41 protein-coding genes are annotated in these 43,537 nt (G+C 67.2%); 23 read left to right on the plus strand and 18 right to left on the minus strand.

Translation table 11 applies throughout. The features are described 5' to 3' along the window. The coding region (locus O0J15_RS11135) for an endonuclease/exonuclease/phosphatase family protein (RefSeq protein WP_308305655.1) at nucleotides 1-840 on the plus strand (840 nt) is incomplete at its 5' end. A gap of 131 nt (nucleotides 841-971) precedes the next feature. Here the strand turns inward: O0J15_RS11135 and O0J15_RS11140 are convergent. Beyond that, nucleotides 972-1,583 (minus strand): superoxide dismutase, encoded by a 612-nt coding sequence (locus tag O0J15_RS11140; protein ID WP_005410310.1) that lies wholly within the window; start codon nucleotides 1,581-1,583, stop codon nucleotides 972-974. A 221-nt stretch (nucleotides 1,584-1,804) separates the two neighbouring features. Between O0J15_RS11140 and O0J15_RS11145 the strand changes: the two genes are divergently transcribed. Further along, a complete protein-coding gene (locus O0J15_RS11145) occupies nucleotides 1,805-2,257 on the plus strand; it encodes a ribonuclease domain-containing protein (protein ID WP_111101752.1) in 453 nt (150 codons plus the stop codon). Then, entirely contained in the window at nucleotides 2,257-2,670 is a 414-nt protein-coding gene (locus O0J15_RS11150; RefSeq protein WP_021203012.1) for a barstar family protein, read from the plus strand. The genes O0J15_RS11145 and O0J15_RS11150 overlap by 1 nt, the downstream gene beginning before the upstream one ends. Before the next feature lie 103 nt (nucleotides 2,671-2,773). On the opposite strand, the gene O0J15_RS11155 is transcribed toward O0J15_RS11150, so the two are convergent. Continuing rightward, complete coding sequence (locus O0J15_RS11155; RefSeq protein ID WP_308305656.1) at nucleotides 2,774-4,540, minus strand: hypothetical protein; 1,767 nt, start codon at nucleotides 4,538-4,540, stop codon at nucleotides 2,774-2,776. A 10-nt stretch (nucleotides 4,541-4,550) separates the two neighbouring features. Continuing rightward, the gene (locus O0J15_RS11160) at nucleotides 4,551-5,150 is read right to left on the minus strand and encodes an NfuA family Fe-S biogenesis protein (RefSeq protein ID WP_021203010.1); all 600 of its coding nucleotides are present in this window, start codon (nucleotides 5,148-5,150) and stop codon (nucleotides 4,551-4,553) included. Nucleotides 5,151-5,240: 90 nt separating this feature from the next. On the opposite strand from O0J15_RS11160, the gene O0J15_RS11165 reads away from it, so the two are divergent. From O0J15_RS11165 to zupT, 3 genes are all read left to right on the plus strand, one after another. Then, the gene (locus tag O0J15_RS11165; RefSeq protein WP_279937567.1) at nucleotides 5,241-5,591 is read left to right on the plus strand and encodes a 4a-hydroxytetrahydrobiopterin dehydratase; all 351 of its coding nucleotides are present in this window, start codon (nucleotides 5,241-5,243) and stop codon (nucleotides 5,589-5,591) included. Next, a complete protein-coding gene (locus tag O0J15_RS11170) occupies nucleotides 5,588-6,004 on the plus strand; it encodes an energy transducer TonB (RefSeq protein WP_058981208.1) in 417 nt (138 codons plus the stop codon). Before O0J15_RS11165 ends, O0J15_RS11170 begins: the two co-directional genes overlap by 4 nt. A gap of 86 nt (nucleotides 6,005-6,090) precedes the next feature. Then, nucleotides 6,091-6,900 carry a zinc transporter ZupT gene (zupT, locus tag O0J15_RS11175; RefSeq protein ID WP_019660453.1) on the plus strand — a complete coding sequence of 270 codons (810 nt, stop codon included), beginning with the start codon at nucleotides 6,091-6,093 and terminating at the stop codon, nucleotides 6,898-6,900. A 546-nt stretch (nucleotides 6,901-7,446) separates the two neighbouring features. Here the strand turns inward: zupT and O0J15_RS11180 are convergent. Continuing rightward, nucleotides 7,447-8,421, minus strand: a complete 975-nt coding sequence (locus O0J15_RS11180; RefSeq protein ID WP_308305657.1) for an RluA family pseudouridine synthase — start codon at nucleotides 8,419-8,421, stop codon at nucleotides 7,447-7,449. A 407-nt stretch (nucleotides 8,422-8,828) separates the two neighbouring features. Here O0J15_RS11180 and O0J15_RS11185 point away from each other — a divergent pair, with 407 nt between their 5' ends. Further along, the gene (locus O0J15_RS11185) at nucleotides 8,829-12,116 is read left to right on the plus strand and encodes an Rne/Rng family ribonuclease (protein ID WP_308305658.1); all 3,288 of its coding nucleotides are present in this window, start codon (nucleotides 8,829-8,831) and stop codon (nucleotides 12,114-12,116) included. A 117-nt stretch (nucleotides 12,117-12,233) separates the two neighbouring features. Here the strand turns inward: O0J15_RS11185 and O0J15_RS11190 are convergent, their stop codons facing one another. The 10 genes from O0J15_RS11190 to O0J15_RS11235 form a co-directional block, all read right to left on the minus strand. Further along, nucleotides 12,234-13,121 carry an endonuclease/exonuclease/phosphatase family protein gene (locus O0J15_RS11190; RefSeq protein ID WP_019660456.1) on the minus strand — a complete coding sequence of 296 codons (888 nt, stop codon included), beginning with the start codon at nucleotides 13,119-13,121 and terminating at the stop codon, nucleotides 12,234-12,236. Between the two features lie 2 nt (nucleotides 13,122-13,123). Beyond that, complete coding sequence (locus O0J15_RS11195) at nucleotides 13,124-16,291, minus strand: discoidin domain-containing protein (protein WP_308305659.1); 3,168 nt, start codon at nucleotides 16,289-16,291, stop codon at nucleotides 13,124-13,126. Beyond that, entirely contained in the window at nucleotides 16,288-17,124 is an 837-nt protein-coding gene (locus O0J15_RS11200; protein ID WP_111097843.1) for a carbohydrate ABC transporter permease, read from the minus strand. Before O0J15_RS11200 ends, O0J15_RS11195 begins: the two co-directional genes overlap by 4 nt. Next, on the minus strand, nucleotides 17,121-18,002 hold the full coding sequence (locus O0J15_RS11205; RefSeq protein WP_197605883.1) for a carbohydrate ABC transporter permease: 882 nt from the start codon (nucleotides 18,000-18,002) through the stop codon (nucleotides 17,121-17,123). Before O0J15_RS11205 ends, O0J15_RS11200 begins: the two co-directional genes overlap by 4 nt. Further along, nucleotides 17,999-19,339 carry a sugar ABC transporter substrate-binding protein gene (locus O0J15_RS11210; protein ID WP_134729955.1) on the minus strand — a complete coding sequence of 447 codons (1,341 nt, stop codon included), beginning with the start codon at nucleotides 19,337-19,339 and terminating at the stop codon, nucleotides 17,999-18,001. Before O0J15_RS11210 ends, O0J15_RS11205 begins: the two co-directional genes overlap by 4 nt. 4 nt (nucleotides 19,340-19,343) lie before the next feature. After that, nucleotides 19,344-20,948, minus strand: coding sequence for a glucoamylase family protein (locus tag O0J15_RS11215; RefSeq protein ID WP_019660460.1), 1,605 nt, complete (start codon nucleotides 20,946-20,948; stop codon nucleotides 19,344-19,346). Between the two features lie 243 nt (nucleotides 20,949-21,191). Beyond that, on the minus strand, nucleotides 21,192-24,248 hold the full coding sequence (locus O0J15_RS11220) for a TonB-dependent receptor (protein WP_111097844.1): 3,057 nt from the start codon (nucleotides 24,246-24,248) through the stop codon (nucleotides 21,192-21,194). 76 nt (nucleotides 24,249-24,324) lie between these two features. Beyond that, complete coding sequence (locus O0J15_RS11225; protein ID WP_134729949.1) at nucleotides 24,325-25,362, minus strand: LacI family DNA-binding transcriptional regulator; 1,038 nt, start codon at nucleotides 25,360-25,362, stop codon at nucleotides 24,325-24,327. A gap of 149 nt (nucleotides 25,363-25,511) precedes the next feature. Continuing rightward, nucleotides 25,512-25,763 carry a BolA family transcriptional regulator gene (locus O0J15_RS11230; protein WP_032953611.1) on the minus strand — a complete coding sequence of 84 codons (252 nt, stop codon included), beginning with the start codon at nucleotides 25,761-25,763 and terminating at the stop codon, nucleotides 25,512-25,514. 20 nt (nucleotides 25,764-25,783) lie between these two features. After that, complete coding sequence (locus O0J15_RS11235) at nucleotides 25,784-26,083, minus strand: YciI family protein (RefSeq protein WP_026347072.1); 300 nt, start codon at nucleotides 26,081-26,083, stop codon at nucleotides 25,784-25,786. A 373-nt stretch (nucleotides 26,084-26,456) separates the two neighbouring features. Here O0J15_RS11235 and O0J15_RS11240 point away from each other — a divergent pair, with 373 nt between their 5' ends. From O0J15_RS11240 to O0J15_RS11250, 3 genes are read left to right on the plus strand one after another with little or no spacing between them, the layout of a single operon-like run. Next, nucleotides 26,457-27,362, plus strand: coding sequence for a ScpA family protein (locus O0J15_RS11240; RefSeq protein WP_019660465.1), 906 nt, complete (start codon nucleotides 26,457-26,459; stop codon nucleotides 27,360-27,362). A gap of 13 nt (nucleotides 27,363-27,375) precedes the next feature. Then, nucleotides 27,376-28,245 carry an SMC-Scp complex subunit ScpB gene (scpB, locus tag O0J15_RS11245; RefSeq protein ID WP_019660466.1) on the plus strand — a complete coding sequence of 290 codons (870 nt, stop codon included), beginning with the start codon at nucleotides 27,376-27,378 and terminating at the stop codon, nucleotides 28,243-28,245. Further along, nucleotides 28,238-29,872, plus strand: coding sequence for a pseudouridine synthase (locus O0J15_RS11250; RefSeq protein WP_134729947.1), 1,635 nt, complete (start codon nucleotides 28,238-28,240; stop codon nucleotides 29,870-29,872). The genes scpB and O0J15_RS11250 overlap by 8 nt, the downstream gene beginning before the upstream one ends. A gap of 115 nt (nucleotides 29,873-29,987) precedes the next feature. Here the strand turns inward: O0J15_RS11250 and O0J15_RS11255 are convergent, their stop codons facing one another. Further along, nucleotides 29,988-30,776 (minus strand): helix-turn-helix transcriptional regulator, encoded by a 789-nt coding sequence (locus tag O0J15_RS11255; protein ID WP_021203002.1) that lies wholly within the window; start codon nucleotides 30,774-30,776, stop codon nucleotides 29,988-29,990. A gap of 90 nt (nucleotides 30,777-30,866) precedes the next feature. On the opposite strand from O0J15_RS11255, the gene O0J15_RS11260 reads away from it, so the two are divergent. Both O0J15_RS11260 and O0J15_RS11265 read left to right on the plus strand, forming a co-directional pair. After that, nucleotides 30,867-31,994, plus strand: a complete 1,128-nt coding sequence (locus O0J15_RS11260; protein WP_111102856.1) for an MFS transporter — start codon at nucleotides 30,867-30,869, stop codon at nucleotides 31,992-31,994. 95 nt (nucleotides 31,995-32,089) lie between these two features. Continuing rightward, the gene (locus O0J15_RS11265) at nucleotides 32,090-32,383 is read left to right on the plus strand and encodes a hypothetical protein (RefSeq protein ID WP_019660470.1); all 294 of its coding nucleotides are present in this window, start codon (nucleotides 32,090-32,092) and stop codon (nucleotides 32,381-32,383) included. Here the strand turns inward: O0J15_RS11265 and O0J15_RS11270 are convergent. From O0J15_RS11270 to O0J15_RS11280, 3 genes are all read right to left on the minus strand, one after another. After that, nucleotides 32,370-32,804, minus strand: a complete 435-nt coding sequence (locus O0J15_RS11270) for a hypothetical protein (protein WP_069139771.1) — start codon at nucleotides 32,802-32,804, stop codon at nucleotides 32,370-32,372. The two genes, O0J15_RS11265 and O0J15_RS11270, sit on opposite strands and share 14 nt — an antisense overlap. A 111-nt stretch (nucleotides 32,805-32,915) precedes the next feature. Further along, nucleotides 32,916-33,722 (minus strand): amidohydrolase, encoded by an 807-nt coding sequence (locus O0J15_RS11275; protein WP_308305660.1) that lies wholly within the window; start codon nucleotides 33,720-33,722, stop codon nucleotides 32,916-32,918. Nucleotides 33,723-33,736: 14 nt separating this feature from the next. After that, the gene (locus O0J15_RS11280) at nucleotides 33,737-34,885 is read right to left on the minus strand and encodes a pyridoxal phosphate-dependent aminotransferase (protein ID WP_021202999.1); all 1,149 of its coding nucleotides are present in this window, start codon (nucleotides 34,883-34,885) and stop codon (nucleotides 33,737-33,739) included. Nucleotides 34,886-35,064: 179 nt separating this feature from the next. Between O0J15_RS11280 and ccmA the strand changes: the two genes are divergently transcribed. The 11 genes from ccmA (at nucleotide 35,065) to O0J15_RS11335 (ending at nucleotide 43,464) form a co-directional block, all read left to right on the plus strand. Continuing rightward, nucleotides 35,065-35,694 (plus strand): heme ABC exporter ATP-binding protein CcmA, encoded by a 630-nt coding sequence (ccmA, locus tag O0J15_RS11285; protein WP_134729941.1) that lies wholly within the window; start codon nucleotides 35,065-35,067, stop codon nucleotides 35,692-35,694. Next, nucleotides 35,691-36,386, plus strand: coding sequence for a heme exporter protein CcmB (gene ccmB / locus O0J15_RS11290; RefSeq protein ID WP_006456616.1), 696 nt, complete (start codon nucleotides 35,691-35,693; stop codon nucleotides 36,384-36,386). The genes ccmA and ccmB overlap by 4 nt, the downstream gene beginning before the upstream one ends. A 43-nt stretch (nucleotides 36,387-36,429) precedes the next feature. Then, a complete protein-coding gene (gene ccmC / locus O0J15_RS11295; RefSeq protein WP_019660475.1) occupies nucleotides 36,430-37,200 on the plus strand; it encodes a heme ABC transporter permease CcmC in 771 nt (256 codons plus the stop codon). Then, on the plus strand, nucleotides 37,197-37,385 hold the full coding sequence (locus O0J15_RS11300; RefSeq protein WP_308305661.1) for a heme exporter protein CcmD: 189 nt from the start codon (nucleotides 37,197-37,199) through the stop codon (nucleotides 37,383-37,385). The genes ccmC and O0J15_RS11300 overlap by 4 nt, the downstream gene beginning before the upstream one ends. After that, nucleotides 37,382-37,843 (plus strand): cytochrome c maturation protein CcmE, encoded by a 462-nt coding sequence (gene ccmE, locus O0J15_RS11305; protein WP_180832189.1) that lies wholly within the window; start codon nucleotides 37,382-37,384, stop codon nucleotides 37,841-37,843. The genes O0J15_RS11300 and ccmE overlap by 4 nt, the downstream gene beginning before the upstream one ends. Further along, entirely contained in the window at nucleotides 37,844-39,763 is a 1,920-nt protein-coding gene (locus O0J15_RS11310; RefSeq protein ID WP_308305662.1) for a heme lyase CcmF/NrfE family subunit, read from the plus strand. 8 nt (nucleotides 39,764-39,771) lie between these two features. Further along, nucleotides 39,772-40,389 carry a DsbE family thiol:disulfide interchange protein gene (locus tag O0J15_RS11315; protein ID WP_308305663.1) on the plus strand — a complete coding sequence of 206 codons (618 nt, stop codon included), beginning with the start codon at nucleotides 39,772-39,774 and terminating at the stop codon, nucleotides 40,387-40,389. Between the two features lie 4 nt (nucleotides 40,390-40,393). Beyond that, nucleotides 40,394-40,843, plus strand: a complete 450-nt coding sequence (locus tag O0J15_RS11320) for a cytochrome c-type biogenesis protein (protein WP_180832186.1) — start codon at nucleotides 40,394-40,396, stop codon at nucleotides 40,841-40,843. Beyond that, nucleotides 40,837-41,826 (plus strand): cytochrome C biogenesis protein, encoded by a 990-nt coding sequence (locus O0J15_RS11325; RefSeq protein ID WP_308305664.1) that lies wholly within the window; start codon nucleotides 40,837-40,839, stop codon nucleotides 41,824-41,826. Before O0J15_RS11320 ends, O0J15_RS11325 begins: the two co-directional genes overlap by 7 nt. Before the next feature lie 180 nt (nucleotides 41,827-42,006). Continuing rightward, complete coding sequence (locus tag O0J15_RS11330) at nucleotides 42,007-43,119, plus strand: homoserine O-acetyltransferase (RefSeq protein WP_227853545.1); 1,113 nt, start codon at nucleotides 42,007-42,009, stop codon at nucleotides 43,117-43,119. Then, nucleotides 43,120-43,464 carry a DUF1294 domain-containing protein gene (locus O0J15_RS11335; RefSeq protein ID WP_019660483.1) on the plus strand — a complete coding sequence of 115 codons (345 nt, stop codon included), beginning with the start codon at nucleotides 43,120-43,122 and terminating at the stop codon, nucleotides 43,462-43,464. The last annotated feature ends 73 nt before the right edge of the window (nucleotides 43,465-43,537 follow it).

Below are 43,537 nucleotides of genomic sequence, written 5' to 3' on the forward strand. Positions count from 1 at the left end.
CTCTCCCCCGCCCGTCTCCTGCTCAGTTGCCTGATGCTGCTGATGGCGTTGCAGGCACAGGCGCGGCCGCAGGCACCGGCCACGGCGGCCAGCGAAAGCGGCTCCCGCCAGCTGACGGTGGCCGCGCTGGAGCTGCCCAGCCACGATGATGCGCAATGGAAGTTGCGCCGCGAGCAGGTCGCGCAGTTGCTGACCGACCTGCAGCCGGACGTGATCTCGGTGCAGCAGGTGCTGCAGCAGCAGGGCCGCAACCCGGCCTGCTGGCTGGCCAGCCGGCTGCGTTACAGCTGCGACTTCGTTACCGCCGATCCACCCAGCCAGACATTGCGGCATGGCAACGCGATGCTGACCCGGCTGCCGGTCAGCGAGGACGGCGTAACCCTGCTGCATCCTCCCGGCACCTTCAGCGCGGCCGGCATGATGCGGCTGAAGCTGGGCGAGGCGCTGGTCAACATCTATGTGGCACGGCTCCGCCCCGACCCGGACGAGGCCGCCGCGCGCCAGCACCAGACCAGCGACTTGATGACCTGGATTGGTGCCACCGCCGAGGGCATGCCCAGCCTGATCGCCGGCGACTTCTCGGCCAACACGATGGAACTGGTGCGCAGCACGCCGGGCTTCCAGCCGGCGCGGCGCAATCCCGGCGGCCGAGCCGAGGCGCCTGCGGCCAGTGGCGGGGGCAGCACTGGCCATGGTCTGGATGTGCTCTTCCAGGTCAAGCATTTCGACGGCATCCGCCAGCAGCCGATCCTGCTGCCGGCCGACGGCGACCTGCCCGGCCTGCGCCTGGGCGTGATGGCCACGTTGCGCCTGCAAGGCAATACGGCCACCGCCGAATAGGGAGTACCGGCCGCTGGCCGGCTCCCCGGGGATCACACGATTGCCGACCAGCGGCCGGCACTACCGAATGATTGCTGCAACAGAAAAGGCCGGGTTTTCCCCGGCCTTCTCCGTTCATCCCATCACCGCGATCAGGCGATCGCTTCCTGGTAACGGCGCTCGACTTCGTTCCAGTCGATGACGTTGAAGAACGCGCCGATGTATTCCGGGCGACGGTTCTGGTACTTCAGGTAGTACGCGTGCTCCCACACGTCCAGGCCGAGGATGGGGGTGTTGCCTTCCATCAGCGGGCTGTCCTGGTTGCCGGTGCTTTCGACCACCACCTTCTTGTCCGGGGTCACGCTCAGCCACGCCCAGCCGCTGCCGAAACGGGTCAGCGCCGCCTTGGTGAAGGCGTCCTTGAACTTGTCGAAGCCGCCCAGGTCCTTGTCGATGGCCTTGGCCACGTCGCCCACCGGGTTGCCGCCAGCATTGGGAGCCATCACGGTCCAGAACAGCGAGTGGTTGGCATGGCCACCACCGTTGTTGCGCACCGGACCCTGCAGGTTCTCCGGCAGCGACTTGAGCTTCTTCACCAGTTCTTCGACCGGCAGGTCAGCGTACTCGGTGCCTTCCAGCGCCGCGTTGACGTTGTTGATGTAGGTCTGGTGATGCTTGGTGTGATGGATTTCCATCGTCGCCGCATCGATATGCGGTTCCAGCGCGTCGTAGGCGTAGGACAGCTTGGGCAGGGTATAGGCCATGGTGCATCTCCTGATTGCGAGGGCACCCGACGTTGTCGGGCGGTGCGCGGTGAATGATGGGGACAGAACGGCAGATTACCAAGGGGGATGTAAAGGAAATTGCGTCCCGCCGGTGAGCACGACGGCAATTGTTACGCGGCGGTGACGCAGCCCCCTCCTCATGCGCCGTGCAGCGCGCAGGCGCTACAGTGCGAGCACCACCCTCGCCCGCTCCCTTGCCCATGCGCAACCCCCGGCTGCTGATCACCGCCATCGCCCTGCTGCTGCTCGGCCTGGTAGTCAACCATTTCATGCAGCGCCCGCCGGCGCCGCAGTTCGCGCCGGACCTGCAGGGTGCGCCTGCCGCGCGCGCACCGGCCACGGCCACGCCCGGCAAGGGCAACGGTCTGCCCGCCTTCCTGCCCGCCGAAGCCCTGCAGACGATCGCGCTGATCCAGCGCGGCGGGCCGTTCCCGCACCGCCAGGATGGCAGCACGTTCGGCAACCGCGAACAGCAGTTGCCGCAGCGTCCGCGCGGCTACTACCGCGAATACACCGTGGACACCCCCGGCGCGCGCACCCGTGGCACGCGCCGCATCGTCACCGGCGGCGATCCGCCGGAGGCGTGGTACTACACCGACGACCATTACGAATCATTCCGCAGCTTCACCGTACCGGCCCAGGGAGCGCAGTGATGAGCCATGACGATTTCGGCCTCGGCCTGCACGACATCAACAATGCCGGTGTCTACACCATCGACAGCGACGACATCGGCGCCCTGGCCGCCGCAATGCGCGATGCCGGGCTGAAGGTGATCCGCATCGATCTGGAAGGGGTGGCCGACAAGCGCACCCTGCTCGCACGGCTGGCCGCGCAGCTGGATTTTCCGGCCGGTTTCGGCGGCAACTGGGATGCGCTGTCGGACAATCTACGCGACCTGCAATGGCTGCCAGCCAACGGCTATGCACTGTTCCTGTGCGACGTGGACGCGCTGCGCGCCACCGCGCAGAAGGACTTCGACACCCTGCTGGACGTGATGGACGAGACCAGCCGCGACTGGCTTGGCCGCGACGTCCCGTTCTGGGTGTTCCTGTCGCAGAGCGCGTAAGGTCACTGCCGTGGTGGATGCCGACCTTGGTCGGCGCTTCTGCGCCAACCAAGATTGACACCTACCCAAGCGAGCCTGCCAAGGGCGTGGCGCGCTCCCTAGCCTACCGGCTCCCGTTATCTTCCTGCAGTTTTTTCTTGAACGGAATGTCCGGCGGTGGCCGCGCCACGGCCGGCTGGTCCTGCATGTTCGGATTGGTAAGGCCACAGCCACCACCGGCCTGCAGGATCGAGATCACGCAGGAAATCTTCGTATTGGTACCCGGCAACGGAATCTCCATTGCCTTTATTCCCTTGCGCACCCACTCGGCCAGCAGCGATTCCTGCGGGACCCAGTATTTGTCGAATGACGTGGGCGTGTAGTCGTAAGGCGGTCGCTTCAACCAGGTGCCCGATTGCGCGATGCGTTCCTTGCTCCAGCCATCGTTGGCACCACCGGGCGCACCGCGCTCGGCACGTCCATCGCCTTCCTGGCCCGGCACGCGGACGCTGCCATCGGCGTTGAACAGGCCACTGCCCTTGCCGGTGGCGCTGGCCTGGCGGGCGCCCTTGTCGGCGCCGTCCTGTTTGCGGCTCGACGCCCCCCAGTCATCGCCCTTGGCGGGCGTGGCCCAGTTGCCCGGATCGGGGGCCGGGCGCGCTCCAGCCTGGGCCGGTGCCGTGCTGGAGGCGGACGGCCGTGGCGTGCTGCTTTCGGCCTGGCGCGCACTGCCACTGGCCGCAGGCGCGGCCGTTGTCGCTGGCGCGCTGCCGCTGGACGTTGAAGGCGCCGCCGCGGGTGCCGACGCGACTTCGCGCTCGCGCACCTGCAGGTCACGGCCTGCCGGCGCTCGCACGGTCGGCTCGCGCCCGGCCACAGCAGCCATCCGTACCTGCGGATCGACCACGGCCTGCACTTCGCGCTCGCGCACCTGCACATCGCGCTGCGGCACACGGACCTGTACATCGGCCGTGCGCAGCGGCTGCGATATCGCCGGTGCATCGACCGTACTGATTTCACGCTCCTGCACCGGGATGTCACGCAGCTGTGGTGCCGGCACGGCGATCTCCGGCGCACGCAGTGGGGTTGGGACTGGCGGCGCCTGCACGGGCTGCACGCTGCGCTCGCGCACCGTGGGCGTGGTGTCACGCGGCACGATGCTGACCTCGGTACGCGGCACGCTCACCGGCGGCACCACGAAATCCGCACTGGCCTGCGCCACTTCGGTGGCCTGTACGGGCGAAGGCGGCGGGGCGGCAAGCGGGGCCGGCTCCGCTTCGGCAGGCGGTGGTGGCAGGCTGGCGGTCGGCGCTGGAGCCGGTGCGGGCGCAGGCGACGATCTGGACGCAGGACGCGGTTCAGGCGACGTCGCTGCCCCTCCCTCCTGGCCGGCGGCAACCTGGCCGGCAGGAGCAGCCGCAGCTGCGTCGGCACCAGGCTGATCGCCACCGCCTTGCTGGCTCGCGCGACCGACGAATTCCACCTGCAAGCGCTCGCCTTCGGCGCCCTCCGCTTCCGGTGCCGTGGTGCGGATCACCGCCACCCACAGCAGCAGCATGAAGAACAGCAGATGCAGCAGCGCGCTGGCCACTGCCGAGAGCCAGCGCATCCAGCGCTGGTCGCGCGGCGCGGCGTCCCAGTCCTGCCAGAACAAGCGGCGCAGCGCCTGCCACGGCGACAGCTGCGGCGATTGACCGGGTGGCCCCGGCAACGGTCGGGGCAGCAATACCGCGATCACGTCGCGCGCGTGGTACGGCCGCGGCAGCGGCCCCAGCGAGCGCAGCCACAGCGCCCAGCCATACGGCAGGCGCGTGGTCTTCTCGAGGACGGCGCGGGGCTGCTGGCGCGCCAGCAGTAGATCGATGAGTTGCTCGGCCCGGGTCAGAGGCACGCGTCAGCGATCAGGCGACGTTGTCGCGCGGGATGTACGGCGCGTGGCCGCTGTCGTGGTCGGTCGCGTCGCGCACGGCGGTCACGCCCGGCACGCGGCCCATCAGGGTCTTTTCGATGCCCTGCTTCAGTGTCACGTCGGCCATGCCACAGCCCTGGCAGCCACCGCCGAAGCGCAGCAGTACCACGCCGTCGGCCGAGACTTCCTGCACGGCCACCTTGCCGCCATGCGAGGCCAGCTGCGGATTGACTTCGTTCTCCACCACCCAGTGCACGCGCTCGACCAGCGAGGCCGCATCACCGGGCGCTTCACCCTTGATGCGCGGCGCCTTGATGGTCAGCTGCTGGGTGCCGGCGGTACCGGCGACGATGTCGATCTCGGCCCCGTCCAGCCAGCCGACGCTGCCGGCATCGACGTACAGGGTGAATCCTTCGCAGTCCACCGCCCACTCATCGCCGAGCAGGTCGGTCGGTTCGGCGAACTCCAGCCGGGCGTCGGCGCGCGGGGTGCCGGGGTCGACCGCGCTCAGGCGCACGCCCATGCCGGGCACGCCCTCGCGTTCGATCAGCTTGCGGAAGTGGGTCTGGGCAGTGTCGGAGATCTGGATCATCAGGCTATTCTAGCCAAGTACGCGTCAGCCGCTCATTCCGTTTATACACCGTCCGGCGCATTGTTCAGTCAACACGAGGTGGAGATTCCCATGGCCGACCTGATTCCACTGGCCCAGGCCCGTTGCGTGCCACGCAAAGGCAGTGACCACAAGCTCGGCGAGGCCCGCCTGGCCGAACTGCTGCCGCAGGTTCCCGGCTGGGAGCTGAGCGAGGGCAGCCAGGCCCTGACACGCACCTTCCGCTTCAAGGATTACTACGCCACCATGGCCTTCGTGAACGCGCTGGCCTGGATTGCTCACCGCGAGGACCACCATCCGGACCTGGGCGTGCACTACGACCGCGCTGTGGTGCGCTTCTCCACCCACGATGTGGGCGGCCTGAGCGAGAACGACTTCATCTGCGCGGCAAAGACTTCGGCCCTGACGGAGCAACTGCCATGAACATTCGTTTGCTGAGCCTGTCCCTGATCGCTGCGACCGGCCTGGCCGGCTGTGGTGCCTCCGAGCCGCCGGCGCCGCCAGCGACCGCGCCGACCGAGGTGGCCGCGGTGAAGACGCCGCCGCCGCAGTACCCGCTTGAACTGGCCTGCATGGGCGTGGGTGGCACCAGCACGTTCAAGGTGACCATCGGCACCGACGGCAAGCCGAGCGAGGTCGCCCTGCTCACCGGCGCCGGCAATCCGCAGCTGGACGAGCTGGCCAGGACCGCCGTGCAGGGCTGGCAGTTCAAGGCCGCCACCCGCAACGGCCAGCCGGTGCCGGCCACCATCCAGGTGCCGGTCAGCTTCAACCCGCCGCAGCCGAAGCCGGACCAGTGTTTCGCGATCGAAGAGCGCCTGCGCCGCGGCGGCTGATCGCGCGCCCCGACAAGGCCCGCCTCGCCCTACCCGCCCCGGGCTCATCCGGGGCGGTTGTCTGTTGACCAGGACCGCGTCGGCAAATGCTGCAGATTCCCCCTGAAAACGTCTGGATCGCGCTGGCGGTCACCCTCGCGGCCGGCCTGGCCACCGCCATCGGCAGCCTGCTGGTGCTGTTCTCGCGCCGCCCCAACCCGCGCCTGCTGGCCTTTGGCCTGGCCTTCGCCGGCGGTGCGATGGTCTATGTGTCGCTCTCGGAAATCCTCAACAAGTCCATCGCATCGTTCGCCCTGGCCTATGGCGAGCGCAGCGGGTTCACCTACGGCACCCTGGCGTTCCTGCTGGGCGTGATCGTCATCGTGCTGATCGATCACTTCATTCCGAATCCGCATGACAGCCTGGACAAGCAGGACCCCGCGTTCCGCGAAAACAGCCGCGAGTACCTGAAGCGGGTCGCGCTGCTGACCTCGGTCGCGATCACAGCGCACAATTTCCCGGAAGGGCTGGCGACCTTCTTCGCCACGCTGGAAAGCCCGTCGGTGGGCATGCCGCTGGCCTTTGCCATTGCCATCCACAACATCCCCGAGGGCATCGCGATCGCGGTGCCTGTGTACTTCGCCACCCAGAACAAGGCCTATGCATTCAGTGCCAGCCTGCTGTCCGGCCTGGCCGAGCCGGTGGGCGCGGCGCTGGGCTACTGGCTGCTGTCAGGATCGCTGTCGCACGCCACGTTTGGCTGGGTGTTCGGACTGATCGCCGGCGTGATGGTGTTCCTTGCGCTGGATGAGCTGCTGCCGGCGGCCAAGCGTTATGCCAAGGGCCACGAAACCGTGTATGGCCTGGTGGCCGGCATGGGCACCCTGGCGATCAGCCTGGTGTTGTTCAAGTGGTGAGGGGTTCCCGGCCAACGCGCTGAGCCCCCTCGCGGCTGGCGGAGCGACATTCCGGGTTGGGCCGGCCGAGGTGGGTTTGCGGGGGACGCCGTAAACCCATCCTTGGGGGCTTGGGCGCGCCATCCATGGCGCTTACACCCCCGCAAACCCACCTCGCCCGGCCTCTGACAGGCTATAGGCGTGCCAGCCGCGCGATGAAAGAATGAAAAAGCGAAGCCCGCGCTGCGCGCGTGAGTCGAGCGTGGCTCGACTCTGCAAGGGCTGCGTACGGGTATGGGTCTACGCTGCGGCTGTCAGGTCCGCCTTGTAGCGAGCCGAGCACCGCAGGTCCGGCGAGGGCGAAGAGGCGCGGGTGTCTGAGCGCAGCGAGTTCCGCGCTGCCCCTCGGCGGACCGAGGAGCGCAGGGTACCGGCGCGCAGCGCCGGCTCGCGGATGGCGGCGTGTTTCTTTGGTTACTTTCTTTGCACGAGCAAAGAAAGTGACGAGCCCACTCATCGCAGGAAAGCGACGGCGCCGACCAAGCACCCGGCGCCGCCGAACCGCCGTCAGCGCAGGCGGTCCAGCGCCTCAACCAGCTCATCGGCCAGCGGCGCGTTCAGCACGTATGGGCTCTTGCCGTCATCCAGCGCGAACTCCAGCGAAGCCGCGTGCAGAAACAGGCGCTTCAGCCCGATCTGCTCACGAAGCCGCTTGTTCACCGCCGGATCGCCGTACTTGTCGTCACCGGCCACCGGGTGGCCCAGATGCTGGGCGTGCACGCGGATCTGATGGGTGCGGCCAGTCTCGATGCGCACCTCGCAGTACGAATGGCCGCCGCGGCGCTCCAGCACCCGGAAGTGGCTGATCGATTCCTTGCCGATCGCGTTGACCTGCACATGGCGCTCGCCGCCCTGGCGCAGGCCCACGTGCAGCGGCGCGTCCACCGTCATCACGCCATCGGGCATGCGCCCGGCCAGCAGGGTCAGGTAGCACTTGCGGATGCCGGCGCCATGGTCTTCACGCAGCAGGGCCTGCAGTTCACTCAGCGCCGAGCGCTTCTTGGCCACGATCAGCAGGCCGGAGGTGTCGCGATCCAGCCGATGGACCAGCTCCAGGGTCTGCCCCGGGCGCAGCGCACGCAGGGTCTCGATCGCCCCGAAGCTGATGCCGCTGCCGCCATGACTGGCCACGCCAGAGGGCTTGTTCAGGGCCAGCAGGCGGGCATCCTCGAACACGATGGCCTGCTCCAGGCGGCGCATGAACGCCTCAGGTGGACCGGCCTTGTCTCCCTCCTCGCTGAGACGCACGGGTGGTACACGCACCTCATCGCCCGCCTCCAGCTTGCGCTCGGCCTTGGCGCGACCGCCGTTGACCCGCACCTGGCCACTGCGCACCAGCTTGTAGACCAGGCTGCGCGGGGCCCCCTTCAGCTGGCCGAGCAGGAAGTTGTCCAGGCGCTGGCCGGCGCGGTCGGCGGGAACGGTGATCATGCGCACGGAAGGCTTGTCGCCTGCGGGCTTGGTGGGGTCTTGGGCGGTCATCAGGCTGTTTATTCTGTTACACTCGGGGGGCGAGATAAGGGATTGATTTCGTTGGAAGTTACTCAGGGCCAGAAGCCCAGCTTCCGACGAATCCGGCACAGTGCGCGACCACCGCCCGCGGGGCGGCCATGTTAGCGGCTCACCGGCCTTCCCGGCCATCGCCGGATGCCTGACACGCAACCGTGCTGAACATGTCCCGCGTGGCGCTCCAGCCTGGCTGACAGCTGCCTGCGGCCCTGCAACACCCAAAACCCATAAGAGTGAAGCGCTCCCGCGGCCTGCCGTGGTGTCGTAGCGCTGGAAACCCAAGCCGCCCTCCCCGCGCTTGCGCGAATGGGCGGCGAGCCGTGTCCAGAGGCGAAACCCCATGGCGTTCCGCGCGGTAGCCGCTTGCGAGGAACGCAACAATGAAGCGAATGCTGATCAACGCAACGCAGGCTGAAGAGCTGCGTGTTGCCATCGTGGATGGCCAGTCGTTGTATGACATCGACATCGAGCAGCCGTCGAAGGAACAGAAGAAGTCCAACATCTACAAGGGCCGGATCTTCCGCATCGAGCCCTCGCTGGAAGCGGCCTTCGTCGAATACGGCGGTGGCCGCCATGGCTTCCTGCCGTTGAAGGAAATCTCCCGCGACTACTTCCAGGCCGGCGTCGACCACAACAAGGCCGGCATCCGCGAACTGCTGAAGGAAGGCCAGGAGATCGTCGTCCAGGTCGACAAGGAAGAGCGTGGCAACAAGGGCGCCGCCCTGACCACGTTCATCTCGCTGGCCGGCCGCTACATGGTGCTGATGCCGAACTCGCCCAGCGCCGGTGGTGTGTCCCGCCGCATCGAGGGCGAAGACCGGGCCGCGCTGAAGGACGCGCTGGACAAGCTGAACATTCCCGACGACATGGGCGTGATCATCCGTACCGCCGGCGTCGGCCGCGATGCGGAAGAACTGCAGTGGGACCTGGACTACCTGCTCAACGTCTGGCGCGCCATCGCCGAAGCCGCGCTGAGCAAGCCCGCTCCGTTCCTGATCTACCAGGAGTCGCGCCTGATCGTGCGCGCCCTGCGTGACTACCTGCGCGCCGACATCGGCGAGATCCTGGTGGACACCGAGGAGATGTACGAGCACGCCCGCGAGTTCATGCAGCAGGTGATGCCGCAGACCCTGCGCAAGCTCAAGCACTACAAGGACGACATCCCGCTGTTCAACCGCTTCCAGATCGAGTCGCAGATCGAAGGTGCATACGAGCGCAACGTGCGCCTGCCGTCGGGCGGCTCGATCGTGGTCGACCAGACCGAAGCACTGACCGCGGTCGACGTGAACTCCTCGCGCGCCACCAAGGGCAGCGACATCGAGGACACCGCGTTCCAGACGAACCTGGAAGCGGCTGAGGAAGTGGCCCGCCAGCTGCGCCTGCGCGACCTGGGTGGCCTGGTGGTCATCGATTTCATCGACATGGCCTCCAACAAGCACCAGCGCGAGGTCGAGAACCGCTTGGCCAACGCGCTGAAGTACGACCGGGCCCGCGTCCAGGTCGGCCGCATCTCGCGCTTCGGCCTGCTGGAAATGAGCCGCCAGCGCCTGCGCCCGAGCCTGGGCGAGTCCAGCCAGATCGTCTGCCCGCGCTGTGACGGCCACGGCCGCATGCGCAGCGTCGAGTCGCTGTCGCTGTCGATCATCCGCGTCGCCGAAGAGCATGCGATGAAGGAGAACACCGGGCAGGTGCTGGTGCAGGCCCCCGTGGAGATCGCCAATTACCTGCTGAACGAGAAGCGCAGCGCCCTGCGCGAGATCGAGCAGCGCCACGAGGCGCCGATCGTGATCGTGGCCGACGAGCAGCTGCATACCCCGCACTACACCGTCACCCGCCTGCGCGAGAACGAGTTGGGTGAAGAAAGCAGCAAGCCCAGCTACCAGCGGGGCACCCCGCGCAAGCTGCCGGTGCACGCGCTGACCAAGGGCCAGCTGAACATCCCGCCGCCGGCGGTGACCCAGGTCAAACACACCTCGCCCGCCCCGGTTCGCGAGGAAGTTGAGCCGGCCAAGGCAGCCCCGGCCCCGGTCGCGGTCGCACCGACGGCCCCGGCCCCCAGCGGCGGCGTGATCGGCTGGCTCAAGCGCGTGTTCGGTGGCGAGCCGGCCCCGGCGCCGGCGCCGGCCGCTCCGGCGGCGCGTCAGTCGCAGGACGGTGGCCGCAAGGACCGCAACAAGGATCGCAACAAGGACCGCAAGGACCGTCGCGACGACAGTCGTGGCAATGGCAACGCGCAGCAGCAGAAGGATGGCGGCAACCGCAAGGACCGCGGCGAGCAGCGCAAGGACGGCCGCAACGGCAACAACGGCAATGCGCAGCAGCAGCCGCAGCAGGGCAAGCAGAAGGAGCCGCAGCACAAGGATGGCCAGCAGCAGCCGCAGCAGCAGAACAAGCCGCGCAACGAGCAGCAGGGCCAGAACCAGAACCAGCAGCCGAAGCTGAAGCAGCCCAAGCAGCCGCGCCCGCAGCAGCAGGACGGTGACAAGCCGGCCGAGAAGCCGCAGCGCAATGCCGCCGAAGCAGCTGCCGAAGCCGTGACCGCAGCGGCAGCCGTAGCCGCTACGGCCGTCGCCGCCAACGGGGTGAACGCGCCGGAAGCCACCGCGCCGGTGACGCCGGTTGCTCCGGCACCCGCCGCTCCGGTGGAAGCCGCTGCGTCGGCCGACACCGCTGCCAACGCTGGCAGCGCGGCCGAGGTGACTGCGGTTGCCGGCGAGGAGGCTGCAACCGACACCAATGGCGAGCAGGCAGGCGAAGGCGCAACCCGCCGTCGTCGTGGCCGTCGTGGTGGCCGTCGCCGTCGTCGCGGTGGCACCGAGAATGCCGTCGGCAGCGACGCCCTGGGCGATGACCAGGACGATGGTGATGACGGTGAAGACACCGACGGCGCCGAGCCGAGCGTCAACAACACCGCCGGAACCGCTCCGGTTGCTGCGGCGCAGCCGGTCCGTTCGCAGCCGGAGTTCGACTTCGATGACGAAGTCGAGCCGATCGCCATCGAAGCCGGGAAGCCGGCCCGCGCTGCCGCCGCTGCGGTTTCCGCACCGGTTGCGGTGGTGAGCAGCGCCGTGGTCGAAGTCGCCGCCCCCGTCGCGGCTGAAGTGCAGGCGCCGGCCGAGGCTGCTGCGAAAACTGAAACGGTGTCCTCGCCGGTGCAGACCAGCATGCTCGATGCCATCGACGCTGCGACCCCGGTTCAGCCGGTCGCCGACGCCACTCCGGTGGTGGACGCTGCCGCGCCGGTGATCGAAGCAAAGCCGGTTGTGGCTGAAACGACCGCAGAGGCTGAAGCCGCTCCGGTGATCGAAACGAAGCCGGTCGCGGTCGAGGCCGCGCCGGTCGTGGAATCGAAGCCGCAGGTGGTTGAAGCAACCCCGGTGGTTGAAACCAAGCCGGTGGCCAGTGAGAGTGGCCCGGTGGTGGAGGCCGCCCCGGCCGTTGAAGCCACGCCGGTCGTCGAGACTGCGCCGATCGTGGAACAGCCGGTCGCGCCGGTGGCGGTGGAAGCCGCGCCGATCGAGGCCGCTGCCCCGGTCGCCGAAGCCGTGGTGACGCCGTCGATCGATCCGGTCGCCGATGGCCATGCCGACGCCGCAGCGCAGGCTGCAGAAGCCAGGGCCGATGAAGAAGACGAAGAGGCCGCCAAGCGCACGCCTCCGTCGAACTGATCGCGCCTTGATAGCGTGAAAACGAAACGGCGGGGATCAATGATCCCCGCCGTTTTTGTTTGTGCGTCGGGCCGAACCGTGCCGACCAGGGTTGGCACCTACCCAAGCGTGCCTGCGTCAGGGTTTCGGCGCGAACTGCAGGCGGGTCCACACGCCGTAGTGGTCCGAGGCCCAGCGACCGCTGTCATCGGGCTGGTCGAACAGGATCTTCGCCTCGCGTGCGACCATCTCGTCCTGCTGGAAGAAGATGTGGTCGATCCGCGACGGCGCCTGGTAATAGTGACGGTTGAGCGTACTGACCGCGGACAGATCGGTGTTGACATGCACGCTGCCGTAGCTGTCGCCGTAGTGGCTGCGCAGCTCGCTCAGGTCGCCGGCATCCACCAGTGCATTGAAGTCGCCGGCGATCACCACCGGTGCACCGGCCGAGGTTGCAGTGATGAAGCGCAGCAGGTCTTCGACCTGGGTGCGACGGATGCGCTGCCCGTTCTCGTCGCTGCGCTCGTTCAGATGCGTGGCGTAGATGTTTACCGGCGTGCCGTCGACGTCGATGCGCAGGTGGGCCACGGTGCGGTAGTCGTCCAGCGGCTGCAGCAGATGATCGCCCTGAGCGAGGATCGGCCGCCGGGTCAGCAGCGCATTGCCGTAGCGCTTGGGTGCCGCGACCGGATCGGTGGACACGAACACATACCTGTAGCCGAGTTGGCCGGCCAGCCATTGCGCCTGGTTTCGCACGTTGCGGCGCTGGATCACTTCCTGCAGGGCAACCGCATCCGGCTGCAGGCGCTTGAGCTCGGCCAGGATGGTGCGGCGCCGGCTCGGCCAGTCTTCGCGGTCGTGGTGCAGGTTGAAGGTGACCATGCTCATGCCCGGCGCGCTGGCAACGTCGGGCGCCACAGTCGTGCCAGCCGGTTCAGCCGCCATCATCACGCCCGGCAATGCCATTGCAATGGCCAGCCCCAGGGCGCGCACCGACGTGCGCACCTTCGCCCGCTGCTGCTTCATCGTTACTGCCCCTTGCGTTCGGCGCGGCGCACTGCGCTCGGCACGTCGATCTCGATCCGCGCCGGCAGCTGGTGCACGTGCAGTTCTCTGTTGACCCACTGGGCCGCTTCACCGTTGATGCTCGCCTCGCCCGGGTCGCCAGCATACGGCCACGGCAGCACCACACCACCGACCGGCGGCACCAGGCCCGGTTGCACCTCCAGCACCAGCTGCTTGTCGCTGCGCTGCAGGCGGTAGTTCAACTGCCCCTGCGGCGTGCGCAGGCCCTGCACGGCAATGCCCTCGCCCTGCAGCCACGCGGTCGGCACGCCAGCGGCCAGTACCAGCGCATCGTCCAGATCACGGTTGTAAGCGAACATGTCCAACGCAGAGCGCACGAAGTCCGAAGCCACCCAGGCGTGCGGCAGGTCACCGACGAAGAACGGCTTGCGCGGCGTGCGCGAGACCACTTCGGCCCACTGGTTCCAGGCCTGTGGCGCGCGGTCCCTGAAGAAGAACTCGGTGGCCTGCCAGGCGCGGTCGCGCCAGCCCAGGCGCACGAACGCTGCCACGTTGCGCCATTCGTACGGGGTGTAATCCTTCCACTCGCGCTTGCCATCGCGACGGGCAACGAACTCGTTCCAGTAGCGCTCGAAGGTCGCCTCCAGCGCCTGCTGCGGCAGCCGGCCCTGCTCGCCACCGGGGGCAAGCGCGATCGTGGTGGAGGTCGAGTCGAAGTCGCCCAGCTCGGCCGAGCCCGGCAGGTAATCGATCTTGTGCTGCTGCATCGCCGACAGCAGCGAGGCCTGCAGGTCAGCACGGAACTGGTCGCGCGATTCGGCGATCTGCATCGCCTCGACCTTGCCCAGCTGGGTCGCCAGCAGCGCCGCGTCCTTGTAGCCGCGCAGTGCCCAGAAGTTGTCCCAGTAGGAATGCATCGGCTTGGCCGAATAGCCTTCATGGCTGATCGAGGCCGGCATCATCCCGTAGAACGCCGGGTTGCGCGCGCGGTTTTCCTCGGTGCGCTCGCTGGCGCGCAGCTGCTCCATGTAGTTGTAGGCGCCCTGCACGTGCGGCCACATCAGCTCGGTGAACGTGCTGTCGCCGGTGTAGCGCCCATACTCGGCGATGCTGTAGATCAACTCGCCATGGCTGTCGTTCTCCGGCACCGGGTCGCTGCCGCGCGCGTCGACGCAGCACGGCACCTTGCCGTTTTCGAACTGGTACGGCGCATACCAGTTGACGTAATCGCGCACCGCATCACTGCGCCCCATGCGCAGCAGGCCCTCGGAGATCATCGCGCCGTCGCGGATCCAGCTGCGCGCATACGACCGCGTGCCCGGCTGCAGGCGCGGTCCGACACGCGAGATCAGCATGTGCGCCACCGCCGTGCGCAGGGTGTCGACCAGTGGCTGGCCTGCAGCAGGCACCTGCAGCGAAACCACGCCCAGCCTCTTCCGCCACTGCTCGGCCACCTGCGCCTGCGCCTTGGCCACATCCAGCGCCTGCGGCGCCCAGCCACCGGTCTGTGGCAGCACCACCGCCACCTCACGGTTCTGCCCGGGCTCCAGCCTGATCGTGTACACCAGCGCACCCGACGCCATGCCGGTGCTGTCCTTCACCGCCGTGGTCGCCGGGTACGTGCCGCTTTCCAGATGCATCGCATCGAGCTTGCCATCGAACGTACTGGCAAAGCGCGCGTCCGGTACCTGCAGCGGATAGATCCGCGGCTCACCGTTGACCCGAACCAGCTGCTCACCTACATCCAGGGCATCAATCCGGCTGAAGCCTCCGACGGTATTAAGGAACTGGGTGGGCGGATTGACCTGCCACGGCCGTATCGCCAGTGCCAGGGTGTATTCGTGCGCGACCTTGTCCGGATTGCTCAGCCGGTAGCGGCCGATCAGCTGCGCACGCTCGGGCGTGCCCTGCACGAAACCGGTCACCGAGAGTCCGGCCTTCTCATGCACCCAGTCGACGGTGGCGATCGGAAGGTAGTGATCCTGCAGCGACTGGGTGATAGCCACTTTCGACCAGTCCAGCAGCTTGCCGTCCAGGCGGATGAACGGCTCGATGCTGAAGCTGCCCTTGGCCGGCTCCAGCGCGCCATCTTCGCTGATCAGCGCCTGCTCCTGGCCACCATCGAGGCCGAGCAGGGTCCAGTAGGGCTGTTCGCCCACATACGCGCGCGGCAACGAACCGCGCGGCAGATCGGCGGCTACCGAGGACAGGAAGGCATTGGGCGTGGCGGCGAACGCCAGCGGCTTGAGTGCGATGTCACGGATGCCATAGCGCCAGTTCGGGCCATCGCGCAGATCGAAACGCACGTAGCGCGCGTCGGTATCCGGCAGGGCAAGCCAGTCGCGGCCACCGGCACCGCTGGTCACTTCGCGCACGATGCGCCAATCCCGGCCATCCTCGGACGTCCGCACGGTGTAGCGATTGGCTTCCAGGTTCGGCAGCCAATCGATCACGACACCGCCGATCTCGCGGCTCTTGTGCAGGTCCAGGCTGATGGTCTGCTGCTTGACGCCACCGCTGATCCAGAACGTGTCGCTCTTGCCGTCGATCATGCGGTCCTGCAGCGCGGTGGCGGTATCGGCAATCACCGACGGCACCAGCGCCGAATCATCCTGCGGTGGCAGCCCCTGCAGGGTCAGCCTGTCGAAGCATACGGTGCCGCGGCCGCCGACCTTGCTGTAGATCGTGAACTCGACTGCGGCGCTGCGCGCCATCTCCTTCTCGGGCGAGGGACCCCACGCCTTGTCGATCTGGCGCCGGCGGTACTCGACCGGCGTCCAGCCCTTGGGGAAACTGTAGCCGGGCCGATTGACCCACCAGACGTTGTCGCCGCTGGCATCGATCAACTTGAACTGCAGGTCGTTGCCCGGTGAATCACCGCGCAACTGGAAGCCGAAACGGTAATTGACCGGGTATTCGATGTTCAGCGCGCGGCGGATGCCGACGTAGCCGGAGACATCGTGGAAGTCATAGTCCAGGCACAGCGCGCGGCCGCCGCCAGCGCCACTGACCGGGCGCAGCGAACCGCTGACCTGGTCGGACAGCACCAGCTTCCAGGCCGCGACGTCGTCGAAGTCGTCCAGCACCTTCGGTGCCGGCAGCGCCGGTGGCGCGGCGATCGCCAGGGAGGTCCACAGCAGGCCCAGTCCAACGGCGATCGCTCGCTTCATCCCTTGACGCTCCCCAGCAACAGACCTTGGATGTAGTACCGCTGCAGCACCAGGAACAGCGCCAGCACCGGGACCACGGTGACCACCGCGCCGGCCATCATCATTTCCACGTCCATGATGTGCTCGCGCGAGAGGGTGGCCAGCGCCACCGGCAAAGTGTAGTGCTCCTGATCGGTCAACACGATCAGCGGCCACATGAAATCGTTCCATGCGCCCATGAAGGTGAAGATCGCCAGGGTCACCAGCACCGGCTTGAGCATCGGCAGCACGATCTGGAAGAAGATGCGCAGCTCCCCTGCCCCGTCGATACGGGCCGCTTCCAGCAATTCGTCCGGAATCGAACGCGCGTACTGGCGCACCAGGAAGATGCCGAACACGCTGGCCAGCGCCGGCACGATCACGCCGCCGAAGCTGTTGACCAGGCCCAGCTGCTTCATCAGCAGGAACAGCGGCAGCATCGCCACCTGCGCTGGAATCACCAGCGCCGCCATCAGCACCTGGAACAGGCGCTCGCGCCCGACGAAGTTGAGCTTGGCGAACGCATAGCCGGCCATGGTGTTGAGCAACAGCGAGCCAAAGGTGATCGCCAGCGAGACGAGCAGGCTGTTGGCGAAGTTGCCACCCATGCCGGTACGCGCGAACAACTCATGGTAGTTGTGCGTGGTGATGCTGGAAGGCAGCAGCGGCGGCGGGAAATGGCTGGCCTCGCCCTGCGGCATGAACGAGACCGAGAGCATCCACAACAGCGGTGCCAGGCTGACCAGGGCCAGCACCAGCAACGCACCATTGATCAACCACGGGTACCAGCGCGACTGGCCGATTTCACGACTCATACCAACTGCCTCTTGCGGCCGAAACGCAGCATCACGGTGGTCACCGCCAGGATGATCAGGAACAGCAGGAACGCCACGGCGGAGGCGCGTCCCAGGTTCCACCACTTGAAGCCTTCCTCGAACATGAAATACAGCACGCTGACGGTGCTCTGCAGCGGGTCGCCGCGGGTCATGACATACGGCTCGGCGAACAGCTGGAAGTAGCCGGACACGGTGATCACCCCGACCACCAGCAGCACCGGGCCGAGCATCGGCAGGGTGATGTGCAGGAACTGCTTCCAGCGCGAGGCGCCGTCGATGCGCGCAGCCTCGTACAGGTCATGCGGGATCGCCTGCAGGCCGGCCAGGAAGATCACCATGTTGTAGCCGAAGTTCTTCCACACCGCGAACAGCATGATGGTCGGCATCGCCCAGTTGGGATCGCCCAGCCAGTCGATCGGGCTGATGCCCAGGTGGCCCAGGCCGTAGTTCACCAGGCCGTAGCTGGTGTGGAACAGGTAACGCCAGATCACCGCCACCGCCACCAGCGTGGTCACCACCGGCGCGAACAGCGCGGTGCGGAACAGCGCCTTGAAGCGCGCGGCCGGTGCGTTCAGCAGCATCGCCGCGCCCAGCGACACGCTGATCGACAAGGGCACACCGATCAACACGAAGTAGGTGGTATTCCACAGCGACTTCCAGAACATCGGTGTCTGCAGCAGGTCGATGTAGTTGCCGAGGCCGACAAACCGCAGGTTGCTGCTGTCAGCCAGGGCATACAGGTCGAAGTCGGTCACGCTCAGCGCCAGCGCCGAAGCCACCGGCAGGCCGAAGAACACGCCCAGCACGATCAACGAGGGCCCGGCGAAGATCCAGCCGGCAAGCGAAGTACGTTTCATTGCGCGCTCCCGGCGGCTACGGCACTGCTGGACTGCGACGACGGTGCGCGCTGCTGCAGGCGTTGTTGTTCATGCATCCAGCGGCGCTTGGCCAGCACCTTGTCCACGCGCTGGTCCAGTTCTTCCACGGCCTTGTCCTGCGGCAGGCCACCGCGCACCACCTTCTCGGTGACGATGCGCATTTCCTGCACGATGCGCTCCCATTCGAGCACCTTCGGCGTCGGCTTGACCCGCTCCAGCTGGTCACGGAATGCCGCTGCCAGCGGATCGTTGGCCAGCGACGGTGCGTTCCAGGTACTGCGGCGCGGCGGCAGATCGCCGATGATCGAATGGAAACGCGCCTGGATCTGCGGCCGCGACAGGAACTCGATCAGCTTCCACGACGCTTCCTTCTGCTGCGACTTGCGGAAGATCACCAGGCTGGTGCCACCGGCGATGCCGGCGCCGGGGCCGTCCGGACCCGGTAGCGCCGCGGTGCCCCACTGCCCTTCCAGTTCCTTCGGCTGCAGCTTCTTGAACTCGCGGATGTTCCAGGGGCCGGAGATGTAGAACACGTTGAAGCCGCGGAAGAACTCGTCCCAGACGTTGGAGATCTGCGTCTCGGACATCTTCGGCGCCCAGCCCTGCTCGAACATGTTGGCGTAGAAGGCCAGCGTGCGGCGGAACCCCGGGCTGGCGAAATTGCCGCGGGTGTCATCGTCGCGCAGCAGCGGATCGGGTTGCTGCAGTGCCAAGGACAACTGCTGCTCGAACTCATTGATCGGCATCAGCACCGCATAGCGGTTCGGCCCCTGCATGCGCTTGATCGCCGCCATCTGCTCGTCCCACTCGGCCCAGGTACGCGGCGGGTGGTCGTAGCCGGCCTTGGCCAGCAGGTCCTTGCGGTAGTAGATCAGGCGTGTATCGACGTACCACGGCACGCCCACCAGCTCGCCGTGGATCACGTTGGTATCCCAGATGCCCTGGAAGTAATCTTTCGGATCGACCACAGTGGAGCGCTGCACGAACGGCTGCAGCGGGGTCAATGCATCGAGTTCGGCGAACTCCGGCACCCAGGTATTGCCGAGCTGGCACACGTCCGGCAGGCCATCGGCGGCGAACGCGGTCAGCAGCTTTTCGTGCGCAGCGGTCCACGGGATGTTCTGCACATCCACCTTGATGCCGGGATTTTCGGCCTCGAACTCGTGGATCAGCTCGCTGACCACCTCGGCTTCGCGACCCATCGCCCAGAAGCGCACGGTGGTGGTTCCAGGCTCGGTGCGGGCGCAGCCGGCCACGGCCAAAGCGGCCAGGGCGGGCAGCGCCCAGCGGCGCAGGCGGTCGATCCAGTTCGGCACCGGGTTACTTCCCCTGCCCTGTGTTGCGGTTGGCATTGTTTTTCTGTTCCTGCGCGGCAGCCGCGCGTGATTCGGCGATACCCACCGCGCGTGCCGCCGCGGCCTTTTCGTCCTTCTGCAGCTCCAGCGGCTGGAACGCGCCTTCCGGCGCCAGCCAGCCACCGCTGAACCCTGCCCGCTCCAGTCCCTTGCGGATGTAGGGGTTCTTCTTCATCACCTCCCACACGAAATCGTTGCGGTAGTTGGCGATCATGGTCAGGATCGGTCCCTGGTCGATGGCGATGTAATCGCTGGCGACCCAGCCGCGATCCGGCACCAGGCGGCCGGTCTTGATCGGGATGTCGTAGTTGAAGCTGGGGTTGAATGAATCCAGGAAGCCGTAGCTGGAATAGATGTAGTCGCCGTAGCGCTTGTGCATTTCCAGCGTGGCCGGGATCACCTGCTCCGGCGCAAACACCACCGAGGCGATCGCAGCAGTCGGGGCAATGGTGCCGTCATCGAAATTCTCGCGCAGCCCAGCGCCGCGCGAGGAGTAATGGCGGAACTGGCGCTGCTCGCCGCGGTACTCCTGCGTGGTGTTCTGCGGGCCATCGCTGGCGGTCAGGCCCCACACATTCTCGCCATACTCCTTCCACTGCATCGGGTTGGCGATGGCGTATTCGCGCTGGGCCAGCGCAGCCGAGCGGCTGTTGAGGAAATAAGTGCTGCCGCGCTCGCGCATGTATGCGTCCTGGATATCGCGGAAGTCGATCCAGACGTGGCTGTACTGGTGGCCGAACAGCGGGCCGAAGGACAGGTATTCCTGGCCCTGGTAAACACCCCAGTCGTTGTCGTAGGTGCGCGTCCACACCGTCCACGCATCCGGGCTGACCGGGTGCGTGGGCGACCCCAGGGCAAGGATGTAGACCATCATCGCCTCGTTGTAGCCCATCCAGTCGTGGTCGATGAAGCCGCTCTCGGGGAACCAGCCCATCGAGATCAGCGGCGCACGCTGCTGCAGCCACGGCCAGTCCACCTTCTTGTACAAGGTGTCGGCGATCTGGCGGATCTCCTTCTCGCGCGGATCATCGCCGTCGTAGTACGACTGCGCGAACAGCACGCCCATCATCAGCAGTGCGGTATCCACCGAGGACAGTTCGACCCAGCTGTCGTAGCGACGGCCTTCCTGCATGTCCAGGAAGTGGTAGTAGAAGCCCTTGTAGCCGGCCTTGCCGGTTCGCTGCGGGCCCATCGGCACGTCGCGGAAGAACTTCAGCGTTGTCAGCGTCCGATCGATCGCTTGGTTGCGGCTGACCCAGCCGTTCTCGATACCGATCGGATAGGCGGTCAGTGCGAAGCCGACCGAAGCGATGCTGGCGAACGGCCGCGACGGATAGCGGTCCGGGGTCAGGCCGTTCACTTCGTTGGTGGTGTCCCAGAAGAACTGGAAAGTGCGGCGTTCGATGTCATCGAACAGCGGCGGAAGCTCCGGCTTCATCGGCCGCGGCGGTGCGTCGGCCTCGATCAGGATCACCGGCGGGCGGGGCTTGGCAGGTTCCTGCTGGGCCGGCTGGCAGGCGGCCACGGCCAGGCTCAGCGCTGCGGCGGACAACAGATGGCGTGCCTGCATGGCGCGGTTCCTCCGGTGGTCTGATCGATGGGAAAGCATAACGTCCAATGATCTGAAATCGTTTACAAGGTGCGTTCTTAAAAAACCACGAAAAACGTGGCTTGACACCGCGATCATTGCCCACGCCGCTGCCCCCTGGCCGGCAGCGGCGTGGGCAATGGACCGGCACAGGGCCGGCCATTGCCGTTTTGACCGATGCCGCCAGCGAGCCGGCGGCATCGGGTCATGCATCACCGCCCGGGCTTAGAAGCGGAAGCCCACTTCGGCCTTGACCTGGCGCGGAGTACCGATGATGTCGCCGGTCTCGTTGTAGCTGGCCTGCAGCTTGCCGTTGGTCTTGACGTAGTTGTAGGTGGAGAAGTTGTCGAAGTTGAACACGTTGATGATGTCCAGGCGGGCGTACAGCTCGGTGTTGCCCGCCAGCTTGAACGTCTTCGTCGCCTGCAGGTCGACCGAACGGTAGCCGAAGATCTTGCCACCCACCAGGAACTTGCCGGTGGCGTTGGGCACGGCCGCCTGCGGGGTCGGCAGGGTGTAGCCGCTGGCCTGCATCACCGGGTACCAGTCGTTGACGGCGGTCGGGGTGGCCAGGGTGATCTTGCCGCCGAAAGTGATGCCCCAGAAGCCCGCGTAGGAACCGGTCACCACCAGGCGGTGGCGCGGCGCGCCGTTGGAGCGGATGGTCGGGTAGTCACCGATCAGGCCGCGATCGAACGCATACTTCTCGTTGATGTCGCGGTTATGGCGCGCAGTGGTCCAGGTATAGGCGATCGAGGTGCCCCAGCCGCTTTCCTTGGTGAACGGCTTCTGTGCCGACAACAGGACCTGGGTGGCGCGGGTCTTGATGCCCTGCTGGCCGATGATCAGGCTGCCGAAGCCCGGCACGTTGCAGCTCCAGGCCTGGCTCAGGCCTGCGGAGGTGCCGCCGCACAGGCGCGGATCATCGAAGAACTGGCCGGTCGGGTAGCGGTTGCCCAGGGTGAAGGCGAAGCCGTCGTAGCTCAGGGTACGAGCGATGGTGGCATCGGTCAGCCAGTCGCCGATCTGGTTGCTCATGCCCAGGCTGAACTGATCCGAGTACGGCGCCTTCAGCTTGTTGTTCAGCAGGTCAACCTCCAGCCCGGCATTGCTGGTCGCGCCGACCAGTGCCTGCAGGTTGCCGATGCCGTTGAGCAGGTTCGGATTCCAGTCATAGCAGGCGGCTTGGCCGTTGATGCAGGTGTTGGTGGCCGGGTTGCGGAAGTAGATGGTCGGCTGCGGCAGGGCCAGCTTGGTGGTTTCCAGCTGCAGGTTGTCGAACAGGTCACGGTCGTAGGAACGGCCGGCACCGCCGTGGATGACGTGCTGCTCGTCGGCATTGATGTCATACGAGAAGCCCAGGCGCGGCTGCCAGGCATCCTTGAACGCCTTGCGGTTGTGGCCGTTGCTGATGTAGTCGCTGATGTCCAGGCCGCCCAGTGCCAGCGAATCGGCATAGGTCTGGCCGGCGGGGGCGCGCGGATCCTGCGAATAGATGGCGTCGACCACCTGCTGCGGGGTCACGAAGTCCAGGTAGGACGGGGTCTTTTCGTAGTCCCAGCGCAGGCCGATGTTCAGCTGCAGGTGGTCGTTGACCTGCCAGTCGTCCTGGATGAACACGCCGTACTGCTTGGACTTCGAACGCACTTCGCCGGACACGCCGGACACGCCGGTCACCGGCTTGACGAACTGCGCCTTGTACGGAATCGAATCGGGGAAGTCCGGATCGCCCAGCGAGTAGGTGAAGGTCGGGTTGATCTGTGCCGCATCGGATGCGTACAGATCGATCGCCTTGTACTTCACGCCCATCTTGATGGTGTGGTCACCGGCCCACTGGATGCCATCCAGGGTCAGGTTGTCTTCGATCGACCAGCCCTTCTGGCCCTTCACCTGCGAATCCAGTGCCGAGGCGCCACCGATCTTCACGATGGTGCGGTCTTCGGGGCCGTCCGGTGCGGTGTAGGTGATGCCGTTGGCCAGCGTCAGCGGGGTCGGGTTGTTGAACGAGTCTTCGTGGGTGACCATCAACTCGTTGTAGTAGCGCTCACCGCTGTGGTTCCAGCGCAGGGCGTAACGACGGTCGGTGTTGACCACTTCACGGCCGGCTTCCGGCGAGGTCTGGCCACTGAACTGCGACTGGGTTTCGTCGCGGTCCTGGAAGGTCAGCTCGATGCGATCGTTGTCGGTCGGCTCGAAGTCGATCTTGCCGAAGATCAGGTCCTGCTGGAACGGCTGGCTGGCCGGGCCAAGGCCGGCGGCGCCGGCCGGCGGCAGCAGGCCGGCAGCGCCGGTGACCGCGCCATCCGGCGCGATGGTGACCGGCAGGTCGAAGCGCTTGGCTTCGTAGGTCACGAAGAAGTGCGCCTTGTCCTGGACGATCGGGCCGCCCAGGGCGAAGCCGTATTCCTTCTCGGCCGAGACCATCTTCTCCTTGCCACCCTGGCGCTCGGCCGGGGTCTTGGCACGCATGTCTTCATCGGTGTAGCGGTAGAACGCCTCACCCTTGAACTCATTGGTGCCGGACTTGGTTGCAGCCGTCACCGCGGCGCTCGACACCTGGCCATACTCGGCCTTGTAGTTGCCGCTGATGACCTTGTATTCGCCGATGGCCAGCTGCGGGAACGGGTTGCCGGCGCTGCCGGACTGGCCGGCCACGCCGCCGCCCTTGACGTAGCTCTTCTGGCCCACGCCGTCGATGTACACGTTGGTGCCATCGGCATTGGTGGCGCCGCCGCGCAGCGAGGTGTTGCCCTTGGCGTCGCGGGTGAAGATCAGGCCCGGCACCGCGTCGGCGAACTCCAGGAAGTTGCGCGACACCTGCGGGGTGGTCTGGATCTGCTGCAGGCTGACGGTCTTGCCGACTTCGGAGGTGCGCACTTCCTGCAGCAGGGTCGGCGCAACAACGTTGACGGTGTCCAGGTTGGTGGCCGCGGTCGAACCCTGGGTGCTGCTGGCGGCACCGGCAAAGTTCAGCGTCGCGGTCGAGGCCACGGTGACGGTGACCTTCTGGGTCTGGCCGTTGGCGACCACGTTGTAGGTGCCCGGATCCAGGCCCATCAGCGAGTAGCTGCCGTCGGCGCGGATGGTGCCACGGCGGACGGTACCGGTGGCCACGTTGGTGGCGGTCACTTCGGTGCCTGCCTGGGCGCCGGCAACCTGGCCGCGCAGGCTGGCGTTGGCCGACTGCGCCATGACGTTGGGGGCGGCAGCCAGCATCAGGCAGCTGACCAGTGCGGTGCTCAGCAGCCGGCGCGCCGGCATGCGGAAGGTGGTATGCATCATCAACTCAATCTCCGGGTGGCGGTAACCGCTTGCGCGGTCCCTGCGATCAATCAAAAAAGAAGGAACGCCTCTGGCTTCAACGGCCGGATGGCGGAGTGGTGGAATCGCGAACAATCAAGCGGGGAACCAGGGTCTGCTTGTCCCCTGCCCCATCCGTGGAGGTGCCGTCCATCAACTGCATCAGACGCGTCATGGCCCGGTCGCCGAGCTCGGCGATGCTGACCTGCATGGTGGTCAGCGACGGGTGGACGAAACGCGCCAGTGGAATATCATCGAAACCCGCCAGGGCCACATCGGCCGGGACACGGACACCGGCCTGCGTGAACGCGTACAGGCATCCCAGCGCCATCATGTCGTTGGCGGCGAACACGGCATCAGGCAGCGCTCCGGCTGCCAGCAACTCCTGACCGGCGCGATGGCCGGAAGCTTCGTCGAAATCACCGGGCAGCTCGATGCCTTCGGCGTCACTGCCGAAAGCCGCCAGCGCGTCACGGAAGCCGCGCAGGCGCTCGCGCGCGTCGAAGTTGAGGCCCGGGCCAGAAATGAAAGCGATACGGCGGTGACCGGCGTCGAGCAGATGGCGGGTCATCGCCATCGCACCGGCATGGTCATCGATGCTCAGCACCGGGTGGTCCTGCCCGGGCAGATAGGTATTGATCAACACCGTCGGCAGCGACTGCGGCAGGTTGTCGGTCAGGAAGCCCGGGCTCTCGGCGTAGGGCGAGAGCACAAGCAGGCCGTCGACGCGGCCGCGCATGGCACGCAGGGCCGCGCCCTGCTGTTCCTGGTCGCCGTGGTAGCTGGACACCAGCAGGTGCTGGCGGCGGTTGCGGGCCACGCCGTCGATGCCGCGCATCAACTCGGAGAAGAATTCGCCGTACAGGTCAGGCAGCACCACGCCCACCGTATTGGTGCGGCGGCTGCTCAGGCTGCGGGCGGCGGCGTGCGGGGTGTAACGCAACCGTGCGGCCACCTCCAGCACAAGCTGGCGGACCGGTTCGGCGACATTTTCATGCCCGTTGAGCGCGCGGGAAACCGTGGCCACGGAGACCCGGGCTTCGCGTGCGACGTCTTTGATTGTGATAGCTGCCTTGTTCACGAAGCCGCCCTCCACGGCTTGGACCTACCAGCATTGGCGCGGAATGTAAGCGTTTCCATCTGGGCTTGTAAACAGTCCGTTAGGCGAATGTCCCGAAATGGACATGAAAACCTGTCCGTGGCGAGGCCCATGAAGGACCCGCCAGGACAGCGTGGGACAAGGGCTCAGCCCTGTTCTGACGGGGTCTGCGCGCGGATGGACAACGCGTGGATATCGGTCTCCATCATCGACCCCAGCGCGGCATAGACCGCGCGGTGCCGGGCCAGCGGACCCAGCCCGGCGAAGCGCTCACTGACCACATGCACGTTGAAATGGCCGCGGCCATCGCGTGCACCGGCATGACCGGCGTGACGATGGCTGTCGTCTTCGATTTCCAGCACGCTGGGGGCCAGCGCCTGCTGCAGTGCGTCACGCATCCGCTCGATCCGCTCCGCGTTCACGGCAGGACCTTGCGGAACGGCCGCACCTGCACATGGGTGTATACGCCGGCGGCGACGTACGGGTCGGCATCGGCCCAGGCCTGGGCCTGCGGCAGCGACTCGAACTGTGCAATCACCACCGAACCACTGAAGCCGGCCGGGCCCGGGTCTTCACTGTCCACCACCGGGCACGGCCCGGCCAGCAGCAGGCGCCCCTCGTCGCGCAGCGCATGCAGGCGCGCCAGGTGTTCCGGCCGCGCCTGCAGCCGCTGCGCCAGCACATCCTGGCCGTCATACCCTTCGATCACATACCACACCGGCATTTCCTCGCTTGCTTTGTCGGGTGCGCAGATTCTAGCCAATGCGCTCCCTGCCCCGGCCCGGCTGGACACTGGCGCGACAAAGGCTTACCCTAGACTCCATTGCACGTGGTGGATGCAGCAGCCCGTCGGTTTTGCGGCCAACGCAGCCCCCGACGACCGTCCCGCTGCTTCAAACCGGACCATCCGGCCGGGCCACGTAGACGACCTCCCCGTAGTTCTGTCGCTGCCGTCTCCTGCGGCGCGTCCTGCTGTTTGATATGTGTGGAATCGCGCCGATCCCGGCGTGTCTGGTGCCCTGGGGCGCCGTGGCGTTGGCCCGGCGAACCCGGTGCCGCGACTGGTCCGTTGCAATCCTGATGTCCATTAGATGACTTCCGAACTCGCGCTCGACGCGAACCCGCCAACCCGGCCGCCCGCCCCCCAGCAGCAGGAAATGCCGCTGGCCGTGGTGCATGGGCAACCGGTCCTGCAGATCCCGCAGGACCTGTACATCCCGCCGGACGCGCTGGAAGTCATCCTGGACGCCTTCGAAGGCCCGCTGGACCTGCTGCTGTACCTGATCCGCCGCCAGAACCTGGATGTGCTGGACATTCCCGTGGCCGAAATCACCCGGCAGTACGTGGAATACATCACCGTGATGCGCGAGCTGCGCTTCGAGCTGGCGGCCGAGTACCTGGTGATGGCCGCGATCCTGGCCGAGGTGAAGTCGCGGATGCTGCTGCCGCGCCCGGTCAGCGAGGAAGGCGATGAGGCCGACCCGCGCGCCGAGCTGGTGCGCCGGCTGCAGGAGTACGAACGTTTCAAGCAGGCCGCCGAGGACATCGACGCCCTGCCCCGTCAGGACCGCGACACCACGGTGGCGCATGCCTTCATGCCCGAACGCGCCACGGTGAAGCTGCCGCCGCCGGTGGACCTGAAGGAAATGCTGCTGGCTTTGCACGACGTGCTCAAGCGCGCCGAGCTGTTCAGCGGCCACGCCATCAAGCGCGAGGCACTGAGCGTGCGGCAACGCATGGGCGAGGTACTCGGCCGCCTGGAAGACGGCAGGTTCTATCGCTTCGAAGGGCTGTTCACGGCCGAAGAAGGCAAGCTGGGCGTGCTGGTCACGTTCCTGGCGGTGCTGGAGCTGGCCAAGGAACAGCTGCTGGACATCGTCCAGGAAGAACCGCTGGCGCCGATCTACGTCAAGTCGCTGGCGGCCGGCAACACCAACGCCCCGCTGCAGTTCAGCAGCGAGTTTGACGACAACGACGCCGCCAATGCCAATGAGTGAGCGCTGAGTGCCGATGGACCAATCGCTGATCGACCGCATTGTCGAGGGTGCCCTGCTGGCCTCCAGCCAGCCGCTCACCCTGGCCCAGCTGAAGGACCTGTTCCCGGAAGATGAGCCCGCACCGCCGGGCAGCATCGAACGTGCGCTGGAACGGCTGCGCGAGGCCTGCGAAGGACGCGGCGTGGAACTGGTCGAGGTCGCTTCGGGCTTCCGCTACCAGGTCACCAGCGAAGTGCATGGCTGGATCAGCCGGCTGTGGACCGAACGCAAGACCCGCTACACCCGTGCCACCCTGGAAACCCTGGCGCTGATCGCCTACCGGCAGCCGATCACCCGCGGCGAGATCGAACAGGTGCGCGGCGTGGCGGTCAGCAGCAACATCATCCAGGCACTGGAAGAACGCGAATGGATCCGCGTGGTCGGCCACCGCGACGTGCCCGGCAAGCCGGCACTGTTCGGCACCACCAAGGGCTTCCTGGACTACTTCGGGCTGAAGCGGCTGGACGAACTGCCGCCGCTGTCGGAACTGAAGGACCTGGGCGAGCTGGAACCGCAGCTGGCGCTGGACCGCGATGCTCCGGCCGTTGCCGGCGCCGACGGTCCGGACGTCTCGGCCGACGGCGCTGCCGCCAACGACGACGCCGGCCTGGCCGGCAGTGACACCCCCGATTCCGCCGATGCAGCGCCTGCGTCGGCCACCGATGAGCAAGCACCTTCGCCCCTCGATGATGGGCACCCCGATTCCGCGCCGGGCGAGCGCGCGGTGCCCCTGAACGAACGCGAAGACAACGCCGTCGCGATGACGACCGTGGCTGTTGACCAAGCCGATTCCGAACCAGAGGCCGACCTCGAAACCGTCGGCCGGAGCAAAACTGATGAGTGACACCCCCCGTAACAAGCTCTCGCTGAAGCGCGAAGCCACCTCCGAACAGTTCAAGCTGGAAGAGCGCCTGCACAAGGTGCTGGCCCAGGCCGGCCTCGGCTCGCGCCGTGCGCTGGAACAGCGCATCGCCGAGGGCCTGGTCAAGGTCAACGGTGAAGTCGCGCAGACCGGCATGTCGGTCAAGAGCGGCGACAGGATCGAACTGGACGGTCGCGGCTTCGTCGCCACCGCCCTGTCCGAACCGTCGCGCGTGCTGGTCTACAACAAGCCTGAAGGCGAAGTGACCACCCGCGAAGATCCCGAAGGCCGCCCGACCGTGTTCGAATCGCTGCCGCCGCTGAAGGGCGCGCGCTGGATCGCCATCGGCCGGCTGGACATCAACACCACCGGCCTGCTGCTGGCCACCACCGACGGTGAACTGGCCAACGCCATGATGCACCCGTCGTTCGAGGTCGAGCGCGAGTACGTGGTGCGCGTGCGTGCGCCGGAAGGCGAGGAAAAGGTCTCCGACGCCATCGTCGACCGCCTCAGCCGTGGCGTCGCGCTGGAGGACGGTCCGGCCAAGTTCGATGAGATCGAACGCATCGGTGGCACCGATTCGCACGACTGGTTCCGCGTCGTGGTGAAGGAAGGCCGCAACCGCGAAGTGCGCCGCCTGTGGGAATCGCAGGGCTGCCAGGTCAGCCGCCTGAAGCGCACCCGCTACGGCAAGGTTAGCCTGCCGCGCGAACTGGCCCGTGGCCATTCGGTGGAACTGGGTACCGCCCAGGTGGAAGCGCTGCGTGCGCAGCTGAAGCTGGAAGAAGGCGCACCGTCGGCGCTGACGCTGCAGCCGGTGATCGGCCAGCGCCGCGCCGCCAAGACCACCGTGCGCGTGCGCGAAGGTGGCCGCGGCAATGCCTACGTCAATGGCCACAACACCGCTGACGAAGGTCGCGAGCTGCGCCGTTTCGACAACGTCCGCGAAGACCGCGGCCGTGGTCGCGGCGGCAAGGGCGGCGGTTTCAAGGGTGGCCTGACGGTCAGCGGTGAAGCAGCAGCCAAGCAGTCGCAGAAGCCGTTCAAGCAGCGCACCCAGAAGAACGACCGTTCGCTGCCGGAAGGCAATCCTGCGGCATTCCGCACCTGGTACGTGCCGGATGGCGTGAGCACCGGCCCGAGCGGCCATCGCAACGCCGGTCCGGGCGCGCGCGGCCCCGGTGCCCGTGGTCCGGGTGCAGGCGGCCAGGGCCGTCCGTACGGCAAGCCGAAGGGCCCGGGTGCTGGCGCCGGTGGCGGGCAGGGCCGTGGCGGTTTCGGCGGCGAAGGCCGTGGCGGCGCAGGCGGCCAGGGTCGTCCGGCCGGTGCCGGCAACCGCTCGCAGGGCCAGGGCAACAGGCACCCGTACGGCCATCCGGGCAATGCCCCAAGCTTCCCGTCCGACCACGCCACGCCGGGCTTCAACCCCTACGGCAGCCCGAAGCCGGCGCACGGTGCGCGTCCGGGCGGTCGTGGTCCGGGCGGCGGTAACCGTGGCCCGGGCGGCAATCGCGGCCCTGGCGGCCCGGGTGGGAACCGTGGTCCGGGCGGCCCCGGTGGCAACCGCGGACCGGGCGGCCCGCGCCGCAGCGGCCCGCGCGGCGGCTGATTACCGGCACGACTGAAATGAAAACCCCGGCTCCGGCCGGGGTTTTTCTTTGAAAAGGGGACGGAGGGGATTAAGTCGTTTTTGCCACGGCCTGTATCAAAGGGGCGAAAGCGACTTAATCCCCTCCGTCCCCTTTTGCGTGGCGCTGGAACGCGGCGGGCGTGGTGCCGGTCATGCCGCGGAAGAAGGCGATGAACGGGCTCTCGGCGGAGAAGCCGGTGTCTTGGGCCACATGCGCGACGCGATGACCGAGCAACAGCAACTCCATGGCCCGCATCAGGCGCCATTGCTGGCGCCAGGCCTGATAGCCCATGCCTGTATCGTGTTGCATCAACCGGCCAACCGTACGCGCGCTCAGGCCGGTACGCGTGGCCAGTTCGTGCAGTTCGGGCGGCAGCTGTTCGGCCAACGGCAGGCAACGTGCAATGCGCGGATCACGCGGCAAAGGCAGGTCCATCGGCGCCACCGGTGCAGCAGCGATTTCCAGCACGCACAACGCCAGTTGGTGGTGCGCGCGCGGCGACTGCCAGTCATGGTCGAACGGCGCCTGCGCAATCGGCTCCAGCAAGGCCTGCAGCAGCGGCCCCACGCCGATGATCGCTGGTTGCCGGGGCAGCTGGGCTGACAGGGTGGCGTCGAAGTACAACGAACGGTAGTCGACCGCCTGGCGCATCTGCGCGCGATGGCGTAGCCCACCGGGAATCCACGCGGCGCGCGCGGGCGGCAGCAGGCTGATGCGATCACCGTAGGTGAGGCGCGTGCAGCCCTGCCGGGTGTAGAGCAGTTGCGCGCGTGCATGCTGGTGCCAACCCGAGTCGTGATCCGCCAGTGAGGCTGCGATCCCCAGCACCGGAGCGCTCCAGGCATCGGCGTCGAAGTGCGTGTGCGGCTGCAACCAGGCCATGTCTGATTTCATACATTCGATGACAGGATAGACAGGGTGCGTCATTGCAGTCGCGACCACAATGCGCAGCCCCGTTTCTGGAGCGCCCGCATGTCGCGCCGCCTGTTGTTGCTCACCATTGCACTGCTGATGTTTCCGCAGTTGGCACAGACCCTGTACAGCCCGGCCCTGGCCGATCTGGCCAAACGCTTCGCCCTGCCGCCGGGTACCGCCAGCCAGGCCATGAGCCTGTATCTGTTCGGCTTCGCTGCAGGCGTGCTGTTGTGGGGGCGCCTGGCCGATCGTATCGGTCGTCGCCCGGCCCTTCTATGTGGCTTGGGCGTCTTTGCCGTGGCTGCACTGGGCGGCCTGCTCGCTGGTAGCTTCGGCCAGGTGTTGCTGGCCCAAGCGCTGGCCGCGGTTGGCGCCGCCGCCGCTTCGGTGGTCACCCAGACCGTGCTGCGCGACCACCTGCAGGGACCCGCGTTGGCGCAGGCATTCTCCTGGATCGGCATGGCCCTGGCCCTGAGCCCGGCCATCGGCCTTGCACTGGGCACGCTGCTGGTCGCCGTCCATGGCTATGTCGGCGTACAGTCCGGCCTGCTGCTGACCGCTGCCGTGCTGGCAGTCGCATGCCTGGCTGGCCTGCGCGAAAGCCGCCCTGCACATATCCCGCACACGCCCATGCTGCCGCTGCTGCGGCAACTGCTGTGCGATCGCTGGATCTGGTCACATGCATTGCTGGTGATGGCTTTCAACGTAGCGATGTACAGCTGGTACGCGCTCGGTCCTTTCGTATTTGCGCGCCTGCACTGGCCCGCCGCCTGGTTCGGCGCCAGCGGCGCGTTGCTGGCATTGGGCTCGGCACTGGGTGCATGGGGCAATGGCCGCCTGTTGCGTGCCGGCGTTGCCGCGGCCACGCGCATCCGCACCGCCGCAGGCCTGGTTCTGACGGGAGGCCTCCTGGCTGCGCTGCTGCATGATCACCCTGCCGTGATCGCGGCGATGGTGCCGGTGGTGACGGGCTTCGGCCTTGCCATTCCCAATGTGCTGGGCCAGGCCCTGCGCGGCTACCCACATTGTCTTGGCAGCGCAGGCGCACTGTTCGGCCTGCTCTACTACCTGTTGATCGGTGCGGCAATGGCGTTGGTCGGTGCAGTGCAGCTGCTGGCACCGACGCTCATCGTGTGTGGCCTGCTGGCCTTCTGGCTGCAGCGGCGGCGTCCCGCTGCGACCTAGGAATTGCTGCAAAAACAGCGCACTGTGCGCGGCTTCCGGGAACGGCTTTGATTCGCTGGCTATCGTGCGCGCTGTCCCACACAAGACCGATGCCCATGATCACCATCACCGCCGAACAGGCCCGCGCCAACGCTGACGCCGCCAAGCGTCCGATCGAACTGTTCTACCGCGACCTCGACAACGCCATCCAGGCCGGCTCGGAAAATGGCCGTCGCTACATCGTGTTCGGCTTCAGCCAGGTAATGGCCAGCGAGCAGCTCGTCGAAGACGCGGTCGCACAATTGCTGAAAAATGGTTTCGATGTCGAACGGCTGTTGAGCGATTCCGAACAGCACTACATCCGCATCAGCTGGGGAACTGCCCAGCCGACGCGCCTCAGCGCCGGCTGATGGTGAAGGCGGCGCCGTCCACGCCCAGGTCCCAGCCCTTGCCGGTACCGGACAGGGCCAGCGAGATGTCGCCCTTGGTCATCACCTGCGCGTTGCTGGACTTCACGGCACCCGCATGCGCGCCAACCGAGGCGTAGGTGCCCAGCAGCTCGTTGACGCTCACCGCGCCGGTGAAGCTGCCACGGCCATTGGTGATCTTCGACTTGCCCACGGTCAGGCCGCCGCCCTTCACTTCGATACGTACCGGCATGCTGGCGCCATTGCTGCAGGTGACGGTGCCGTTGCCGGAGGCGGTCTTGTAGATCAGCGACCAGCCGGACAGGTTGTAGCGCAGCTGGCAATCAAGATTGCCGGCGGCGTGCGCGGCCGGGGCCAGCGTCGCAGTAGACAGGGCCAGCAGCAGGGCGAAGGGCTTGTTCATGGCAGGACTTCCAGTTCGGTCGGACTGCCGGCGAATCTAGCAGCGCGCGCGTGCACGTTGGATGCAGGCGCGCGCGCTGCGTGGCAGGCATTCAGCCGCCGTCGTGCTGTATCAGGCCTGCTCGTCCAGGTGGAAGGCATCGGCATCGAGCATCGCCGGGAAACGCGCGCGGTGGGCGGCCAGCGCCTCGGCCGAGATGGTGGTGGTGACCACCTGTTCGCGCTCGCGGATCTCCACCTGCGGCTGGCCGAGGAAATCCAGGACTGCGCTGTCGCCGGCGTAGTGCAGCTGGTTGCCATCGACGCCGATGCGGTTCACCGCCGCCACGAAGCACAGGTTCTCGATCGCGCGCGCGCGCAGCAAGGTCTTCCATGCATAGGCGCGCGCCGACGGCCAGTTGGCCACGAAGATCTGCAGATCGAAGTCCAGCTGCTGCGGACGCTCGACGTTGTAGCGGTTGCGGCAGAACACCGGGAAGCGCAGGTCGTAGCAGACCTGCGGATTGATCCGCCAGCCCTTCCATTCCACGCTCAGGCGCTCACGGCCAGCGGCATAGCGCTCGTGCTCGCCGCCGTAACGGAACAGGTGGCGCTTGTCGTAGTACTGCAGGTTGCCATCGGGGGTGGCGAACAGCAGGCGGTTGTACACGCCCTCGCCGTCGCGCAGCTGCACGCTGCCGATCACCGCCGCACCCAGGGCCCGGGCCTGTTCGCGCGCCCAGGCCACGGTCGGGCCGTCCATGCCTTCGGCCTGGGCAATGGCGTCATTGGAGAAGCCACTGGTGAAGGTCTCCGGCAGGATCACCAGGTCGGTGGTGCCGGCCAGCGGTGCGAGCAGCGCGCCGTAGTAGGCGCGGTTGCCGGCCGGATCGTGCCAGCGGGTGTCACCCTGGACGAGGGAAATGCGCAGGTCCTGCATGTTCACGCCTCCGCTCAGAGCAGGCGCAGGCGTTCGATCGCCGCGTCCATCGTTGCTTCATTCTTCGCAAAGCACAGGCGCACCAGGCGCTGGCCGGCCGGCGGGGACTCGTAGAACGGCGACAGCGGGATGGCGGTCACGCCCTTCTCGATGGTCAGCCACTTCACGAACTCATGGTCCGGCAGGTCGCTGATGGCCGAGTAGTCGACCAGCTGGAAGTAGCCGCCCGGGACCGGCAGCGCCTTCAGGCGGGTACCGGTCAGCTGCTCGCGGAAACGGTCGCGCTTGGCTTGGTAGAACGCGCCCAGTTCCAGGTGGTGTTCGGGTTCGTCGCGGATCATCGCGGCGAAGCCGTACTGGGCCGGGCCGAAGCTGGTGAACGTGTTGTACTGGTGCACCTTGCGGAACTCGGCGGTCAGCAATGGCGGCGCCACGGCGTAGCCGATCTTCCAGCCGGTGCAGTGGTAGGTCTTGCCGAAGCTGGAGATAACGAAGGTGCGCTCGCGCAGTTCGGGATAGCGCAGCGCCGACTCATGGCGGCGACCGTCGTAGATGATGTGCTCGTACACCTCATCGGAGACCAGGTAGATCTGCGTGCCGCGCAGCAGCTCGGCCAGCGCCTGCATGTCAGCCTCGTCCAGCATCGCACCGGACGGATTGTGCGGGGTGTTGACCATCAGCATGCGGGTGCGCGGGGTGATTGCCGCGCGCACGCGGTCCCAGTCCACAGCGAAGGTCTGCGGGTCCAGCGGCACGTGCACGGCCTTGGCACCGGCAAGCTCGATCGCCGGCTCGTAGCAGTCATAGGCCGGGTCGAGCACGATGACTTCCTCGCCGGCGCGCACCACCGCGTGGATGGCATTGAAGATGGCCTCGGTGGCGCCACTGGTGACGGTGATTTCGGTGTCCGGATCAATGGTGGCGCCGTACAGGTCCAGCGACTTCTGTGCGATGGCCTGGCGCAGCGGCGCCACGCCGGTCATCGGCGGGTACTGGTTGAGGCCGGCAGCCATCGCCTTGGCCGTTTCATCGATCAGGCGCTGCGGCGCGGAAAAGTCCGGGAACCCCTGGCCCAGGTTGACCGCGCCATGTTCGGCAGCGAGCTGGGACATCACGGTGAAGATCGTGGTACCGACCTTGGGCAGCTTGGTGGTGGGTTGCATCGGCCTGGACTGTGGAGAACAAGGGCCCCCGAGTTTACGCAATCCGCGCGTCGGTAGTGCCGACCGCTGACCGGCAACCTCGGCTGGCAGATGGCGAAATTGCCGGCCAGCGGCCGGCACTACCATGTGAATTCACCGCTACAATTGCCATCGCACTCCGGCATGAAGACCCCTGCCCCTTGAACACCCCTGCATTGCTGGCCGCCAGCGGCCTGAGCTTCTCCCGCAATGACGAGCCGGTGTTCGGCCCGCTGGACTTCCATGTGGACGCCGGCGAGGCACTGCTGGTGCAGGGTGGCAATGGCGCCGGCAAGACCACCCTGCTGCGCGTGCTGGCCGGCCTGGCCCGGCCCGGCGCCGGCCAGGTGCGGATCGACGGCAAGCCGGCGAGCAACGCCGAACGTGCACGCTACGTGGCCTACCTCAGCCATCTGCCGGCGCTGAAGCCGGACCTCGGCACGCTGGAAAACCTGCACTTCCTGTGCGGCCTGCATGGCCGGCGTGCCCGGCAGATGCCCGGCAACGCACTGGCGATCGTCGGCCTGGCCGGCTACGAGGACACCCTGGTGCGGCATCTGTCGGCCGGGCAGAGGCGGCGGCTGGCACTGGCGCGCATCTGGCTGTCGCCGGCGCCGCTGTGGCTGCTGGACGAGCCCTATGCCAACCTCGACCTGGAGGGCATCACCCTGGTCAACCGGATGATTTCGGCGCACCTGCGCGCCGGTGGCGCTGCGCTGGTCACCACCCACGGCGCCTATGCCGCACCGCCGGTGCGTACCCGCCAGCTCGACCTCGGCGGTGCCGCATGATCGCGCCGGGTACCGAACCGGGCCTGTGGCAGACCGCAGGCGCCCTGCTCAAGCGCGACCTGCGCCTGCTCTGGCGCCGCCGCGGCGACGCGCTGCAACCGCTGCTGTTCGCGGTGCTGGTGGTGGTGCTGTTCGCGCTGGCGCAGGGCCGCGAGCCACAGCTGCTGGCCGCCACCGCCGGCGCGGTGCTGTGGCTGGCCGTGCTGCTGGCGGGACAGCTGTCGCTGGATTCGCTGTTCCGTTCCGATGCCGAAGACGGCTCGTTGGAACAATGGCTGCTGGCGCCGGTGCCGCTGGCCTGGCTGGTGCTGGTACGCGTGCTGCTGCACTGGGCCACCACCGCCCTGCCGTTGATCGTGGTCAGCCCGCTGCTGGCCGAAATGCTGCATCTGCCGCATGACCAGCTGCCGATGTTGCTGGCATCGTTGCTGCTGGGAACGCCGCTGCTGAGCCTGATCGGTGGCGTGGTCGCTGCACTGACCGTCGGCATCCGGCGCTCTGGTATTCTCGTGGCGTTGCTGTCGTTGCCGCTGTACGTGCCCGTGCTGGTGTTCGGCGCAGGCAGCCTGGCGGCAGCCGGGCGCGGGCAGGATCCGGTCGGTGCGCTGCTGATGCTGGGCGCTGGCCTGCTGGTCGCGCTGGTGCTGGCTCCGCTGGCCACTGCTGCTGCAATACGTATTTCTCTGAGTTGACCGAGCTGAGAGCCAATCCACCCCTGCTGGATAGCCGCCACGCATGAATCCGATTGTCCGCTGGTTCCACCAACTCGGTTCGCCTCCCACGTTCGACCGTTTCGCCGCCCGCTGGTCGCGGGTGTTCTACCTCGCCGCAGTGCCGGTGCTGCTGGTCGGCATGTGGCAGGCGCTGCTGGTGGTTCCGCCGGAAGCCAAGCAGCTGGACAGTTTCCGCATCCTCTACATCCACGTCCCCAGTGCCTGGATGAGCCTGTTCGTGTTCGCACTGATGGCGCTGTACGCGGCCATCGCGCTGATCTGGCGGATCAAGGTCTGCGAGATCCTGGCCATGGCCTGCGCGCCGATGGGCGCCGGTTTCACCCTGATCACCCTGCTGACCGGCAGCATCTGGGGCAAGGGCACCTGGGGCACCTGGTGGGACTGGGACCCGCGCATGACCAGCGAGCTGGTGCTGCTGTTCCTGTACCTGGGCGTGATCGGCCTGTACCACGCCATCGAGGACCGCCGCAGCGCCGCACGCGCGGCCGGCCTGCTGGCCATCGTCGGTGTCAGCCTGCTGCCAGTGATCCGCTATTCGGTGGACTGGTGGGGCGGCCTGCACCAGCGCCAGTCCATCAACGTGTTCGGTGAATCGGCGATCAGCAGCGCGATGATCGCGCCGCTGTGGTGGATGGTGATCGGCACCAAGTTCTGGTTTGCCGGTTCGGTGCTGGCCAAGGCGCGCTCTGACAATCTCGACCGCGAGGCCGGCAAGGCCTGGGTCGGTGGACGTGTCGGTGCCGAACGCCCTGTCCCGGAGGCCCAGCCATGACCCACCTTCCCTATGTGATCGGCGCCTACGCCGTGTTCGTACTGGTGCTCGGCGCCGATGCCATCGGTTCGTGGCTGCGACTGCGCGTGGCACGCCGGCTGGCACTGGCCCGCCAGCAACGCCAGCAGACCCGGGCGGGCAGGCAGGACGCAGCGAGGCCGCTGTCGACGGAGCTGGAACGATGACGCCGGTACAACGCCGCCGCCTGGCCTGGGTACTGCTGGCACTGCTCGCCTCCGGCGTGGCCACCGCGCTGGTGGCGATGGCACTGGAGCGCAACATCGCCTACCTGTACACCCCTTCGGAAGTGCTGCGCGGCGATGTCGATGCGCAGTCGCGCTTCCGCTTGGGCGGCATGGTGGTGAAGGGCTCCTTCAACCGCCCGGTCGGCTCGCTGGAGGCGCGCTTCGAAGTGACCGACGGCGATGCACAGCTGGCGGTGGCCACCTCGCGGATCCTGCCGGACATGTTCGCCGAAGGCACCGCGGTGGTCGCCAGTGGCCGCCTGCAGGACGGTGTCTTCGTCGCCGACGAAGTGCTGGCCAAGCACGATGAGAAGTACGTGCCGAAGGAAGTGGCCGACAAGATGGGCGATGCCCATCGCAAGCACGACGTGCCGGTGACGGCCCCCGAGGTGCGCTGAGTGCTGCCCGAACTGGGTCAGATCCTGCTGTTGTGTGCGTTGCTGGCCTCGCTGCTGCAGGCCGGCCTGCCGCTGGTCGGTGCGCATCGCAACAACGCGGCATGGATGGCAGTGGCACGGCCGGCCGCCTTCGCGCAGCTGCTGCTGTTGGCCGGCGCGTTCGCGGTGCTGACCGCCGCGTTCGTGCAGCAGGATTTCTCGGTGCGCTACGTGGCCGAGAACTCCAATTCGCTGCTGCCGATGATCTACCGCTATTCGGCGGTGTGGGGTGCGCATGAGGGCTCGCTGCTGATGTGGGCGCTGGTGCTGGCATTGTGGACCGGCGCGGTGGCGCTGTTCTCGCGGCACCTGCCAGCACCGGTGCAGGCGCGCGTACTGGCGGTGATGGGCATTGTCAGCGTCGGCTTTCTCGCCTTCCTGATCTTCACCTCCAATCCGTTCCTGCGCCTGAACCCGGCACCGCTGGAAGGCCGCGACCTCAACCCGCTGCTGCAGGACCCGGGGCTGATCATCCATCCGCCGATGCTGTACATCGGTTACGTGGGTTTCGCGGTGCCGTTCGCGTTCGCGGTGGCCGCGCTGCTGGAAGGCCGCGTCGACGCCCGCTGGCTGCGCTGGACGCGGCCCTGGACCAACGTCGCCTGGGGCTTCCTGACTCTTGGCATCGCGCTGGGCAGCTGGTGGGCCTACTACGAGCTGGGCTGGGGTGGCTGGTGGTTCTGGGACCCGGTGGAGAACGCCAGCTTCATGCCATGGCTGGTCGGTGCGGCATTGATCCATTCGCAGGCCGTCACTGAAAAGCGCGGCACGTTCGGCAGTTGGACCCTGCTGCTGGCGATCGCGGCCTTCGCGCTGTCGCTGCTCGGGACCTTCCTGGTGCGCTCCGGTGTGCTGACCAGCGTGCATTCGTTCGCCGCCGATCCGTCGCGTGGCCTGTTCATCCTGGTGTTCCTGTCGGTGCTGGTCGGCGGCAGCCTGCTGCTGTACGCGCTGCGCGCCAGCCAGCTGAGCGTGGACGCCGACGATCCGCGCCGTGGCTTTACCGCCACCTCGCGCGAGACCCTGCTGCTGGCCAACAACCTGCTGCTGGCCACCGCCTGCGCGATGGTCCTGCTGGGCACGCTGTACCCGCTGCTGGCCGATGCGCTGTCGCTGGGCAAGATCTCGGTCGGCCCGCCCTACTTCGGCAGTCTGTTCCTGCTGCTGATGGCGCCGATGATCCTGCTGCTGCCGTTCGGCCCGCTGGTGAAGTGGCAGCGCGACCAAACTTCGCGTGCATTCGCGCTGCTGGCGCCATGGCTGGGGCTGGCCGTGCTGCTGGGCGCGCTGGCCTGGTGGCAGGCGCCGCAGAACGGCTGGAAGGCCGGCATCGGCGTCGCCGCTGCGGCCTGGGTCGCACTCGGCACCGCACGCTTCGTCTGGCAGCGCCTGCGCGGCAATGGCCGCTTCACCGCCGAGATGCTCGGCATGATCGTCGCCCACGCCGGCATCGCCGTGTTCCTGGCTGGCGCGCTGCTGGTCGAAGCGCTGAACGTGCAGCGTGAAGTGGCGCTGGCACCGGGCCAGCATCTGGTGGTCGGTCGCTACGAAGTGCACTTCGAGGGCGTGGACCATCGCGAAGGCCCCAATTTCATCGCCGACCGCGGTCACCTGCGGGTGTTCCGCGACGGCCGCGAACTGGCCCTGCTGCACCCGGAGAAGCGCCAGTACGCCAGCGGCGGCCAGGTGATGACCGAGGCCGGCATCGATGCACGCTTCGACGGCGATGTCTACGTGGCATTGGGCGAGCCGCTGGGCAACAATGCATGGGCGGTACGGGTGCACATCAAGCCGTTCGTGCGCTGGATCTGGCTGGGCGCGCTGTTGATGGCCCTGGGCGGATTCATCGCCGCCGCCGACCGCCGTTTCCGTCGTCCGTAGGAGTTTCCATGTCCGAGTCCCCTGCCCCGCGCCCCTCCCGCCCGCTGCCGCCGGTAGCCATCGTGATCGGCGTGCTGTTCTTCTTCGGCCTGCTCGGGCTGATGATCTACGGGGTGATGAAATCGGGTGACCCGCAGCGCGACGTGCTGCCGTCTGCGCTGATCGACAAGCCGGCACCCGCGTTCGCGCTCCCGGTGCTGCACGATCCGGAGATGATCGTGCACAGCGACGACCTGCGCGGTGCGCCCTACCTGCTGAACGTATGGGGCAGCTGGTGCGCGGCCTGCCGCGAGGAACACCCGGTGCTGACCCGCTTCGCGGAAAGCAAGCGCGTGCGCGTGATCGGCTACAACTGGAAGGATGATCCGAAGGACGCGCTGCACTGGCTGGAGCAGCTGGGCAACCCGTTCATGGTGGTGCTCAGCGATGTTGAGGGCCGCACCGCGATCGACTGGGGCGTGACCGCTGCGCCAGAAACCTTCCTGGTTGATGGCAGTGGCATCGTACGCTGGAAGTACAGCGGAGCGATGACCCAGCACGTGGTCGACGAGAAGCTGATCCCGGCACTGGAGAAGATCGAGAAGGCCCAGGGCAGTGCCGGCAACACCCTGCATACGGCGCCCTGAGCCGATGCGCTGGCTGCTGGCGCTGCTGCTCCTGATGCTGCCGCTGGCCGCGCTGGCCCAGCAGCCGCTGCACGATCCGCAGCCGCTGCAGTTCCGCGATGGTGCCGAGGAACGCCGCTTCCATGACCTGGCCGCGCAGCTGCGCTGCGTGCAGTGCCAGAACCAGTCGCTGGCCGACTCCAACGCGCAGATCGCCCAGGACCTGCGCCGGGAGGTGCTGCAGTTGATGCAGCAGGGCCACGACGACGCACAGATCAAGCAGTTCCTGGTCGCCCGCTACGGTGAGTTCGTGCTCTATCAACCACCGTTGCAGCCGGGCACCTGGCTGCTGTGGGGTGGCCCCCTGCTGGTCCTCGGCGCCGGTGCACTGGTGGTGCTGGGCATCGTCCGCCGACGTGGACGCACCGTCGGCGCGGCGCCGGCCGGCAAGGCCGATGAAGGAGACGAATGGTGAACCATTGGCTGCCGGTGCTGGCCGGTCTGGTTGCTGCGCTGATGGCAGCCCGGGTGCTGTGGCCGTTGCGCCACCACGGTCGTCGCGGTTTCGTGGTCGGCGTGTTCGCACTGGGCGTGGCCGGTGCCTGCCTGTACCTGCTGATCGGTGATCCGCGTGCAGCACAGCTGCAGCCGACGCCGTCGGTAGCCACCCTGCGCGATGGCGTGCAGGCCCTGCAGGATGCACTGAAGCGCGACCCTCAGCGTGCCGATGGCTGGGCATTGCTCGGGCGTTCGCAGGCCGAACTGGGCAATGCCTCAGCTGCGGCAGACGCCTTCGCGAAGGCCGCCGAACTGGCACCGGATGATCCGGGCGTGCTGGTGGAAGCCGCGCAGGCGCGCGCGCAGGCTGATGCCGGCAAGCAGTTCGATGACACCGCGATGGCCTGGTTGCAGCAGGCACGTACACAGGCCCCTGACGCCGAGCGCGCCAGCTGGCTGCTGGGCATCGCCCTGCGCCAACGCGGAAAGAATGCCGAGGCCGCGGATGTGTGGAGCGGCCTGCTGCCGCGACTGGAACCGGGTGCCGCGCAGGCGCTGCAGGCGCAGATCGCGATTGCCCGCGAGGCCGCAGGCCAGGCACCGGACGCGACGGCAGTCGCTGCACCGGCGCTGTTGCAGGTGCGTGTGCAGCTGCCTGCGTTGAAGCGCACCGAGTGGCCGGCCAGCACCCAGGTGTTCGTGCTGGCCCGTGCCGTCGGCGGCCCGCCGATGCCGGTGGCCGCTCGCAAGCTGCCGCTGAGCGGATTCCCGGACACGGTCGGGCTGGGTGACGCTGACAGCCCGATGCCAACCGCACCGCTGTCGGCCCATCGCGAAGTGGAAGTGCTGGCACGCATCTCGCGCACCGGCAGCGCCAATCGCAGCGAGGGCGACCTGCAAAGCGACGTGGTGCGGGTGACGCTGCCGCATGACGGCGTGGTTGAGCTGCGGTTTCCCTGACTTGTAGAGCCGAGCCCACGCTCGGCTGCGATTGGGTTGCCGGCGCCCGCCAGCCGAGCATCGGCTCGGCTCTACAGCAGGTCCACGCCATGCGTGGATACGACGGTCCGGTCCGCGTCCACCCGCTGCTGGAATCCAGCGTGTCGCCAGCTGCACATGCGGCCCCGCTAGAATGGCTGCATGACCGAATTCATCCCGCCCGGCACCCGCTTCCACGCCCTGCCTTCGCCCTTCCCGTTCAAGCGCGGTGGCGCCCTGTACGGCGCGCGCGTGGCCTACGAGACCTGGGGAACGCTGGCGACTGACGCCAGCAATGCGATCCTGATCGTGACCGGCCTGTCCCCAGACGCGCATGCAGCGGCCAACGAGGCCAACCCGGCACCGGGCTGGTGGGAAGCGATGGTTGGCCCCGACAAACCCATCGATACCAACCGCTGGTTCGTGGTGTGCGTGAATTCGCTGGGCAGCTGCAAGGGCTCGACCGGTCCTGCCTCGCTCAACCCGGCCACCGGCCAGCCGTATCGTCTCGACTTCCCCGAGCTGTCGATCGAAGACGGCGCGCGCGCCGCCATCGAAGTCGTGCGTGCGCTGGGCATCGAGCAGCTGGCCTGCGTGGTCGGCAACTCGATGGGCGGCATGACCGCGTTGGCCGTGCTGATGCTGCACCCGGGCATTGCGCGCAGCCACGTCAACATTTCCGGCAGCGCGCAGGCGCTGCCGTTCTCCATCGCGATCCGCTCGCTGCAGCGCGAGGCAATCCGCCTTGACCCGCGCTGGAATGGCGGCCACTACGACGACGACGCGTATCCCGAGTCCGGCATGCGCATGGCGCGCAAGCTGGGCGTGATCACCTACCGCTCGGCGCTGGAGTGGGATGGCCGCTTCGGCCGCGTGCGGCTGGATTCGGACCAGACCGACGACGATCCGTTCGGCCTGGAATTCCAGGTGGAAAGCTATCTGGAAGGGCACGCACGGCGCTTCGTGCGTTTCTTCGATCCGAACTGCTACCTGTACCTGAGCCGCTCGATGGACTGGTTCGACCTGGCCGAGTATGCCGACGGCGACGTGCTGGCCGGGCTCGCGAAGATCCGTGTGGAGAAGGCGCTGGCGATCGGCGCGAACACCGATATCCTGTTCCCCGTGCAGCAGCAGCAACAGGTTGCCGATGGCCTGCGCGCCGGCGGCGCCGATGCGCACTTCATCGGCTTGGAATCGCCGCAGGGCCATGACGCCTTCCTCGTCGATTTCGAACGTTTCGGCCCGGCCGTGCGCGGCTTCCTCGACGCATTGTAAGTGGCGTGGCGGCGTAACCTCGCACTGGCCGCGTTCGGCGCGTTGATCGCGCTGATGATCAGCGGCGTGCTGCCGCTGTGGCTGGGCGGCTGGTGCCTGCTGGCCAGTGCGGTGTCGTTCGGCCTCTATGGCCATGACAAGCGCGCGGCGCAGCGAAAGCAGTGGCGTATTCCCGAGCGCACCCTGCAGCTGCTGGCCTTTGCAGGTGGTTGGCCCGGCGCACTGCTGGGCCAGGCGATGTTCCGCCACAAGCACCGCAAGGCCGCGTTCCAGTGGGTGTTCTGGTTGTGCGTGCTGGCCAACGTGGCCTCGATCGCGGTGATGCTGCGCGAGTTCTCGCGGTAACCGTTCGAATGGGTAGTGCCGGCCGCTGGCCGGCAACGTCATGATGTTCGACGCGGATGCGTGGTTGCCGGCC

The organism is Stenotrophomonas sp. Sm10 (assembly GCF_030985515.1).
In the GTDB taxonomy this organism is placed as follows: domain Bacteria; phylum Pseudomonadota; class Gammaproteobacteria; order Xanthomonadales; family Xanthomonadaceae; genus Stenotrophomonas; species Stenotrophomonas hibiscicola.

Bases quoted from the DNA above. Each gene is read 5' to 3' on its own strand.
- O0J15_RS11140 (WP_005410310.1), bottom strand. From the start codon at position 1,583: ATGGCCTATACCCTGCCCAAGCTGTCCTACGCCTACGACGCGCTGGAA.
- O0J15_RS11145 (WP_111101752.1), top strand. From the start codon at position 1,805: ATGCGCAACCCCCGGCTGCTGATCACCGCCATCGCCCTGCTGCTGCTC.
- O0J15_RS11150 (WP_021203012.1), top strand. From the start codon at position 2,257: ATGAGCCATGACGATTTCGGCCTCGGCCTGCACGACATCAACAATGCC.
- O0J15_RS11160 (WP_021203010.1), bottom strand. From the start codon at position 5,150: ATGATCCAGATCTCCGACACTGCCCAGACCCACTTCCGCAAGCTGATC.
- O0J15_RS11165 (WP_279937567.1), top strand. From the start codon at position 5,241: ATGGCCGACCTGATTCCACTGGCCCAGGCCCGTTGCGTGCCACGCAAA.
- O0J15_RS11170 (WP_058981208.1), top strand. From the start codon at position 5,588: ATGAACATTCGTTTGCTGAGCCTGTCCCTGATCGCTGCGACCGGCCTG.
- zupT (WP_019660453.1), top strand. From the start codon at position 6,091: ATGCTGCAGATTCCCCCTGAAAACGTCTGGATCGCGCTGGCGGTCACC.
- O0J15_RS11180 (WP_308305657.1), bottom strand. From the start codon at position 8,421: ATGACCGCCCAAGACCCCACCAAGCCCGCAGGCGACAAGCCTTCCGTG.
- O0J15_RS11185 (WP_308305658.1), top strand. From the start codon at position 8,829: ATGAAGCGAATGCTGATCAACGCAACGCAGGCTGAAGAGCTGCGTGTT.
- O0J15_RS11190 (WP_019660456.1), bottom strand. From the start codon at position 13,121: ATGAAGCAGCAGCGGGCGAAGGTGCGCACGTCGGTGCGCGCCCTGGGG.
- O0J15_RS11195 (WP_308305659.1), bottom strand. From the start codon at position 16,291: ATGAAGCGAGCGATCGCCGTTGGACTGGGCCTGCTGTGGACCTCCCTG.
- O0J15_RS11200 (WP_111097843.1), bottom strand. From the start codon at position 17,124: ATGAGTCGTGAAATCGGCCAGTCGCGCTGGTACCCGTGGTTGATCAAT.
- O0J15_RS11205 (WP_197605883.1), bottom strand. From the start codon at position 18,002: ATGAAACGTACTTCGCTTGCCGGCTGGATCTTCGCCGGGCCCTCGTTG.
- O0J15_RS11215 (WP_019660460.1), bottom strand. From the start codon at position 20,948: ATGCAGGCACGCCATCTGTTGTCCGCCGCAGCGCTGAGCCTGGCCGTG.
- O0J15_RS11220 (WP_111097844.1), bottom strand. From the start codon at position 24,248: ATGATGCATACCACCTTCCGCATGCCGGCGCGCCGGCTGCTGAGCACC.
- O0J15_RS11230 (WP_032953611.1), bottom strand. From the start codon at position 25,763: ATGCGTGACGCACTGCAGCAGGCGCTGGCCCCCAGCGTGCTGGAAATC.
- O0J15_RS11240 (WP_019660465.1), top strand. From the start codon at position 26,457: ATGACTTCCGAACTCGCGCTCGACGCGAACCCGCCAACCCGGCCGCCC.
- scpB (WP_019660466.1), top strand. From the start codon at position 27,376: ATGGACCAATCGCTGATCGACCGCATTGTCGAGGGTGCCCTGCTGGCC.
- O0J15_RS11250 (WP_134729947.1), top strand. From the start codon at position 28,238: ATGAGTGACACCCCCCGTAACAAGCTCTCGCTGAAGCGCGAAGCCACC.
- O0J15_RS11255 (WP_021203002.1), bottom strand. From the start codon at position 30,776: ATGGCCTGGTTGCAGCCGCACACGCACTTCGACGCCGATGCCTGGAGC.
- O0J15_RS11260 (WP_111102856.1), top strand. From the start codon at position 30,867: ATGTCGCGCCGCCTGTTGTTGCTCACCATTGCACTGCTGATGTTTCCG.
- O0J15_RS11265 (WP_019660470.1), top strand. From the start codon at position 32,090: ATGATCACCATCACCGCCGAACAGGCCCGCGCCAACGCTGACGCCGCC.
- O0J15_RS11270 (WP_069139771.1), bottom strand. From the start codon at position 32,804: ATGAACAAGCCCTTCGCCCTGCTGCTGGCCCTGTCTACTGCGACGCTG.
- O0J15_RS11275 (WP_308305660.1), bottom strand. From the start codon at position 33,722: ATGCAGGACCTGCGCATTTCCCTCGTCCAGGGTGACACCCGCTGGCAC.
- O0J15_RS11280 (WP_021202999.1), bottom strand. From the start codon at position 34,885: ATGCAACCCACCACCAAGCTGCCCAAGGTCGGTACCACGATCTTCACC.
- ccmB (WP_006456616.1), top strand. From the start codon at position 35,691: ATGATCGCGCCGGGTACCGAACCGGGCCTGTGGCAGACCGCAGGCGCC.
- ccmC (WP_019660475.1), top strand. From the start codon at position 36,430: ATGAATCCGATTGTCCGCTGGTTCCACCAACTCGGTTCGCCTCCCACG.
- O0J15_RS11300 (WP_308305661.1), top strand. From the start codon at position 37,197: ATGACCCACCTTCCCTATGTGATCGGCGCCTACGCCGTGTTCGTACTG.
- ccmE (WP_180832189.1), top strand. From the start codon at position 37,382: ATGACGCCGGTACAACGCCGCCGCCTGGCCTGGGTACTGCTGGCACTG.
- O0J15_RS11315 (WP_308305663.1), top strand. From the start codon at position 39,772: ATGTCCGAGTCCCCTGCCCCGCGCCCCTCCCGCCCGCTGCCGCCGGTA.
- O0J15_RS11320 (WP_180832186.1), top strand. From the start codon at position 40,394: ATGCGCTGGCTGCTGGCGCTGCTGCTCCTGATGCTGCCGCTGGCCGCG.
- O0J15_RS11325 (WP_308305664.1), top strand. From the start codon at position 40,837: ATGGTGAACCATTGGCTGCCGGTGCTGGCCGGTCTGGTTGCTGCGCTG.
- O0J15_RS11330 (WP_227853545.1), top strand. From the start codon at position 42,007: ATGACCGAATTCATCCCGCCCGGCACCCGCTTCCACGCCCTGCCTTCG.